Origin of the sequence: Psychrobacter sp. Ps1, from assembly GCF_022129425.1 — a bacterium.
In the GTDB taxonomy this organism is placed as follows: domain Bacteria; phylum Pseudomonadota; class Gammaproteobacteria; order Pseudomonadales; family Moraxellaceae; genus Psychrobacter.
In genome coordinates this window covers 57,672-100,460 of record NZ_JADQAN010000013.1, presented here as the reverse complement: position 1 = coordinate 100,460, position 42,789 = coordinate 57,672, and the positions used below count along the sequence as shown (strand labels likewise).

The following is a 42,789-nucleotide window of genomic DNA, read 5'->3' as shown; positions in this document are numbered from 1 at the left end:
ATGTTTGGCATGGTTTCCAGCCAGTTGTGAGTGCATCAGTTATTGTAAAATCCTCTGCCACTTTTGCAAGAGGTCTATAGACCAGCTAAATTGACCAATCCTCTACTGCCCAGCGATAGGCTAACGCATGCGCATGCAACGCGTCATCAGGTGATACGCAAACGGCCACATCAGCCCATTCGAGTAACGGAATATCATTTTTGGAATCTGAATACGCGTACGTCTTTTCAAACGTGATGCCAGCTGCTTGCTGTTTACTTAGCCATTTATCCAAATGGTATATTTTGCCCGCTTGGAAGTTTGGTCTGTCAATGAGCTTACCTGTATAGCGATTATCTTTGATTTCTAATGGCGTTGCCAATACATTGGCTTCTTCTACACCAAAACGCTTGGCAATGGCTGACACTACAAAATCATTGGTCGCAGAAATAATCACCACATCGTGCCCTTGCTCAATGTGCTGGCACAACGCTTCCATCGCTTTTGGACGAATATGTGGCTCAATTTCGCTTTTGATATAGTCTTCTCTTAGCTCATCAAGTCTATCAAGCGGCAGACTGCTTAAAAACTGCGCGACGAATTCATTGTACTCTGTCGCGTCTAGCGTACCTTCAATATAGTCATTATAAAATTTCTGATTGGCAGTGCGGTACTGCGCCTCATCGACAAGGTCATGCTTTACGATATACTCGCCCCAGAGATAATCGCTATCGACATCAAGTAATGTATGATCTAAATCAAATAATGCCAGTTGTTTTTGTTGTATTTGTGCTTGATTTGCCTGCATGGTGAGACCTTATCGTTGGTTGCGAAAAAATATGAATCGTTTAATAAAATTGGGTACAGTTATCTACTAAGGCTGAGCGTGTCACCTAAATAGCACATCAATTAGATATAGCTCGCACCTTGTAATTTAACTATTTAGAATCGCTTAGACTATTTACCTTTAGTCAGGCATTGCGATTTCTGTTAAGCCTGTTTTGAATTTCTGGCAACGCTCAGTATAATGTAGCGCTGACATTTTTAGCATCGCTACTTGCTCATCTGTTAGCGTTTTGACCACTTTTGCAGGCGCACCCATCACTAGCGAGTTATCTGGAATGACCTGACCTTCAGTAACTAAGGCTTTTGCCCCTATCAGGCAGTTTTTACCGATCTTGACGTTATTGAGTACCACTGCGCCAATGCCAATCAAGCTATTATCACCGACTTCACAACCATGTAACATAGCCAGATGACCAATAGTCACGTAATTACCAATAGTGACTTTGATACCTGCATCAGTATGAATCACACTGTTTTCTTGCACATTACTATAGTCACCGATATGGATACGATCGTTGTCACCGCGTATCACTGCACCGAACCAAATATTGGCCTGATGGCCTAAATACACATCGCCCATCACTTGCGCCGAGTCAGCAATCCAACCGTTGAACGGTACAGCAAACTCAGGGGTTTTGTCTAAATATTTAAATATCATCGTTTCTCCTTAGTAAGGATAATGTTATTTTGGAGTAAGTCATTGGTTATACCACAATCATTTTTATGCTTATTTGATTCGCATGTCAAAGAACCATCTCACTTTGGACCATAGCCATAAAAAATATATTTTACAGTATACAATCCCATTTAATACCTTATCGTGTGTCCACTTTATAGTACAATTAGCAAGGCCAACATTCTCATTTTGCTATCGTAGCGCCTGCCCTAACAAGTACCGCTACCCTACTAAGGACGCATCCATGCTTCGCGAAACACACGTACCTATTATCTTGTTGGCAAGTAGTGTGATCATCACCGCGCCCAGTTATGCTGAAGATACCTCAAGTTTGGAGAGAGCCGGTGACATTGTTGCGGTTGCCATACCTGCCATTGCTTATGGCAGCACGCATTATATGAATGATAAAGAGGGACGTCAGCAATTTTATCAATCATTTGCTACCAATCTTGCCGTGACCTATGCTGTGAAGTCAACCATTAATAAAGAGCGCCCTGACCATAGCGACAATGACTCCTTCCCATCAGGACATACTTCTTTGGCATTTCAGGGCGCAAGCTTCATTCATAAACGCTATGGATTAGAATATAGTATTCCAGCTTATGTTGGCGCAACTTTTGTAGGTTATAGCCGTGTTAAAGCGGAAAAACATGATGTGGCTGATGTATTTGCTGGTGCAGCACTAGGGGTTGCCAGTAGTATGTATTTGACCAAAAGCTATAACGATCAGCTTCTCATCACAACCAATCTTGCGCCTGACTATTACGGGCTGTCTGTCCACTACCAGTTTTAATCACTCAGTTTGCCCTTGATACTAGCCATAAGTTACTATTTTGTATATAATACGCAAAATCTGTGCCTAAGCGAGCGGACATGATGCAAGTTACCTATTCACTATCTAGTGGGTTTTGTAGTTTTCATCAATAATGTCTTCTCGCTTTTTTGTGGAAAATTTTTGTGTATCGCCCTTTTTTTACTTTTATATGACAACAGTCAAATGCCGTAAATAAAAGGATACGGAGCAATTTTAGACCAACAAAACATGATGGCACTCACCAATAACAGCGGAGGCAATCCTTGAATTCATCGGCAGAAATACAAGCAATTTTGGCACTAGCAGACGGTACAATCTTTCGCGGTGTCAGTATCGGCAGCCTAGGTCATCGTATTGGTGAAGTGGTATTTAACACAGCCATGACAGGGTATCAAGAAATCCTAACCGATCCAAGTTATGCCCGCCAGCTGGTGACTTTGACTTACCCTCATATCGGTAATACAGGCACCAATAGCGAGGACACAGAATCTGGCAATGGCCATAAAGTATGGGCAGACGGTCTTATCATCCGTGATGCCACCATGGCAACCTCTAACTTCCGTAACTCAGAGTCACTTAGCGACTATTTACAGCGTAATGAGACAGTGGCTATCGCTGAAATTGATACGCGTCAGCTAACACGTCTATTACGTGATAAAGGTGCACAGAACGGCTGTATCATGACTGCCTCAAACGGCGAGACTATCAGTAGCGACGATGAGCAAAAAGCGATTGAGTTGGCGAAAGGCTTTGCAGGTCTAAAAGGCATGGACTTGGCAAAAGAATGCTGTACTAAAGAGAACTTCGAGTGGACAGCAGGTACCTGGGATTTATCAGACACCCTACTCAACCGTGATATCCCTGGTAGTCATGATAGCGGCACTGGTGGCTTCTTTAAGCAACTCGGCACTCACATCGATTCTAAATACAACGTCGTCGCTTATGACTTCGGTAGCAAAACAAACATCTTACGCATGCTCGTCGACCGCGGTTGTCACGTAACGGTCGTGCCAGCACAGACCCCTATCGCAGACGTGCTAGCAATGAACCCAGATGGCATCTTTTTATCAAATGGCCCTGGTGACCCTGCTGCCTGCGATTACGCTATCGATGCGGTACGCCACATCATTGAACAAACTGATGTGCCAACGTTTGGCATCTGCTTAGGCCATCAGCTGATTGGTCTGGCTAGCGGTGCAAATACTATCAAAATGAAAACGGGCCATCATGGTGCCAACCATCCAGTACAAGATTTGGCGACTGGTACGGTTATGATTACCAGTCAAAACCATGGTTTCGCGGTTGATGAAGACACGTTACCTGACAACGTGAAATCTACCCATCGCTCATTATTCGATGGTACCAACCAAGGTATCGAGCTGACTAACAAGCCCGTCTTTAGCTTCCAAGGTCACCCAGAAGCCAGCCCTGGTCCACATGACTGCGCGCCATTGTTTGATAAGTTTGCGGATATGATGGAAGCGGCTAAAACTGCCCAAGCGTAAACGGTTGATTATAACTACATAATAAGTAAACGCTTGAATCGTCCATAGCGCTTCAAGCGGCACTAAATAAAGCACTGCAAGTATAAAACGCCATGCGCGTTATCAAAAATAAAGATTACTCAAATTATCACCCAAACGAAGGTAGCTCTAACTATGCCAAAACGTACCGACATAAAAAGCATTCTTATCATTGGCGCAGGCCCTATCGTCATCGGCCAAGCATGTGAGTTTGACTATTCAGGCGCACAGGCGTGTAAAGCACTAAAAGAAGAAGGCTACCGCGTCATCTTGGTCAACTCAAACCCTGCAACAATCATGACCGACCCTGTCATGGCTGACGCAACCTATATCGAGCCGATTACTTGGCAGACGGTTGAGCAAATTATTGCCAAAGAACGCCCAGATGCAATCTTGCCAACGATGGGCGGACAGACGGCTCTAAACTGTGCGCTAGAGCTGGACAAGCACGGCGTATTAACCAAGTATAACTGCGAGTTGATTGGCGCGACCAAAGACTCAATCGAGATGGCAGAAGACCGCAACTTGTTTGATAAAGCAATGAAACGTATTGGTCTTGAGTGCCCGCGCGCTGAAACGGCTGAAACGATGGAAGAAGCCTTTGCTACTCAAGAAAAAATGGGCTATCCGTGTATCATTCGTCCATCATTCACGATGGGTGGTTCAGGCGGTGGTATCGCTTATAACCGTGATGAGTTCATTGAAATCTGTGAGCGTGGTTTTGACTTATCTCCAAACCATCAGCTACTCATCGATGAGTCATTGATTGGTTGGAAAGAGTACGAGATGGAAGTGGTTCGTGACAAAAACGACAACTGCATCATCATTTGTGCTATCGAAAATTTTGACCCAATGGGCGTGCATACAGGCGACTCAATCACCGTCGCACCAGCACAGACCTTGACCGACAAAGAATACCAAATCATGCGTAATGCGTCATTAGCAGTACTGCGTGAGATTGGTGTTGAAACAGGCGGCTCAAACGTACAGTTCGGTATCAACCCTGATACTGGTCGCATGGTCGTCATCGAGATGAACCCACGTGTATCACGCTCGTCTGCCCTAGCCTCAAAAGCCACTGGCTTCCCGATTGCCAAAATCGCAGCAAAACTGGCAATTGGTTATACGCTAGATGAATTGCAAAATGACATCACTGGTGGCAAAACACCAGCCAGCTTTGAGCCTGCGCTTGATTATGTCGTGACCAAGATACCTCGTTTTAACTTCGAAAAATTCCCGCAAGCGGACAATATCTTATCGACTCAGATGAAATCAGTCGGTGAAGTGATGGCGATTGGTCGTAACTTCCAAGAGTCTATGCAAAAAGCCTTACGCGGTATGGAAACAGGTGCGGATGGCTTTGACGAGCAAATTGACTTATCAAAAGTAAGCGTTGAAAAAGCACGTAGCGAAATCATAAACCGCCTAACTATTCCAACACCTGAGCGTATCTACTACGTTGCTGATGCATTCCGCGTCGGTATGAGTGTCGATGAAGTGTTTAATTTTACCAAGATTGACCCATGGTTCTTGGTACAGATAGAAGACATCGTTAAAACAGAAGCCACTGTAAAATCACTTGGTTTTGGCGGCTTGAACGAGAAAAATTTACGTAGCTTTAAACGTAAAGGTTTATCAGATTTGCGTTTGGCTAAACTGCTTGGTATCTCACAGAAGCAGCTACGCAAAAAGCGTTGGGATCTAAACGTCTATCCAGTGTATAAACGTGTTGATACCTGTGCGGCAGAGTTTGCTACTAGCACCGCTTATATGTACTCAACGTACGATAGCGAATGTGAAGCGAACCCAACAGACAAAAAGAAAATCATGGTTATCGGTGGCGGTCCTAACCGTATCGGCCAAGGCATTGAGTTTGATTACTGCTGTGTGCATGCAGCGCTTGCCATGCGTGAAGATGGTTACGAGACCATCATGGTCAACTGTAACCCTGAAACGGTTTCAACCGATTATGATACTTCTGACCGTTTATACTTTGAGCCAATCACGTTAGAAGACGTGCTAGAGATTGTTCGTATCGAAAATCCTGATGGCGTGATTGTACAGTTCGGTGGTCAAACGCCATTGAAACTTGCTCGTGCACTAGAGTCAGCAGGCGTCAAAATCATCGGTACTAGCCCAGATGCAATCGACCGTGCCGAAGACCGTGAGCGCTTCCAGCATATGATTCAGCAGCTAAACTTAGTACAGCCATCAAACGCTCTAGCAACCAGCTTAGAAGACGGTTTGGTTAAAGCAAAAGACGTAGGCTATCCATTGGTTGTACGTCCATCTTATGTATTAGGTGGCCGCGCGATGGAAATCGTCTATAACGAAGACGAGCTAAGACATTACCTACGTACTGCGGTACAAGCATCGAACGAAGCGCCTGTCCTACTAGATCGCTTCTTAGATGATGCTATCGAAGTTGACGTAGACTGTGTATGTGATGGTACTGATGTCGTCATCGGCGGTATCATGCAACACATCGAACAGGCTGGCGTTCACTCAGGTGACTCAGCATGCTCACTGCCACCATACTCACTGTCTAAAGAGCTATGTGACGTGATGCGCGCGCAGACGGTCGCTATGGCAAAAGAGCTAGGCGTTATCGGTCTAATGAACGTACAGTTCGCTGTAAAAGGCGAAACCGTATATATCTTAGAAGTGAACCCACGTGCTGCACGTACAGTACCGTTCGTCTCTAAGTGTATCGGTACTTCGTTAGCACAGGTTGCTGCTCGCTGTATGGCTGGTACTTCGCTTAAAGACCAAGGTTTTACCACTGAAATTGTCCCAGCATTCTATGCGGTCAAAGAAGCGGTATTCCCATTCGCCAAGTTCCCAGGTGTTGACCCAATCTTGAGTCCTGAGATGAAATCAACGGGCGAAGTTATGGGCGTGGGCAAAACCTTTGGCGAAGCATTCTACAAAGCCATTATCGGTAGTAATGAGCGTCTGCCAGGCTTGCCAACTGAAGGCGAGACAAAAACCGTCTTTATCTCAGTTCGTGATAGTGACAAAGCGCAAATCGCTCCGATTGCTCGTCAGCTTGCAGACTTTGGCTTTAAGATTGTCTCGACCACTGGCACGCAAAAAGTACTGAGCGACGCTGGTATCGAAAGTCAACAAATTAACAAGGTCACTGAAGGTCGCCCGCATATCGTTGATGCCTTGAAAAACGGCAAAATCGACCTTATCATCAATACTACTGAAGGTAAGCAAGCTCAAGAGGATTCGTTCTCTATTCGCCGTAGTGCACTACAAGGCAAAGTATTCTACGTCACCACGTTAGGTGCCGCTGATGCCGTCTGCAAATCTTACGCGATTGACTTACCGTTTGATGTCTATAAGTTACAAGATTTGCATGAGCAAGCAAAGTCTATTGACGTGGCTGAATAATTTCAGTAGATTAAGCATAACCGTTAGGCTTGCCTAAAAGCTCACTCAAGTATCGTTGTTTGCTTTAAATATAGCCAACCATGCTTGAGGAACGATACCTTTACCGTGATAGACCTAAAAAGCATAGTGGCTAAATTGCGACTATGCTTTTTATTACGTAAGCTTAAGTGCGCCTATGCTTGAATTGAGGTGAGATACACTCATAAATGATAGCCAACTTATTCATTACATCGTCTTAATTATCACTCTTTTATATTTTATATCCATTGCAACAACACTGACACCATCTCATTATGAGGTGGTGTGGTGTTATTGGTTTAAGGAAAAAACATGCAACGTTACCCAATGACTCCGCAAGGACACGCGGCTTTAGAAGCCGAATTAAAACAGCTAAAAAGTGTCGACCGTCCACGCATCACAGCATCGATTGCTGAAGCACGCGAACACGGCGATTTGAAAGAAAATGCCGAATACCATGCTGCCCGTGAGCAGCAAGGTTTTTGTGAAGCACGTATTCGTGACATCGAAGCCAAACTTGGTGGCGCTCAAGTCATCGATCCTTCGACACTGCCAAAAGAAGGCCGTATTGTATTTGGCGTTAGCGTCGTGATCGAAAACATGGACACCGAAGAAGAAAAACAATACAAAATCGTTGGTGATGATGAAGCCGATTTTAAAGCTGGCAAAATCTCAGTCAACTCACCAATCGCTCGTGGTTTGATTGGTAAGTTCGAAGGCGACGAAGTGCGCATCGAAACGCCAAAAGGCGTGGTTGAATATGAAGTCATGAAAGTTATCTACGACTAATAGCTACACTGCGTTCTAATCTAGAATTTTGATGTTCTCAAAGTTAGACAGTTCGAGAAATGACTTTTAGATAATAGCTTCTATGACAATGATTGCGCCTGATTACTTTGCTATTCAACTTCATAGATGAAAGCTGTACTACATATAGATAGCATTTATACTATTTCGGTTACACAATGCTGCTTTTATCCATGATTTGTTTTGGCGCATAATTATTTGAATTTGAGCGCACAACAGCTTTAGTATTCAGTCTATTCAGTAAGAAATAGTTAGGATTGAATAGATTTTATATAAGTTAGCACTGCTGCGCTTTTACTAAAAATAATGATGGTCTGATCGCACGCATAGGCTAATATCAGCACTACTACCCTCGTTATTTGGCATATTTTTCGGTGTCATTTAACGGGGGTTTTGTTTATCTAAGCATTATCTATTGTTGTATTACTTACTATTATTTTTGAGGAGTCTTTTATGATTACGAACGATGTTTTCCAAGCATTAAATACTAAAACGACTATGACAAAAAATGCAGCTATGTCTGCAGCTCTAGCAGGTATCGTGTTGGCCACATCATCGGCCAATGCTGCCCCTGAGATTGCCATTAGCTCCTCTGCGAGCGGTAGCACCACGGTGGTCGAGCAATACTCTGATGGCAAAACTGCTACTATTACGGCGACACCAAACGGTATCACCATGCAAGACGGCATGCCGTACGCGGTAACTCAGGTGACCACTGTGCCACGCTATGTCGTGCGTCAGTCTCCTGTTGTCCAAGGTACGACGACCGTTACTAGCGTACCAGTGACTAACTCTATTACCAATAAAGTCACTAAAGTAGATGTGATTACCACGCCTGCCAGCAGCGTGACGCAAGTGCTACCTGTCACAACCAACGTCACCCCGCCAGTGATTATGCAGCAGCCAGTGACCAATCAAGTAACGACCACGACGACAACTTTGGATACGTTGCAACTGACCCCGACTTTTAGCACGCCTGGCGTAGTCAATGCCAACACCAAAGTCATGAAAATTCTAAAAAATGCTGATGGACGTGAAGTTGCCGTTCCTGCCAATCATATTGCCCCTGGTGATGTGATTGAGTATCACACCACATACACCAATACCACGGCACAGCCGGTCAATGACATCAACGCCATGATTTCATTACCAAGTGGCGTCCAGTTAGTCTCGTTGAATAGTCCTCTGCCGACGCTTGCCACCACTGGCGAAGACAGCTATCAAACCATTCAGCAGGTTGGCAATACGGTGGTTGTCCAAGAAAACTACTCTGGTCTAAAATGGAACTTGGTGAACTTTGACGCCAATGCGGCCAAGACTGTCGTCATACGTGCCAAGGTTCAATAAACATTAAACTGTCGCATACTATTATTTAACGGTTATCGGCATATGTAAAAGGTCTTGTGGACTAGCTATCTAGTCAGCAAGACCTTTTTTTGGAAAAAAGCCAAGCACAGGTATTCACGATACTAGCCATTCCTCTCCTACTACTCGGTATTGCAGGTATTGTTAGCGGATTGGTGGTTGGATTCTTAGCTGAAAAAATCTTTATATAAATTCAAATCATAGCCAAAAATTCAGATTTTTTTGACGACAACCGTTGTCGCATATCATTACAACTTCACCTATTAATACAATGACTTAGCGATAATTTTGGTAAAATAGTCTCTCAATAATTAATTGGTAAAACGCGACTTATGGCAAACATCAATTATGAAAGATTACAGGGAAAACTCAATATCTTGGCCGATGCTGCCAAGTATGATGTCTCTTGCTCATCCTCCGCTGGTACTCGTAAAAACCAAGGCGGCGGACTAGGCGATGCATCAGCAACGGGTATCTGTCACAGTTATACCGAAGATGGTCGATGTGTCAGTCTGCTAAAGATTCTTTTGACCAATCACTGCATTTACGACTGTGCTTATTGCACCTCGCGCAAGAGCAATGACACGCCGCGTGCTGCGTTCAGTGTCGAAGAAGTCGTCGATTTAACCATGCAGTTTTACCGCCGTAACTACATTGAAGGGCTATTCCTCAGCTCTGGTATCTTTAAAAGTGGTGACTATACGATGGAACGACTGGTCGAAGTCGCCAAACTCTTGCGTACGCGTGAGCGCTTTAATGGTTACATCCATCTAAAGACCATACCAGGTGCGTCAAAAGAGCTACTGCTAGAAGCAGGATTATATGCGGATCGTTTGAGCGTCAATATCGAGATTCCGACCAAATCAGGATTGGCTTTGCTTGCGCCAGAGAAATCACATGACCAATTAAAAGTACCGATGGAAACGGTAAAAGAAGAAATCATCACTATCCGTGAGAGTCGCAAAACCCACAAAAAAGCGCCTAAGTTCACGCCCGCCGGTCAGACCAGCCAAATGATCGTTGGTGCGAGTAACGAGACTGACTTGCAGGTGATTCAGCTGTCGAGTCACTTCTACAAAACGTACGATCTCAAGCGGGTCTATTACTCAGGTTATGTACCTATGCTCTCTGATAATCGCTTGCCTGCGATTGGAACGCCTGTGCCGATGGTACGAGAGAATCGTCTGTATCAAGCAGATTGGTTAATGCGTTTTTATGGTTTTGGCGCGCATGAGATTGTGGAGCCGGAGTCACCGTTTTTAGATTTAGACTGCGACCCTAAGCTTTCTTGGGCAATACGCCATCGCGAGCATTTCCCAGTCAATATTCAGACAGCGACATATGAGATGATTGTGCGTATCCCAGGTATCGGTACAAAGACTGCCAAGAAAATCGTCAAAGCACGTAAGTTCAATCAACTGACGCTATACCATCTAAAAAAGATGGGCGCTGCGGTCAACCGTGCTAAATACTTCATCGCGACCACTGGCAAAAACGAACACCTTGCTCATTTAACGCGCGATAATTTCCGTCAGTATGTATTGGCTCAAACGCAGACCAAGTTTAACGATCAACGTACTGGGCAGTTGGCTTTATTTTAGAATGGCTCTAGATAGCACGTGTTAAAAAACCTGCTATCTCGCTACTGTATTTATGATAGAAATGTAGGATAAAACATGTCAGCCCTTATGCAAAATGACTCTTACGCTGTCGGTCAATTGACGCCTAGCATTGTACTGTATGAGCCTAGCTTTGAAGGTTGGCTGAGTGCGGTGTTTTATGTCTATGCCAATCGGCTACAAAACGATATGTCACTGAAACTAACCGCGCAAGATTGCTATGTGCCCTCACTCATCGCTCAGGCGACTAGCGTGGCAACTGATGAGGATAAAGCCGAGCGCGTGTTGGTCAAATTAAATACCTTATTGGATCGCTCAGGCATGCGAAATATCTTATGGGGATTTTTATCAGAGAAAGACGATATCGGTACGACATTGTTCCGCGTGGTCAAATACGCCATTGACTACCCTAGCCGTCAGATCATGCAGGATTTGGGTAATTTGGACGTGCTTGAGCTGGTGCAGACAGTCAAATCGGTTGGCCGTGAGAAACATCGCATGGAGGCTTTTGTACGTTTTGAACATACGATTGATGATATTTATTTTGCACGTGTAGAGCCTGATTTTAATGTACTGCCACTGATCGGAGAGCATTTTCGGCAGCGTTATCAGGATCAACATTGGGCAATCTATGATCTAACGCGGGGCTACGGAATCTATTATGATAAAAGTAATAGCACGCCATCACGTCCAGCAAAGCTGCAAACCATTACTGATCTCGATGATGCGGTACTACGCAATCCTGCCAGCATCCATAGTCCTGATGAGCAACGCTATCAAAAGTTCTGGCAAGGTTACTTTACCAACGTTAATATCAAAGAGCGCAAAAATCCTAAGCTGCATAAGCAATATCTCCCGCAGCGCTACTGGAAATACTTGAGTGAAAAACAAGTACTGCCCAATGCTGAGCATTTACAAAAACGACGCTAACGGCTTTTGGTGTTTATTAATCCACGTCTTACGCTTATATAGTCTAAAAACCCCCTATCTGACCTCATCTTTTTATCTTGATGGTTGAGTTTTAATCGCTTTTAACTGACAATAGCAAATTGATATTACTAACCGGTGACCAACGCTATTATGAAAGTTATGCGCTTACTGTCGTCTCTAAAGCATGATGAATCCGAGCGCGGCATTTTTCATCTTGGGCGAGCATTGGTCAAAAATGAGCATACCTCTATCATTGTTTCGAGTGCCGATGAAGACAATGACTTGGTTAGACGTCTCAAACGTGATGGCAATATATACCATCAGCTGCACGTGAATAAAAAGTCCTGGCTATCGCTATTGCAAGTCTCTGCACTGCGGCATTTGATAGAAAAGTACGAACCTGATGTCATTCATGTACATTCACGTACCCCTGCATGGATATTGCATTTGGCACTGCGCCGTGCTCGCGTTAGACGTTTTCCCAAACTGGTCTCGACCATGTATGGTTTTTATCCAATCAATAAATATTCTCAAGCCCTACTCAATGTTGATACGATAATCACCGTATCTGATAGTGTCACTCAATACTTAAAAAAAGGACTGCGCATCGAAGACGTAGATCCCAAAGTCATCACGCGTATCTATCGTGGTATCGATACTCGGCGCTACCCTTATCGTCATAATCCGTCGGTTTATTGGTTACGTCATACCTTTGCTGAATACCCTGAGCTTGAGCACAAAAAATGGCTCGTATTCCCAACTGTCATCGGTAATGAGTACGGGCAAGAGTGGCTCATCGATATCTTGGGTAACCTGCAAGAGCAATTCCCAAATATTCACGTCATTATTATGGATGAAGACTATAAAGACGGCGATGTCGCTCATGAAGACTTTCGCCAACGTACCAACAGCTTGGGACTGGCGGAGCGCATTACCTATGTGGGCAGCAAACGTAACGATATGCGAGAATGGCTATCGGCGGCCAATATTGTCATGGCACTTGCCAATGAACCCGAGTCAATCGGTATCAATGCCCTACAAGCCATACATCTAGGTACGCCAGTCATTGGTTGGGATCAAGCCGCCTTTAGCGAGATTTTACAACCGCTCTACCCGCAAGGATTGGTAAAAAAGTACAATGCCAATGCGCTTTGTAAAGCGGTTAGAAACCAGCTAGAGAGTGTAACGCGCCCTGAAATGACCAATAAATTCACCATGCGTGAGATGATTGAAAAGACGCTTGAAGTATATCAAAGCTTACATGATGCAGCGCTTGCCGAAGAACAAGCCGAAGCAGATGCTATCGCAGTTCGACGCATCAAACGCAGTCTAAAAAAAGCATCTAAACCCGCCCTAAATGTCGCTGTAAAAAATATCGAACCTGTTGCTAAAAATCCAAAAATAAAGCTCACTAAAGAAAAACCTAAGACAGCGGATACAATAGATACGACTGAAAAAACTGAAGACAATCAACCACTGTAAACACTCATCAATCTCATGATGCCAAACCTCGCCTAACGGGTGATGTTTGTATCGCCTCCTATGCCAATTTTTTGATTTGTAATGACGCGGTCATCGTACCGCAATATGATGATATAAATGATGCACTCGCCATCGAGCAGCTTGAAAAAGTCTTTCCTCAGCATCAGGTAGTGGGAGTACGCACAAAAGAGATTGTCTATGGCGGCGGTAATATTCATTGTATTACCCAGCAACAACCTGTAACCAAAGCGTCACTCTAAAACACGCCGCTTGGTATAGAATGAACCATAATAAATCGCACTTATTAGCAACTGAAAGTATAAGCATAAACCCAAAAACACGCTAAAAATAAGGGAAAAGTATGAGCGATTATCAAGTTAATAACCCAGCCACTGGTGAAGTAGAAGCCACTTACCCTACCGCCACTGAACAAGACATCCAACAAGTCATTGAACAAGCAGACACTGCTTATCAAGACTGGCGTAAAGTGCCATTAAACGAGCGCAGTGCACTACTGCATAAAATCGCTGATATCTATCTTGAGCGTCAAGACGAGCTATCACGTATCGTTGCAAATGAGATGGGCAAACCTGTTGCCCAAGCAAAAGGCGAAATTGGTCTGGTGGCTGATATCTACCGCTACTATGCAGACAACGCTGAGCAGCTACTGGCAACCAGTACCATTGAAGTTGATTCAGGATCAGCATCGGTAGAAAAACACCCTGTAGGCGCGCTATTAGGTATCATGCCGTGGAACTATCCACATTACCAAGTAGCCCGTTTTGTCGCGCCAAACTTTATGGCGGGTAATACAATTATTCTAAAACACGCACCGCAGTGTCCAAACACCGCAGAAGTCATCGTCGATATCTTCAAAGACGCAGGCGTACCTGAAGGCGTTTATAACAATATCTTTGCAACCAATGATCAATCAGCGACCATTATCAATGACACACGCGTACAAGGTGTCTCGCTAACAGGTTCTGAACGCGCTGGACAAGCCGTGGCAAAAGAAGCTGGCGGCGCACTCAAAAAAGTCGTTTTAGAATTGGGTGGTTCAGATGCCTTTATCGTCGCAGCCGATGCCGATATCGAACAAGCGATACAAGGCGCTATCTCTGGTCGTTTTGGTAATACTGGACAAGCCTGTAACGCAGCCAAGCGTTTGATCGTCATTGAATCAGTCTATGACAAATTCGTCGAAGGCTTTACCAATGCGGTCAGCAACATGACTTTGGCCGACCCGCTTAAAGAAGATACGTTTATTGGCCCAATGTCATCAAAAGCCGCTGCGGTCAACTTGCAAGCACAGTTAGACAGTGCTATCCAAGCAGGTGCGACAGTATTAGTAGAAGGCGGCATGGACAAAGACAAGCCTGGTGCTTGGTTTAAGCCTGCGGTACTGACAGATGTAACTGAATCCATGGATGTATATCGTGAAGAGCTGTTTGGCCCTGTAGCAGTCGTCTATAAAGCAAATGATATCGACCATGCTATCAAGATTGCCAACGATGTGCCTTTCGGTCTTGGTGCCTCTATCCAAACGCAAGATGCTGCCCTAGCTGCTGAAATTGCTGATAAATTAGAAGTGGGCATGGTCACTATCAACGCGCCGTCTGGTACCGAAGCCAATACCCCATTTGGCGGTGTTAAACGTTCAGGCTTTGGCCGTGAGCTTGGCACTCTTGGCATTACCGAGTTCTTAAACTATAAACTGATTCGTGATAAGTCTTAATAGATTAAAACCTTAGTTAAATAAAAAAGCCTAACGTTTGACGTTAGGCTTTTTTATGAAAGCTAATTAAAGTAATTCTACTTTTTATATGGGTTTTCTTTTAACCATTGCTGGTTAGCCGTTTTTAGCTCGCGCAGCTCATGATCCATAATGTCTTTACTCTTACCAGGATTCTTCATCGTAGCATAACCGTACAATACCCCACCAAGTACGATCCAGCCAAGGAAAATCCACCACTCAATAGCGACAAGTGCTGATGGCATACCTGGTAGATATAGTGCCAACATACCAAGACTGAGGATAATAGTGATAATACCAACCAATTTACCTGCTGGTACTCTAAACGGACGTACCATATCAGGCTCACGGTAACGCAGCACTAAGAATGAAAGAGCCACACAAGTATAAGCAATAACGATACCGAACCCACCAGCATCTACAATCCATACCAGCATTTTGCGACCAAATAGTGGCGCAAGTGTCGCAAGGCCACCGATCAACAAGATGGCATTGACAGGTGTATTGTATTTCGGATGCAGCTTGCACAGAAACTGTGGCAACATGTGCGTTTTGCCCATAGCATATAGCAGACGACTACCACCGATAAGAAACGCATTCCAGCTCGATAAAATACCCAGCACACCGCCAATAACTAGCAAGGTACCAGCCCATTTACCATTCCAAGCATTGGTCATCGCATCAGCAGTAGCCAATGTTGAGTCTTGTGCTTGTAATAGCGGTAAAGTCTTGCCCACACTCCAGGCGACTGCTACATACCACAGTACAGCGATAATAATAGAGACGATCAAAAACTTACCGATGTTCGGACGAGATAGATTGATTTCTTCTGCCGCTTGGGGAATGACATCGAAGCCAACGAACAAGAACGGTACCATTACCATCACCGTCATGATGCCACCCATACCGCCAATAAAGTTAGGCGCTTGTACGGTATTAGAAGTTTCAGGACTGAACAGTAACGCCCCTACGAACAGTAATATACCAACTAGAAAGATACCGACGACTGCTGTTTTTTGAAACCACGCGCTGACTTCCATACCGCGTATGTTCAGCCAAGTAACAATCACTGAGCCAAGCATCCCGACGCCTACCCAAGTGGCGTAAACATCCCAGCCAGCAACATTCCAAAGATACCCTTGGCTATAATTAGGAATAATGTATTCGACGACGGTGGGCAGTGCTACTGCTTCAAAAGCAACGACGGAAAAATAACCAAACAAAATACTCCATGAGCAAATAAAGGAGACATTGACCCCTAGTGCTCGGTGGGTATAGGTATGCTCACCGCCAGTAATTGGCATGGAGGCCGCAAGTTCAGCATACGTCACACCAATCAATACAACTACCAGACCGCCTATCAAAAAGGCGCTAATTGCGCCCCATATACCTGCCGAGATGATCCAACTACCTGCCAGTACAACCCAGCCCCAACCGACCATTGCACCGAATGCCAGTGCAATGATATCGAACACCCCTAGCGACTTTTTTAATTCAGACATAACCTACTCCTTGTCTGTGTTTCATCCGTGTGAACCTGTTACAGTTACACTATTTTTGTTTCATGGGATCATACCCATCATGTTTGTTGTGTCTGTCGCGTCGCCGAAAAACTTGTATTTGCCGTCGGTATAGTATTCAAACAGCAAAAACAAAAACGGCGTCTTGACTTGCAAGGCGCCGTTAAAAAACTCACTCAAAGCGAGTGTTATAAGGGCAACCTTGCCGTTATCTTTAATACAATCTTTTAACCAATATCGGTACTTAAACTAGCTGTACTTGGTTAAAAGCGATCCATCGCTAAAGTAAATAACACTCAGTATTGCTTATGCCGTTAGAATACCTTTGATAATATCAAGGCCTTCTTGTAGCACTTCATCTTCAACCGTCAATGGCACCATCACACGAATGGCATTGCCATACATACCACAAGACGCTAATAACAAGCCTTGCTCAAATGATTTTGCTTTTAGATTGGCGGCGGCGGCGGCATCAGGTTTGCCTTCGCTATCAATCAATTCAAACGCTAGCATCGCGCCTTTATAACGGATATGACCGATACTGCTTAGGTTCAAGCCTTTTAAGAACGCGGCGATGGTATCACCAATCACCACACTACGCTCAAGTAAATTCTCTTCCTCGATCACTTCCATGACTGCAAGCGCCGCCACACAAGCAAGTGGGTTACCAGAGTAAGTACCGCCCAAGCCACCGACTTGCGGCGCATCCATAATGTCAGCACGGCCAATGACCGCAGAGATAGGATAACCACCCGCCAAACTCTTCGCAGCAGTCATTAGATCAGGCTCAACGCCTAGCTGTTCAGTGGCGAACAACGTACCGGTTCTCGCAAAACCACACTGTACTTCGTCAAAAATAAGCACGATGCCATGCTCATCACAAATCTCACGCAACGCTTTAGCAAATGAAGGCGTTACTTGATGGAAACCACCCTCGCCTTGGACTGGCTCAACGATCATTGCTGCCACTTCACTAGGATCGATGTCTGCTTGGAAGATCATATCAAGGCTGTGTAGCGCTTGCGCTTCTGTAACGTTCAACTCTTCTGCAGGGAACAACGCATGGAATACAGGTCCTGGCATCGGGCCAAAGTTCTTTTTATATGGTAGTACTTTGCCTGTCAGGCTCATACACATCATGGTACGACCATGCCAGCCACCAACAAAAGAAATTACGCCTGGACGACGGGTTTTAGCACGAGCAATCTTGATGCAGTTTTCAACGGCTTCTGCGCCAGTGGTCAAAAAGAACGCTTTAGTATCGCCGCTGATAGGCGCTTTTTCGCATAGCTTTTCAGCCAGATCCACATAGCATTCGTAGTTAATCATTTGCGCCGCAGTGTGCGTAAATTTGTCTAGCTGCTCATGCACACGTTGGGTAATTTTTGGATGGCTATGACCCGTGTTCAATACTGAGATGCCACCGACAAAGTCGATATAGCGCTTGCCTTCGATGTCCCAGATTTCTGAGTTCTTTGCTCTTTCTGCAAAGATAGGAAAGGCAACCCCAAGTCCTGTTGGTAAAACAGCTTTGCGGCGCTCAAGTAATGATTGATTGGTAGTCGTCATGGGAATGTCCTTTTCTTTGTTCGTAACATAAGTGCCATCTAGTGAATGGCGGTTTATTTGATGTCTGTCTTTGTACTCATTAGATATTAAATGGTGCTTGTTTGACTCAAAACACCACAGACATCTAAAAAATTTTGCTAGTTTTTGCTTTTCTGACTAGGTAGCCAACTAATTACGTTGTGGCTATCAAGTGATATCAGAGCACCAGTATTTGGTCGTGATGTAGTCTTCGATGCCGTATTTTGAGCCTTCGCGACCAAAGCCAGACTGCTTCACACCGCCAAATGGTGCAACTTCTGTAGAGATGAGACCCGTGTTGTGGCCGATGATGCCGTACTCAAGACCTTCGGTAACGCGCCATGAACGTGCATAGTCACTACTATAGAAGTAAGCGGCCAAGCCATAGATAGTATCGTTAGCAGCACGGATAACTTCTGCTTCATCTTTGAAGGTAAAGATGGTCGCAATCGGTCCGAAGATTTCTTCAGAAGCGATGTCCATCTCACTGCTAATATCTGTGATAACCGTTGGGTTATAAGTCAGTTCTGAAGCATCATTGATACTACCGCCAGTGACCAGCTTTGCGCCTTTATCTAGCGCGTCTTTTAGCAAGGCTTGGACTTTATCTAACGCTTTTTTGTTGATAAGAGGACCAATATCGACGCCCTCTTCTAGGCCGTTACCTACTTTTAATTCAGCGACTTTTTTGACAAATACATCTAAGAATTTATCTTTAATGCTGTCTTGCACGTATACTCGGTTGGCGCAGACACAGGTCTGACCAGCATTACGATATTTAGAAGCGATTAAACCAGCAGCGGCTTTCTCTAGATCGGCATCATCAAAGACGATAAACGGCGCATTGCCACCCAACTCTAACGATAGCTTCTTAATAGTTGGCGCGCATTGTGCCATCAGCGTACGGCCTACTTCTGTAGAGCCTGTAAATGATAGTTTATGGATGCGTGCATCACCCGTTAGGATGTCGCCGATGAGAGAAGACTTACCGGTTACGATCTGAATGACGCCAGCTGGAATGCCCGCTTGCTCTGCCAACACACCTAGTGCCAATGCAGAGTAAGGTGTCTCGGTGGCAGGTTTGACGATAATCGTACAGCCTGCTGCTAGTGCAGGAGCAACTTTGCGCGTAATCATCGCAGCTGGGAAGTTCCAAGGTGTGATAGCAGCACAAACACCAACCGGCTGCTTGAGAACGACATGACGTAGCTGTGTGCTATTAGCAGGAATCACATCACCATAGACGCGTTTGCCTTCTTCGGCAAACCAACGGATAAAGCTGTTGGCATAACCCACTTCACCACGTGATTCAGTCAGCGGCTTGCCTTGCTCAGCGGTCATGATAATAGCCAAATCTTCTTTATTGGCATCGATTAGATCAGCCCACTTTTGCAATAACTCTGCACGCTCTTTGGCTGTTTTTGCTGCCCAGTCTGCTTGGACATCATGAGCGTAAGCAACGGCTTCGTTAACATCTTCTGTGGTGAGACTTGGTACAGTACCAATGAGCTCACTATTAAAAGGATTGTTGACATCAAGCACAGCTTCATCACTAGCAGCATGCCAGCCGTCTTTAATGAAGCAAGATTGTTTGAGTAAATCTGGATTTGATAACTGCAGCGCGTGTGACATGTTGACGCTCCTTGTCATATAGGGTGTATTTATAAGAATGGATACAATGGTAAGTCGTAAATAATTATTGATAATTCATTATTTGTTCAATATACTGAACACGTATTCTATATACGAGACGTCATTATAAGAACGATATGACGCGATTTGCAACCCTTAATCTCATTATTTTAAAAATTATCTTGTACTTCTTTCTTTTATTTCACTTTATAGGTTATTTATGAGCTCGACTGCCGTGCCTGCGCTAGACAAAACGTTTCAGATTTTGGACTTGATTACCGATAGCTCACAGCCTCTGACAGCGGCTCATATCGCAAAAGAGCTTGGGCTACCGCGTAGCTCCACTCACAATATTTTGCAGAGTCTATTGACCAAACATGTCATTTACAAAGACCCTGAAAGCCGTTTTTATTTGGGTTCATATTTGATGTACTGGGCAGGCAAGTACGAGCAGCAGCAAGGCGTGGTGCAGTTGTTTAAAGATTTGATTGTGCAGTATCCGGTACTTCTTCAGCACACGGTTACCTTGTCAAAGCTTGATTTGGGCGAAGTGGTATTTTTGGCTTGTCATGAGTCGCCTGCACCGCTTGGCTTTACTTTTCGTGCAGGCGTTCGTGTACCTGCCGTATTTTCTGCGACAGGCAAAGCCATGCTATCGACGTTGTCGACGGACAGCATCAAATCATTGTATAAAGATACGTTTCCAACGCCTATGACCCAGCATGGGGTCAAGAATTTTACCGATTTGGCAACTGAGCTTGCAGTGATACAAGAAAGCCGAGTGTCTCTCGATGATGGACAATTGCGCGATGGGATGTACTGCTTAGGGACTTATATTCGTAATGCGTCAGGTAATGCCGTAGCAGGTATGGCGGTCAGCTTTTTACAGGCAGAGTATGAGTCCAAGCGAGCTGAGGTCAGTGCGGTATTGATTGAATTGGCCGAGCAAATCGAGCAGCATTTAGGCTTCAATCCTAACGCTGAAAGGTAGCGTTAGGATTGAATATCGGTGCAGGTCTAAAAAATATAATCTAAAAAACGCTACTAAATAATTCCATCGGCTTTTAGCTTTGCGATCATCTCGCTGTCATAGCCCAGTTTAGCAAGTGTGCTATCAGTATGCTCGCTCAACTGCGGTGGCGGCGTGCGATAGCTGACTGGTGATGCGGATAACTTGATAGGGTTACCAAGTGCGCGTACTGGACTGCCTTGCTCGGTGAAATTAACAATCATATTCCTTGCTTGCGTTTGCGGCATGGCCAGGGCTTCAGCTACGTTATGAATCGCGCCGCATGGAATACTTGCTTGATCTAAAACCTCTAGCCAATAAGTACGTGGCTGCTTGGCAAATTGCTTAGTCAGGTCACTACACAGCAGTTCGCGGTTGGCAACGCGTTGTGGATTGGTCGCAAAGCGCTCATCGGTATGCCAATCGACTGCGAGCACGGTGCAAAGTTTGGCAAACTGACTGTCATTACCGCAAGCTAAAATAAAGTGCTGTTCGCCCTCGCCAGCAAACACTTGATACGGCACAATATTAGGATGCTGATTGCCCAGTCTTGGTGGAATCTTGTCTGAAGCCAAATGATTCATACCGACATTGGCCAGCATGGCGAGCGCGCTATCGAGCAATGCCACATCGACATGTTGACCAACACCCGTATTTTGACGCGCCAATAGTGCCGCCTGAATACCAATCGTCAACTGTAAACCTGCAAACAAATCGACGACTGCCACGCCAACTTTGTGCGGCTCGCCATCGCTTGGACCCGTGATACTCATCAGCCCTGACAATCCTTGGATAATATAATCATAGCCGGGGCGTTCGGCATCTGGACCTGTCTGCCCAAAGCCTGTCAATGACGCATAAATCAGCCGCGGATTGTCTTGTTTTAAGCTGTCATAATCCAAGCCGTATTTTTTTAGACCACCGACTTTGAAGTTCTCAACCAAAATATCACTCTCAGCGATTAGCTGTTTAATGATGGTTTGCCCTGTCGGCGTAGTGATATCTACCGTGAGCGACTTTTTATTGCGGTTAATCGTAGCGTAATAAGCGGAGGTATCGTCACTGAATACTGGCGGTGCCCAATGACGTGTCTCATCACCGATATGTGGACGCTCAACCTTGATGACTTCGGCACCAAGATCAGCAAGCACTTGGGTACAAGAAGGCCCTGCCAACACTCTCGATAAATCAAGCACTTTAATACCATGCAATGCGCCCTTTGGCATATTAGCCATATCAATCATATCTGTCATGAGCTTCCCTTACTCTGTCGCGTATTTTGCGACTTTTAATCATAAAATTGTTATTCATGATTTAGCTATTTAACCGTTGAATCATGAATAACAACTGAAAAACGTACGCTACTGTTAATGCTCTTTTGATAAAAAGCCAAGCAGTAACGTACGTCATAAAATACAGTTGTACCAAAAATTATTAGCTAAAAATTCTTAAAAGAACGCTTGAATGCCTGTCTGTGCACGGCCTAGGATAAGCGCATGAATATCATGTGTACCCTCGTAAGTATTGACGGCTTCCAAGTTCATCACGTGACGGATGATATGGAACTCATCAGAGATACCGTTACCGCCATGCATGTCACGAGCGATGCGAGCGATATCAAGCGCCTTGCCGCAGTTATTACGCTTAATAAGTGAAATCATTTCAGGCGCTGCGTTGTCTTCATCCATCAAACGACCGACACGTAGCGCTGCTTGTAGACCTAAGGTGATTTCTGTCTGCATATTGGCCAGCTTCAACTGTACCAGCTGCGTTGCGGCTAGCGGACGACCAAACTGCTTACGATCGAGCGTGTACTGACGAGCGGCTTTCCAACAGAATTCTGCCGCACCCATCGAACCCCAAGCGATACCATAGCGGGCTTTGTTCAAGCAGCCAAATGGCCCTTTTAGACCACGGATATCTGGGAAAGCATTGGCTTCAGGGACGAATACTTTGTCCATGACAATCTCACCCGTGACTGACGCACGTAATGAGAACTTGCCTTCGATTTTCGGCGCAGATAATCCTTTCATACCTTTGTCTAAAACAAAACCTCGAATCTCACCGGCATCGTCTTTTGCCCACACGACAAACACGTCAGCGATAGGACTGTTGGTGATCCACATTTTATTACCAGTTAGCTCATAACCGCCATCCACAGCGCGTGCACGAGTCGACATCGACGAAGGATCAGATCCTGAATCTGGCTCAGTCAGACCGAAGCAGCCAACATACTCACCCGAAGCAAGCTTAGGCAAATAACGCTCTCTTTGCTCTTCTGTGCCATACGCCCAAATAGGATGCATAACCAAGCTTGACTGTACGCTCATCGCTGAACGGTAGCCCGAATCAACGGCTTCCACTTCTTTGGCGATCAGACCATAGGCAACACTCGATAAACCAGCACAGCCATAGCCTTCAATTGTGACACCCAGCAGGCCCATCTCACCCATTTGACGCATGATATTACGATCGAAATTTTCATTGCGATTGGCCTCGATAATGCCAGGCATCAGCTCTTTTTGAAAAAACTGACGGGCGCTGTCGGTGACCATGCGCTCTTCTTCAGTGAGCTGGTCACGTAATAAGAAAGGATCTTCCCAATCAAAACGTGGGCTAGTAGATGTTGCCATGTGGATCTCCTTGGTATCAGTCATCCTGACTGACGAATAGTGATTGATACATCATTTGGTCTAACAAATCATTGACTTCGTTATTCCGCTGTGCGAAACTTAGTTTCATAATTTAAAACCATTTAACCAAACTTTCGCTGCCCTGTAAACCTCTATCAAAAAAAGATGAGTATAAAATGACGAAACCCTTATCAACATCAACAGCTACTCCGCTACTCGAACGCATGCATGCGACAATGAGTCAAAACAAGGAAGAGAATGACCGACAGTTTGTGACGGCATTGGGAAGAGGACTAATCATACTGGCAGCTTTTGAGCATCATGAGCGGCTCACCCATCAGCAGCTATGTCAGATGACCGAACTACCGAAAGCAACCATTACCCGTCTTATCCATACTTTGACCACGCTTGGTTTTTTACGTGTCACTGAGCACGGACAGTATCAACTGGGCAGTAGTGCGGTACGTCTCAGTGCGACCGCATGGAGTCGTCATGACATGGTGGCAGCGGCTGAACCATTATTAAGGCAGTTCGCCAGTGAGAATGAAGTATCGGTGAATTTGGCAACCGAAGTCGAAGGAGAAATGCGCTATCACGCTTGTTGCCGTAGTCCTGCTCGGCTATCGGTCAACTTACAGGTTGGCTCCGCTGTACCTGTCGCACGTACTGCTATCGGGCGTGCCTTCTATGCGGCAAGTACGCAAGCGAGACAGGCGGTCATCATTAATAATCTACAAGAGAATTTACCTGTTGAAGAATATAACGATGCGCAAACCGCCCTAGCCAGCGCGGCAGAGCATTATGAAAAGTATGGCTATACCGTCTCTGATGGGGAGTTTTCTACTGATATTTTGGCAGTCGCGGTTGGGGTATATGATGTCGCAACAGGACAATACGCGTATTCGCTGAATGCCAGTGTACCAAGCGCTAACTGGGAAGCGGATGAGTATGCAGCGATGATAGTACCGAAACTGCAGGCGTTGGCGGAGCGGATTGGTAGTGGGGTTTAGAATAGTAATATGACTAAGATATAAGCCTTTTAGCCAGTCATAATTTTTCTATTGATATAAACTAAAGAGCTGGTTAATTGGCTGGCTCTTTAGCGTCCAGTACCCACACCGCATCATGCCCGACAAAATACGTATGATGATCTACCACTTCTATATTGTAGACATGGTCCTCATAAGGATTGGGGCAGACATCGTGATAGCGTCGCATCTGCTTATGAATACTTTCATCTGTTAATCCCATTGAATCGCCATACTTTTTGATACTGGCTAAAGCTTTTTTGAATAAACCTTCATCACCAATTCTATTTTCTTTGATTATTTTTCCCTCAAAGATTAGAGGTGAGTGCATCTCTCTTACAAACCTTTCTGCACTATGTGTCTTAGGCGCTATGTCTTGACGTAATCTTACATTCAATGTTTTATAAAGATCAGGGTCTATAATAAAGGGTGCCTTTTCATTGATGAGCAACTTGGCATCAGAAGTTTGCAGATTGACAGTTTTGATTTCTTCTCTGAACGCTTCTTCTGTATTAGCAAAACTGACAAACTGGTAGCCATCATCCGTAAATTTCACAAACTGAACCAGACCGTTTGTCTTCCATAAGTCATGTTCCTCAATACTTTGAGTATACGCTGTACCTTCAGGGAAGTTCGGTAAGGTGCGTACAGGGATAAACGAGTAATCATCAAGTGCAATCGTATCACCATGAGCAGACGTTAGATATCCAGCTGGTAAACGCTCCGCCGACAACCATTCACCTTCCTTATCTTCAGGCTGGCGAGTTACCCAAAATGTGTGGTTGCTGGTACATAAGATATAGTTGCTACCTTTTTCACCTTGCTTGGCTACCGTTTCGTTAAAGTATTCAACTTTAAAGATTCTTTCCTTTTTCGGGGATGTAAACGTACTTATGACAGGCTTATACTCTATATCACCGCTACCATCTTCAGGCTTGAAGAGTACAGGCTTTGATAAAATTAAGTCGCCCACTTTGATATCTTGGATTGGCACTAGACCCTTATCCGTATGTACCAATGTACCTGCGACAAATCCTGGAACGTTTTTATTCATATTATCAACTCACTGAGATTATTTATTATAAAATTCACCGTCATACACCCAAATGCCTTTTTTTCCTACAAAATAAGTATGAGTATCGGCGACTTCAATGTTATAGACATAATCAGTGAAGGCATTGGATGTAGCTCTGGAGTCATTCTCCCAATCTGGCACTCTGTAGGCTGCAACTAACTTACTATAGTACTCTATCTCGACACGATTCTCAGGATTGTCTTTGTCTAAAAACTTATGAAACTTCGCATAAGGTTCAGAACCATCCTCCGAATGTAAGTCCCTACCTAAAAGACTATTGTCATCATTAGTAAACACCTCTACAGCTTCACCATTCCTAAAGTCAATCACCCCTATATCAATTTCACCTGGATCTGCATGCTTATCTTGACAGCTGTGCATATACAACCCAACCTTTGGATCGCTAGTTGCTATGACATACTTTCCTCCAATTTGATAAGGATCATACACCTCTTCGTGATATCTACCAGATATGTCAAGTATTTCACCTTGATGGCCTCTTTCTGGAAAAATATAATTAACAATATCGTTAGATGTAATGAACTTTGCAGCTACCCATCTTGGTTTTTCCTCATCACTGACATGCGTCCAGAATGGATGATTATCAGTACAGTAAATACCCTCAACAGGCGTTATAATCTTTTGTTTAGTAGCAGACTTGATGGTTCTTATCACAGGCTTATAGACCAGTTCTCCTTCACCACTTTCATACTTAGACAGTACTTTATCACCGATTTTTAACTCCTGAATAGGTACTAATCCTTTATCTGTATGAACGAGCGTTCCTGCAACAAATCCTTTGTTATTCATTAGCTTTCCTTTTACTGTTTTTATTATTGATGCAATTAGTTATTTGAACTGGCATCATGTACCCATAGTCCTGCTTGATCAATAAAACAAGTATGATTGTCTGCCACCTCAAAGTTGTAGACGGTTGTCGTATAAGGAATAGGCTTATCTTGATGGTCTTTTAAATAATTTAGTGTTCGTAGCCCACCTTGTTTGTTTAAAACCCCTTTATTCAAGTAACCATTTTGCTGGTAAAAACTAAGATCTTTAACATAGCCTATACTCTTATATGCTGCTTCGCTATAGTCGAGCATATGCGCTTCGGCATCTTGCACATAATCATCGTAGTAATCTTCATGATAATGCTTTTGATACCAAAAATAGTTTGGATTACTCTCCAAATCTTTATGAGCGATTTGATAGGTAGGTTGCACACGCTCAACGGTATACATTACGCCATCGGTATTCACAGCAATTTCATACTGCTGTAGTTCATCCACACGTTTAAAGTGAAGCTGGTCATAGAACTCAATGTCCGCCTGTGGGTTTTCCATGGCACCAACGATCCAAACAGGGTGATTGAGCGTCGCTAGAAAACTACTAAAGCGGCTAGCTGCTTGAATTTTTTCATCGACAAGCAGATAGTTGTGAATATCAAAATTTTCATCATCTGGTTTTAATCTATAAGGCGAAGTATTATTTTTCTCTAAACGCACGATCCACATCTCTTTGTCTTTATGCACAAAGGTCTTGAGCACTGGCTTATACTCTATGTCACCGCTACCATCTTCAGGCTTGGAGAGTACAGGCTTTGATAAAACTAAGTCGCCCACTTTGATATCTTGAATTGGCACTAAACCTTTGTCTGTAAGAATCAAAGTCCCTGCCACAAATCCTGTGTTGTTCATGTCTTATCCTTTTTAATATTATCGTTTTAACCCATCAAACCTCAGCCCAAACTTTAGCAGATACTTACGCAGTCGGTCGCTGTCGTTATTGCTTTTTAGCTGATTTCTGGAGTTGGCATACAGGTAGCGCCCTGCTGCCGCTTGGTTTTTATGGTTGATACAAACCTCAATCACATATGCCAATTGCACCGCATCAAATGGATCAATAGTTGTCAGCATGTCTTCATCTAGATATTTTATTAAAATATTATGGCTACCCTGCTCGATGGTTTTGCTGTTTAAAGTAACATATGGGCTATTTTTAATCACTTTATTGCATATACTGTCATTACTTATTTGTGCAATCGAACTAATGCCGCTCCTAATGAAAGTGATTTTGGCAAGCTGTTACCCATTGATACCGACGTAATGACGTCATGCGTGTATGATGTACGCGACAAATGTAAGCATCTTATTTATATCAATCATTACTATTGAGCCTCGTTATGCCTGAATCTCGTACCAATCTGAACCCTGAACCAAAAACCAGCTCGCCATATTTTATCGGATTATTACTTCGCTATAGCACGTTTGGCGCGGCGATTTTAATTCTATTAGCGGGTTTATTATTGGTAAGTTGGTGGCTGATTGTGATCGGTGGTTTGGCTGTGGCACTTGGTATCTATGATTTGATTCAGTCCAAGCACGCAATATTGAGCAACTACCCTGTCGCTGGACATATTCGCTATGTGTTGGAGGATTTCCGCCCTGAGATTCGCCAGTACTTGCTTGAGGACGATAAAGAACAAGTACCGTTTTCACGCCAGCAGCGTGCGCTAGTGTATCAGCGGGCAAAGAACGTTAGTGATACCAATGCCTTTGGTACGTTGGACAATCTATATACTCATGGTAAAGAATGGTTTTTGCAATCTACCATCAGTGCACCGTTAGAAAACAAAGACTTTCGTATTATGGTCGGCGGTGAGCGTTGTCAGCAGCCACACGATATGTCGGTATTCAATATCTCCGCGATGAGCTTTGGCAGTCTGTCAGCCAACGCCATCATGGCACTCAATCAAGGCGCGAAACTCGGCGGTTTCACCCATGACACGGGCGAAGGTGCGATCAGCCCTTACCATCGCAAATTCGGTGGTGATTTGATTTGGGAATTGGGTACGGGTTATTTTGGTTGCCGTGATAATGATGGTAACTTTGATCCACAGTCTTTTACTGAAAAAGCCGTCGATCCCCAAGTTAAAATGATTGAAATCAAGCTTTCACAAGGTGCCAAGCCTGGTAAAGGTGGTGTCCTACCCTCTAGCAAGATCACCCAAGAGATTGCCGACACGCGCCAAGTGCCGACGGGTCAAGACTGCATTTCGCCCTCTTCGCATACTGCATTTAGCACCCCGCGCGAGTTAGTCGCCTTTTGGCAGCAGCTACGTGATTTATCAGGCGGCAAGCCAGTTGGCTTTAAGCTATGTATTGGTCAGCCATGGCAGTTTATGGCGATTGTAAAAGCGATGATAGAGACGGATAACTATCCTGATTTTATCGTTATTGATGGTGCAGAAGGCGGCACTGGTGCAGCGCCTGTCGAGTTTATGGACAATGTCGGCATGCCGATGGTCGAAGGGTTTTTACTGGTACACAATACATTAGTCGGTGCAGGTATTCGTGACAAAATTAAGCTTGGCGTCAGTGGAAAGATAGTCTCAGGCTTTGATATCGCTCGCATGATTGCGCTAGGTGCCGATTGGTGTAACTCAGCACGTGGCTTTATGTTTGCAGTCGGCTGCATTCAGTCGCGCTCTTGTCATACCAACACTTGCCCGACGGGTGTGGCAACCCAAGATCCATATCGTCAAAAGGCGCTCGACGTCCCTAGTAAGGCTGAGCGTGTTGCAAGTTTCCACAAAAACACGCTAAAATCGCTTGCCAGTATCGTAGGTGCGGTTGGTTTACAGCATCCTAGCCAATTACAGCCGTATCATATTGCACGCCGCTTAGACGATGGGCAGATTAAGCTGTTATCCAAATTCTTCTACTTTACTGATAAAGGCGCATTGCTCGATCATAGTGCCCGTGCCGATGTATTTAACCAGATGTGGGTCATGGCAAACCCTGATAGCTTCTTAGCCAATAATGACGCACTCATTGCTTATAACAAAGACTCGCGTGATAAGGGCAAGGAAACTGGCGCGCCAACAGAACACAGCGCTGGGTATAATTCTGAGCACTTGACCAATCTCACCGATGGTGGACGATTAATTGGTAATGTGAACAATACAATCCGTGACTTTCCGCCTACTAATGACTGAATCAGTGCCTAAATCGTTGTATTTAAAAAGTAGTGATGAAGGAGTAATTAAGCGGTAGATAGTAACCAAACTCAAATAATTTACACATTAAAAGACGCGTGATTGATGCCAAGTTCTATTTTTACCTTATTCTTATCAACGATAGTGCTTGCGCTAGGCCTGAGCGCTTGCCAGCAGACAAATACCAATGCGACTAGTAGCGACACCGATAGCTGGTCGTGCCAGACTGAAGACACGCCCTTTGCTTATAGTGTTTGCCGTTTCGATGCTACCGCGTTAGCGAGCGAGCGTTATTCATTACAACTGTTTTGGCAATCCTCTGATAACAATAAGCCTCTGCTAACCTTTGATACGTTATTGGCCACATTACCGAATCATAAGACCCTTAACTTTGCGATGAATGCAGGCATGTACAATGAAAACTATGCGCCGATTGGCTATACCGTCATCGAAGGCAAAGAACTCAAATCGATAAATGTAAGAGAAGGTGGCGGTAATTTTCATCTACTACCTAATGGGGTTATGTGGTGGGACAAAGCTGGCAACGTGCAAATCACCGAAAGTAATGCGTTAAATGAGCAGCTAAAAAATGGTGATGTGCAGCCTTGGTATGCGACGCAATCGGGTCCTATGCTGGTCATCAATACCGAGATACACCCACAGTTCAACCCTGATAGCAGCTCAATCAAACTTCGTAATGGTGCAGGCGTTTGCCGTGATGGCAGTATACAGCTCGTTAATAGCGATGAGCCTGTAACCTTTTATCAGTTTGCAGAGCTATTTAAGGATGAGCTGGGTTGTTCAAACGCGCTGTTTTTAGACGGTGGTATTGCCTCAGCGTTGTATGCGCCTAGTATCGATAAGCAAGACAAAAAGGAGATGGGCGTGATGATTGGATTGGTTGAAAATAAAGAGTAATACGTCTTTATATCTTTAGGTTAATCTCTTTCTTCTCATAGTATGTTGCATAAAAAAGCACTTAGCGTGATTATTTCATGCTAAGTGCTTTTTTATAAACGTTTATTTTGAGTATTATAGTTAAAGAACTCTAAAATGGGTACAAGGCAGCCGACTGCTGCTTGTACAAATAGTACATCTAAGGAGGGTAACGCCGTAGCGGTTTAGTAGTTCACCGACTATATGTTAAAAACTAACCACCCAAGCTCATCTTAGGGCCAAACGGTTCGTAGTGGACACTATCGACCCCATGATCTAATGCTACTAACCCATCAATCATGCTTTCCATAAACGGCATCGAGCCGCACACATAGATATCAGCAGGCTTAGGCAAGGTAGCAAGCCATGTCTCATCTAATAACTGCCCAGACTCAAAGTAAAATATATGCTTTTCTACACTCTCAGCCTGTTCGAGTAATTTATTAACTTGATCAGAAAAAGCATGATGAGCGATATTTTGACAAGCATAAACCCAAATAATAGGTCGTTTAGGATTGGCTAATACTTGCGCCTCTAGCATAGACAGTACAGGCGTCACCCCGACTCCTGCACTCATCAATACCAATGGAATATCATTTTGCTGTACCAAATCTTGATTGAGCGCAAAGTCACCAGCTGGTGCCGATAATAAAACCGTATCACCGACTTCTAGTTGATCATGCATATAGTTAGAAACCAACCCATGATGCTCATTACGGTTATCACGTCGAACAGCAAACTGAATGCCTGCATCAGTACTGGCAGAGTATAAAGAATAATGACGTAAGGCTATATGGTCGCTGTCTTTTGGGTCTGTTTTCACCGTGATGTATTGACCAGCGGTTAAGGTCAATTTGCTCAGGTCAATATCTTGATTACTATCTTCATTGTCGTTCACTGGCACTACTGTAAAGGCTGCGATATCCGTAGCAGCCGCTACCTTTTCGGTCACTTTAAAAGGCGCAAACCCCTGCCACATTGCTTCTTCATACATGCCATGTTCAATCTGGATAAACACGGAGGCGATCTCATCATAAGCTTCTGTCCAAGCGGTAATGATGTCGTCAGTGGCTGCCTCTCCTAGCACTTCTTTTATCGCCCCAATTAGATGTTTGCCGACGATAGGATAATGCTCAGGTAATATCTGTAAGGCTCTATGTTTATGGCTAATCTGGGTCACTTGTGGCAATAGCGTAGCCAGTTTGTCCAAGTGCTTGGCAGCGGCCAATACTGTCGTTGCTAGCGCCGTCTGCTGTCTTCCCAATTTTTGATTGGTTTCATTAAAAATATCTAACAGCTCAGGATGCTCATTAAACATATTTTTATAAAACACAGTGGTAATCGCAACGCCATGCTCTTCGAGTACAGGAACAGTTGCGGTGACGATTTCTAACGTTTTTGGTGAGGCCATGTTGTTTCTCTTAGTCATTAACTGCATTGATAAATTGAGATGTTAAAAATAATCCGTCTAAACTGGCAATAATGAGCGGACCTTTTTACAGTGTCATCAAAATTTTTAGCAAATCAATTCAGAATATTGATAACATTCATTTAAAATGAATGTTATCACACTTTACTAGGCATACCAATATACAATCAATACAGAGTTCATTTGCATCAACAAAAAAATAGCCGCTATGTTGTCATAACGGCTGTTTTTATAAGGATTCAAGCTGTGTTAACAGGCTTTATCAATCAGGTTGAATATTAAAATTACCGTGCCATATATTGAGTCATTTCTTCAACACCATGTAGCGTCATCGGATACATCTTATTTTCGAACAGATTTTTAATTTCAACGATGGTCTGCGTATATTGCCAGTAGCTGGGGTTTTCAGGATTGAGCCAAGTGACTTTATCAAAATGCTCCAGTACGCGCTTCAACCATACGATACCCGCTTCGTTATTCATATACTCTACGCTGCCGCCTACTGTCATCAGCTCATAAGGCGACATCGATGCATCACCCACAAATATCACGCGATACTCTCGGCCATATTTATTGAGCAGCTCAAACGTTGGCATCGGTGCGCTATGGCGACGATTATTGTCTTTCCATACATAGTCATATAGACAGTTATGAAAATAAAAGAACTCCAATGTTTTAAATTCATTCTTTGCCGCAGAGAACAGTTTCTCAAGTGCTTCAACATGGATATCCATACTACCGCCTACGTCAAATAGCATCAATACTTTGACACGGTTGCGGCGCTCGGCTTGCATATGTATATCAAGCACGCCTTTTTTGGCAGTACGTTTAATGGTCTCATGAATATCGAGCTCGTCCGCACTACCTGTCCGCGCGAACTGACGTAGGTTGCGTAGTGCCATCTGAATTTGGCGTGTACCCAGCTGATTATCATCATCAAGGTTGCGATATTTACGCTGCTCCCAGACTTTCGCCGCGCTACGTTTACGCGATTCACCGCCGACGCGCACCCCTTCTGGATGGTCGCCATAAGCACCAAATGGCGAAGTACCGCCTGTGCCTACCCATTTACTACCACCTTGATGACGCTCTTTTTGCTCTTTTAAACGTTCCTCTAACGCCTTCATCAGCTCTTCAAGCGAGCCATATTTTTTCAGTAGGCGTCTTTGCTCTTCGGTCAGATTCTTTGGATCGAGCTTTAAATCTAGCCACTCTTTGGGCACGTCCGTTAGCTTGGCTAATAGCTCATCCATATCGAGACTATCGACACCTTCAAAATAGTCTGCCATGGCCCGATCGAACTTATCAAAATGGCGCTCGTCTTTGACCATGCAAAGTCGAATCAGCCGATACATATCTTCGCGGCTAGCAAAAGTAGTCAGTGCTGGATCTTCAGGATGCGACTGCATCATCAGCCCTTTATCTAACGCGGCATTGAGATCGAGCAGCTCGCGCGTACTGACTGGCACGCCGTAAGTACGCAAGGTATAGAATAGTTTGATAAACATAAGAGTCGTATCACTTATTGGCTGATATTATTATCTGGTGATATTGCTGATATCATTAATTGGTACAGTTACAGGTTGAGCGTTTGCATTGACCTTCATAGTAGACATCCGATGTCGGACATAAAATATTAAAACCAACGCAAGCGGCAAACATTAACGACGCATCATATTGGCAAAACGCTGTAATAAACTCACATCCGCTTCGTTTTTCAATAACGCACCATATAGTGGCGGAATAGACTTTTCACCACGCAGGTTTTCTTCTAATTCTGCTTGTGCCATGTCGTCAGCGAGTAATAGCGTTAACCAATCAACCAATTCAGACGTTGATGGCGGCTTTTTAAGACCTTGAATACCACGCAGCTTATAGAAAATATCCAATGCATCATTGACCAGTTTTTCTTGAATGTCTGGAAAATGCACTTCGATAATTTGGCGCATGGTTTCTTCTTCTGGGAAGTCGATATAATGGAAAAAGCAACGACGCAAAAACGCATCTGGCAGCTCTTTTTCATTGTTTGAGGTAATAATAACTACTGGACGCTGCGCCGCTGTAATAGTTTCGCCCGTCTCATAAACATAAAAAGACATCTTATCAAGCTCATGTAGCAAATCATTTGGGAACTCGATATCGGCTTTATCGATCTCATCAATCAGCAGTACGCTACGCTCTGTACTGGTAAAAGCATCCCACAGCTTACCTGGCTTAATATAGTTGGCAATGTCATAAACCTTGTCATCACCCAACTGTGAATCCCGCAGGCGTGATACCGCATCATACTCGTACAGTCCTTGCTCAGCCTTAGTCGTCGATTTGACGTGCCAAGTAATCAGTGGCATGCCCAAACTTTCAGCAACTTCTTCGGCAAGCAATGTCTTACCTGTGCCAGGCTCACCTTTAATCAGCAATGGCTTTTGTAAGGTCATAGCGGCATTTACGGCCAGTTGCAAATCATCGGTAGCAATATAACTACTGGTACCAGTAAAGTTTTGCTTAGTATTGTCAGCTGTGGTCATAATCAGATCTCGATTGTTGTTATAGATGAGTTGTTATAGATGAGTTGTTATAAATGCATAGGTCTAAAACATAAATGACTAATAAAGAATAAATTAGATTAGCACAGCCTGATGCATTGCCAAAATACTCATGCGTTCGCATTTATTAACAATTGTTATGTGCAATGTATAGTGAGCAATTATTTATATGCCTAATAAACAGTCGAGCACAAAAAAAAGACACGCAGCGGTGTCTTTTTATTCGGGTATCAAATAAATTCTAAAACAATAGTACTATCTTAATGCCTAGCTTATTTTTATTACTTGTCAGATGTATCGCTATTCGTTTTTTTAGCCAATGCATTGTCTTTTTTTAATCTCACATTAGTGTCAGGCTGTTCAGTTACGGTAGCGCCTTCTGGCAAATAGCTGCCTGTGGTCATTTGCAATGTGGCCTGTGTATCTTCTGCGCTGCGGCTACGGGCTTTGTCCAAGCTTGATGCAAATGCGCTGCGTATCAGTTGCCATACAAAACCAACAAACAACCCTGCGACCAGTATCACCAATATCGGCAGCATATTGGCAACCGCGCCTGCATAATCTTTCATCATCACAGCATAGACGACGCTAATGCTGGCTGGTGCAAGCTCGCTCGGATCGCCAAGTGCTGTACCTGGTGCTAGTAATACCGCAAACAGAACCATCCAGCTCATACCGCCCAATGGTTTTGGCAGTACACGAGCAACGAGTATCCATAGCACTAGTACCAAAACAGCACCGCCAAGATAAGCATACATCGGCAAATCAGCGGGTGGGACATCCTTTACCATTTGGCCCCACCAAATGGCAATCTCACCGAGAATGTCACTGATAGACTCTAGCGGTAAGCTATGTAAGATATTTTTTAACCAGTCCATGCGTGTTTATTTACCTGCGTTTATCGCCGGTGACACAATCTGTGTCTAGCGGTATATGTGCGTTCTGTAGAATCAGAATGAGGCCAACTACATAATGAACTTATGCATTATGTAGGCTTATATCTGCATTGCGTAGGGTGTCAGTTTATCACGACTCTCTACTCAAATGCATGTGAGCAAGTGTGTTGTAGGTTTTTATCGATGCTATTTTCAAGGTAGCGTCCAGATATGTCCTACCACACTTACTTGCTGACAAATCTATTAATTATAGATGCTGTCCTGCGATTCACGAGCACGCAGCTCTGCTTGACGGCGCATCACGTCTTGCGGCGGCAACTGCACAAAGTAACCTTGAGACTGCAGTTTTGCCAGTACTTCTTCTTTATCAACACGAGCGAGCTTATCTTTAGTCGCCAAATCCAGATGCATGACGAACTTACTACGGCCTAAACCTGCACGGAAATCTTTTGGTAATACACCAAGCCAGTCTTTGATTTCATCAGTATCATCAGGATAATCAGGACGCGCAATGTAGATATACATATCGTCATGTTTGGGAAATTTATAAATATCGCAATGCATAAAAACCACCTATCAGAAACTATGGGCGTAGGTTAGCATATTTCAGGCAAATACCAGTAGTCGCTTTGCGTTTTGCTATGGTAATTTTTGTCAAAACACACAGATAAAATGCTGATATGAGCGATAAAAATATCGTTGTAAAACATAACCTATTTCATAGACTGCCCTATCAAAACATTATTTTTGCCAAATTTATTTATTTTAATGGCTTTGATGACTTGTAAAAGCGCTTTGAACCTTTCATAATAAAAGCGTTTTTCAGGAGAGAGTTTATCAGCATCGTTTTTGTATTGAACCCTATTGGTTATACAACTATCGCAATGGCTAGATAACCACCGAAGGCGCATCCACCCTGCCAATCGCTCAGGTAAAAGGACTGAAAAACACATGTCACTGTTGTTTGATAATATTTAGTAATATGACGCTAATAGCGCACTACCTTATCAAACATAAGGCATAACAAATCTGGAGAGTGGTAAGAACGGACGACGTCTTACCCACCGAAGGGGAGAAAATACGCTATCATCGATGATAGGGCTCATATAACTGCCCAAAAATGATGGTTCGTGTTGAAAATCTCAGGTCACAGGACAGATAGGGCTTTAGCTCAAACTGACGTATAGCGTCTGTTTGGCTTACGTCTTCATCTTTGCTTTCTGTGTCACCCTTTGATGTGATATTTGCACCTTGCAATATTGCTTCTCGCTACTTTTACGTTGCGCATCACTCCTTACTCTGCCGAGTACGACTGATGTACACATAAGGATTTGTTATGACTGATACCCATTCTCAAGACTCTAGCAGCAACCAAGCTCCTCAGCGCACCCCTTTTTACCAGTCTCATATTGATAGTGAGGGCAAACTGGTCGATTTTTCTGGTTGGGAATTGCCCATTCATTATGGTTCACAAATCGAAGAGCACGAAGCGGTACGTACAGATGCAGGTATGTTTGATGTCTCACATATGGTTGTGACTGATATCAAAGGCGCTGATACCAAAGCATGGCTACAAAAACTGCTCGCAAACGATGTCAACAAACTCACTACCGCTGGTAAAGCGCTGTACTCTGGCATGCTCAATGAGCAAGGCGGCGTCATCGATGATTTGATCGTCTACCTGATGAATGCAGAAGAAACTGAGTACCGTATCGTCTCTAACGCAGCCACTCGCGACAAGGACTTAGCACAGTTTAATAAAGTCGCCGAAGGTTTCGATATTACGATTACCGAGCGTCCTGAGCTTGCGATGCTCGCCGTTCAAGGTCCAAATGCTATTGCAAAACTGGCTCAAGCCAAACCAGGCTGGGCAGATACCTTAGCAGCACTAAAACCTTTCGTTGGTGCTGACTTGACCGATATCGAAGGCACTGATTGGTTTGTGGCTCGTACTGGCTATACTGGTGAAGATGGCGTCGAAGTCATTATGCATGCCAATGATGCTCCTGCTTTCTTTGAGCAGCTAAAAGCAAATGGCATCAAACCTGCCGGTCTTGGCGCACGTGATACCTTGCGTATGGAAGCAGGCATGAACCTTTATGGCCATGACATGGACGAGACCATCAGCCCTTACGAGTGCAACATGGGCTGGACGCTAGCGCTCAAAGACGACCGCGCCTTTGTCGGTCGTGAAGCATTGGTCAGCAAACGTAAGCAGTCAAAAGAAGACAACACCGCTATGAAGCAAGTGGGTCTGCTATTGACCACGCGTGGCGTATTGCGTGAAGGCATGACAGTGACTATCAATCAAGGCACTGATAACGAGCAAACTGGCATTATCACCAGCGGTACATTCTCCCCTAGCCTAAAAAATTCAATCGCGATTGCTCGTGTACCTACCAGCTTATCAGAAGATGACAGCGTACAAGTCGATCTACGCGGCAAAGGTAAATTCGTCGATGTACGCGTACTAAAGCTACCTTTTGTCCGTAACGGCAAGCAACAGTTTGACTCTTAGGTCTTATAAATTCTATCATTAGAGCGCGTTGTCATTTTGCGCGCAATTATAAAAATGGCAACACGCCTAGCCTCCATTATTTTTGTTAATTAACCTCTATCACTTAGGAGAGAGACCATGAGCAACATCCCAGCAGATCTAAAATATATTGCCAGCCACGAGTGGTTACGCTTAGAAGACGACGGTACGATCACTGTTGGTATCACAGACCATGCTCAAGATCTATTGGGTGATGTGGTATTCGTTGAATTGCCAGACGTAGGTGACATCATCGCTGTAGATGACGAAATCTCTGTTGTTGAATCAGTAAAAGCGGCTTCTGACGTTTATGCACCGATCTCAGGTGAAGTGGTTGCTATCAATGAAGGCCTAGAAGACGATCCTGAAATCATCAACTCTGACCCATACGGCGAAGGTTGGTTCTTCAGAATGAAGCCTGACAATATTGCTGACTACGAAGCACTATTGACTGCTGATGAGTACGAAAGCGACTTATAAGCTAAGCACGTAAGTTAAGCATGCTCTCACAAGACATGAGCATTTTTAAGATATTAGCTCGTACAAAGCACTAGCCCCGACTAAACATCATAGATACTGGCAGCAGCTGGTATCTATACTCTCTATTTAAACGATTTAAAAACCTTTCTCATGAAAAGTATTGGCTCATTGACCATGCTTGTTATTTGAAAGCAGCTTTATATGTAGATCTCCAACAATCATTATCGTCCGATGTTATTGCTCTCAAGCGTTATCTCATTGACTCGTATTGATCACCTATTCGAATCCCAATGAATACGTGCTATCAATAACGACTCAAACTGATAACCCAATTCTCAGCATGGATCCTAATATGAATGCCAACACCGATAATAAAGACCCCATTGCCACACCAAACCATACGCCGCAGCTACAAGCGTTTCGCGATATCGTAGAGTCACGCCGTTCCGTGCGCCGTTTTACTGACACACCTATCCCTGACGACGTATTGGCAGACTGTCTGCGTTTGGCCATGCTAGCACCAAACTCTAGCAACCTACAGCCGTGGGAATTTTATGTTATCGATGATGCTGACAATCGCAAACGCGCCGTCAAAAACTGTATGAATCAAAACGCCGCAAAAACATCAGCCCGTTTGATTGCCATCGTTGCTCGTACTGATGTTTGGCACGATCACGCTAAGCAAGTATTGCGCGAATATCCTGATCAGCCAGTGCCAAAGAAAGTGAAAGACTACTACAACAAAGTCGTCACAATGGACTTTTTGCGCGGCCCAGCTAACGTGGTTTCGGCTGCAAAATGGGGCGCAACGCAAGTGGTCAGACGCGTAAAAGGCCCAATCAAATCGCCTTATTATACCTTTGAAGACACCAAAAACTGGGCAACCAATAACACCGCGCTTGCCGCCGAAAACCTGATGCTAGCATTACGCGCTCATGGTTTTGATAGCTGTCCTATGGGCGGCTTTGATGAGCCTGCCATGAAAGCGTTGCTCAATCTTAGCGACGACCATCATATCGTTATGATGCTTGGCGCAGGCGAGCGCGCTGACAGTGGCGTTTACAACACCCAGTTCCGCTTTGATCAAAAACAGTTTGTGCATTACGTATAACGTACCGCTCACATTATTCCCTTAATTGCTATTTTGTTTATTACTCCCTTAACCAAGGATTGTCATGACTATCTCTCAAAACCCATCGTTTGATACCTTTCAAGGATTGTTCAACGAAGCTGAATTTGTCTATCGCCACTTAGGTTCGAACGAAACCAAGCAAGCTGACCTACTCAGCGCTGTTGGTTATAAAGATATGCAAAGCTTTATCAATGACACTGTGCCTGAGCCAGTACGTCTGCACAAAGAGCTGGGTTTGCCAGTGGCGATGAGTGAGCATGCGGCACTTGCCAAACTACGCACGATGGCAGATGACATCACTGTTAACAAAAGCTATATCGGTCAAGGCTACTCTCCGGTTCGTATGCCTGCCGTCATTCAGCGCAACGTCCTTGAAAATCCAGGCTGGTACACCGCCTATACCCCTTATCAAGCTGAAATCGCTCAAGGTCGTCTAGAAGCATTGCTGAACTTCCAACAAGTATGTATTGATCTAACAGGTCTTGAGCTGGCTGGTGCGTCATTGCTTGATGAAGCAACAGCAGCGGCAGAAGCGATGGCGATGTCAAAGCGTGTGAGCAAAAGCAAATCAACGCAGTATTTCGTCGACGAGCGTGTCTATCCGCAAACGCTAGATGTTATCAATACTCGTGCTAAATACTTTGGTTGGGAAGTGGTCGTTGGTGATTTTGAAACGGCTAAATCAGGCGATTATTTTGGTGCGCTATTCCAGTATGTCGGTGCTGAAGGTGACGTTAAAGACTTAACAGACGTCATCGCGGCCGTAAAAGAAAACAAAACTTACGTCAGTGTTGTCAGTGACATCATGAGCTTGGTGTTATTGAAATCACCAGCCGATATGGGTGCTGACGTAGCGCTAGGTAGTACGCAGCGCTTTGGTATACCAATGGGCTTTGGTGGTCCGCATGCCGCTTATTTTGCGTTTTCTGATAAAGCCAAGCGTTCAGCACCTGGTCGTATCATTGGCGTATCAAAAGATGCACAAGGCAATACTGCATTACGTATGGCTCTACAAACGCGTGAGCAGCATATCCGCCGCGAAAAAGCCAACTCAAACATCTGCACCTCACAAGTATTACTAGCTAACCTCGCTGGTATGTACGCGGTATACCATGGTCCAGGCGGCGTGAAGCGTATTGCCACTCGTATTCATGCGTTTGCCACTGCGTTTGCTGATGCTATCACAGAATCTAATGACAGCAGCTTGAGCGTGGTACATGATCAATTCTTCGATACAGTCGTCGTTGATTGTGGTTCAGAGAAGCTTGCTACTCAAATCTTTAAAAATGCAGACAACGTTGGCTATAACTTATGGCGTCTAAGCGACACCAAATTAAGCGTTGCCTTTAGTGAAACCAGCGATCAGCAAGATTTCAACACCTTGACTCAGCTATTCGTCAACAAGTCACACGATCTACCTGAAACCGCTCGCGTCTCTCTAGATAGCGCACACTTGCGTACGGATGACATTTTGACTCATCCAGTATTCAACTCGCATCATACCGAGCACGAAATGCTACGCTACCTAAAGTCGCTTGAAGACAAAGATCTAGCGATGAACCGCAGCATGATTTCACTGGGTAGCTGTACCATGAAGCTAAACGCCACCAGTGAGATGCTACCGATTACTTGGCCTGAGTTTGCCAACGTGCATCCTTTTGCACCACGTGATCAAGTTACTGGCTATATCGCGATGATCGATAGCTTGCAAGATCAATTAAAAGCCATTACTGGTTTTGATGATGTCTCTATGCAGCCAAACTCTGGTGCCTCTGGTGAATATGCTGGTCTGCTCGCGATTCGCCGTTATCATGAGTCATTGGGCGAGACCAATCGTGATGTGTGCTTGATTCCTCAGTCAGCGCACGGTACCAACCCTGCTACCGCCATGATGATGGGTATGAAAGTCGTCGTGGTCAAAACCGATGAAAACGGCAACGTTGATATCGATGATTTAACCGCCAAGTGTGAAGAGCATAGCGAGCGTTTGGGCGCTTTAATGATCACGTACCCATCGACGCACGGTGTATTCGAAGAAGGCATCCGTCATATCTGTGATTTGACTCACAAGCATGGTGGTCAGGTCTATATGGATGGCGCCAACATGAATGCTCAGGTAGGCATGATGCAGCCTGCAGACGTTGGTGCTGATGTACTACACATGAACCTGCACAAAACCTTCTGTATCCCGCATGGTGGCGGTGGTCCAGGCATGGGCCCTATCGGTATGAAAGCGCATTTGGCAACGTTTATGGCCAACCATACCTTGAGCCCTGTACACAATGCACAAAAAGACTGCTCAGCAGTATCAGCAGCACCTTATGGTTCAGCGAGCATCTTGCCTATCTCATGGATGTACATTGCTATGATGGGCCGTGATGGTCTATTAAAAGCCACTGAATTGGCATTGTTGAACGCAAACTATGTGGCAGCCGAATTAAAAGGTCACTACCCTGTCCTATATGCTGGCAAAAACGGCCGTGTGGCTCACGAATGTATCATCGATATTCGTCCGTTAAAAGAGGAGACTGGTATCACTGAAAGTGATATCGCTAAGCGCTTAATGGATTATGGTTTCCACTCACCAACGATGAGCTTCCCAGTCGCTGGTACGCTTATGATTGAGCCAACAGAGTCTGAGTCAAAAGAAGAGTTGGATCGCTTTATCAGTGCGCTAAAATCTATCAAAGCTGAAGCCATGAAAGCCAAAGCTGGTGAAGATAACTGGACGCTAGAAGACAACCCATTAGTCAATGCACCGCATACGGCTGCTATGATTACTGGCGAAGAGTGGACGCATCCTTACAGCCGTGAGACTGCTGCATTCCCACTGCCGTACATCCGTGCAAACAAGTTCTGGCCAAGTGTCGCTCGTGTCGATGATGCTTATGGTGATAAGAACCTAATGTGCTCTTGCCCAAGTATCGAAAACTATATGTAATTATCATTTTTGATAGTTATTCTCTGTAGTAAAAAACCTCCAAGTCAGCAGCTGACTTGGAGGTTTTTATTTTGCTGACTTTTTATCTATTACATTAGTAGGTAATATTATAAATAAAATAAACGATAAGAACTCAATGCAATAAAAGCTTATATTGATAATAAGCTATTTATCTTAAATTTCTGAAGCAATCATTTGGACACT

General features: G+C 44.3%; 33 protein-coding genes, 1 pseudogene and 2 riboswitches. Of the genes and pseudogenes, 18 read left to right on the top strand and 16 right to left on the bottom strand.

Annotated features, from left to right (window positions below; genetic code table 11):
- Positions 1-85: 85 nt before the first annotated feature.
- Together I3249_RS08485 and I3249_RS08480 are read right to left on the bottom strand one after the other, a co-directional pair.
- A complete protein-coding gene (locus I3249_RS08485; protein WP_238069526.1) occupies positions 86-787 on the bottom strand; it encodes an HAD family hydrolase in 702 nt (233 codons plus the stop codon).
- A 159-nt stretch (positions 788-946) separates the two neighbouring features.
- Positions 947-1,483 (bottom strand): gamma carbonic anhydrase family protein, encoded by a 537-nt coding sequence (locus tag I3249_RS08480; protein WP_238069524.1) that lies wholly within the window; start codon positions 1,481-1,483, stop codon positions 947-949.
- 262 nt (positions 1,484-1,745) lie between these two features.
- Between I3249_RS08480 and I3249_RS08475 the strand changes: the two genes are divergently transcribed.
- The 10 genes and pseudogenes from I3249_RS08475 (at position 1,746) to I3249_RS08430 (ending at position 15,193) form a co-directional block, all read left to right on the top strand.
- On the top strand, positions 1,746-2,294 hold the full coding sequence (locus tag I3249_RS08475; protein WP_058025191.1) for a phosphatase PAP2 family protein: 549 nt from the start codon (positions 1,746-1,748) through the stop codon (positions 2,292-2,294).
- A gap of 284 nt (positions 2,295-2,578) precedes the next feature.
- Positions 2,579-3,820 carry a glutamine-hydrolyzing carbamoyl-phosphate synthase small subunit gene (carA, locus tag I3249_RS08470; protein WP_238069522.1) on the top strand — a complete coding sequence of 414 codons (1,242 nt, stop codon included), beginning with the start codon at positions 2,579-2,581 and terminating at the stop codon, positions 3,818-3,820.
- Positions 3,821-3,973: 153 nt separating this feature from the next.
- Positions 3,974-7,237: a carbamoyl-phosphate synthase large subunit gene (gene carB, locus I3249_RS08465; RefSeq protein WP_102078365.1), complete on the top strand. Its 3,264-nt coding sequence runs from the start codon at positions 3,974-3,976 to the stop codon at positions 7,235-7,237.
- Positions 7,238-7,567: 330 nt separating this feature from the next.
- The gene (gene greA / locus I3249_RS08460; RefSeq protein ID WP_057760725.1) at positions 7,568-8,044 is read left to right on the top strand and encodes a transcription elongation factor GreA; all 477 of its coding nucleotides are present in this window, start codon (positions 7,568-7,570) and stop codon (positions 8,042-8,044) included.
- A 471-nt stretch (positions 8,045-8,515) separates the two neighbouring features.
- The gene (locus I3249_RS08455) at positions 8,516-9,409 is read left to right on the top strand and encodes a hypothetical protein (RefSeq protein ID WP_238069520.1); all 894 of its coding nucleotides are present in this window, start codon (positions 8,516-8,518) and stop codon (positions 9,407-9,409) included.
- 350 nt (positions 9,410-9,759) lie between these two features.
- Positions 9,760-11,028, top strand: a complete 1,269-nt coding sequence (locus I3249_RS08450; protein ID WP_238069518.1) for a putative DNA modification/repair radical SAM protein — start codon at positions 9,760-9,762, stop codon at positions 11,026-11,028.
- A gap of 75 nt (positions 11,029-11,103) precedes the next feature.
- Positions 11,104-11,976 carry a TIGR03915 family putative DNA repair protein gene (locus I3249_RS08445; protein ID WP_238069516.1) on the top strand — a complete coding sequence of 291 codons (873 nt, stop codon included), beginning with the start codon at positions 11,104-11,106 and terminating at the stop codon, positions 11,974-11,976.
- Positions 11,977-12,126: 150 nt separating this feature from the next.
- The gene (locus tag I3249_RS08440; protein ID WP_238069514.1) at positions 12,127-13,458 is read left to right on the top strand and encodes a glycosyltransferase family 4 protein; all 1,332 of its coding nucleotides are present in this window, start codon (positions 12,127-12,129) and stop codon (positions 13,456-13,458) included.
- Positions 13,459-13,502: 44 nt separating this feature from the next.
- A pseudogene (locus I3249_RS08435) lies at positions 13,503-13,718 on the top strand (agmatine deiminase family protein); the annotation flags it as partial.
- 101 nt (positions 13,719-13,819) lie between these two features.
- Positions 13,820-15,193, top strand: a complete 1,374-nt coding sequence (locus I3249_RS08430; protein WP_238069511.1) for an NAD-dependent succinate-semialdehyde dehydrogenase — start codon at positions 13,820-13,822, stop codon at positions 15,191-15,193.
- 77 nt (positions 15,194-15,270) lie between these two features.
- On the opposite strand, the gene I3249_RS08425 is transcribed toward I3249_RS08430, so the two are convergent.
- From I3249_RS08425 to I3249_RS08415, 3 genes are all read right to left on the bottom strand, one after another.
- The gene (locus I3249_RS08425; RefSeq protein ID WP_101205684.1) at positions 15,271-16,713 is read right to left on the bottom strand and encodes an APC family permease; all 1,443 of its coding nucleotides are present in this window, start codon (positions 16,711-16,713) and stop codon (positions 15,271-15,273) included.
- A gap of 324 nt (positions 16,714-17,037) precedes the next feature.
- Positions 17,038-18,300 carry a 4-aminobutyrate--2-oxoglutarate transaminase gene (gene gabT / locus I3249_RS08420; RefSeq protein ID WP_238069508.1) on the bottom strand — a complete coding sequence of 421 codons (1,263 nt, stop codon included), beginning with the start codon at positions 18,298-18,300 and terminating at the stop codon, positions 17,038-17,040.
- A 186-nt stretch (positions 18,301-18,486) separates the two neighbouring features.
- Positions 18,487-19,950 (bottom strand): NAD-dependent succinate-semialdehyde dehydrogenase, encoded by a 1,464-nt coding sequence (locus I3249_RS08415; RefSeq protein ID WP_238069507.1) that lies wholly within the window; start codon positions 19,948-19,950, stop codon positions 18,487-18,489.
- 220 nt (positions 19,951-20,170) lie between these two features.
- Here I3249_RS08415 and I3249_RS08410 point away from each other — a divergent pair, with 220 nt between their 5' ends.
- The gene (locus I3249_RS08410) at positions 20,171-20,941 is read left to right on the top strand and encodes an IclR family transcriptional regulator (protein ID WP_238069506.1); all 771 of its coding nucleotides are present in this window, start codon (positions 20,171-20,173) and stop codon (positions 20,939-20,941) included.
- A 53-nt stretch (positions 20,942-20,994) separates the two neighbouring features.
- Here I3249_RS08410 and I3249_RS08405 read toward each other — a convergent pair whose 3' ends face one another.
- Positions 20,995-22,203: a CaiB/BaiF CoA-transferase family protein gene (locus I3249_RS08405; RefSeq protein WP_238069529.1), complete on the bottom strand. Its 1,209-nt coding sequence runs from the start codon at positions 22,201-22,203 to the stop codon at positions 20,995-20,997.
- 204 nt (positions 22,204-22,407) lie between these two features.
- Positions 22,408-23,592, bottom strand: coding sequence for an acyl-CoA dehydrogenase (locus tag I3249_RS08400; protein ID WP_191113865.1), 1,185 nt, complete (start codon positions 23,590-23,592; stop codon positions 22,408-22,410).
- Between the two features lie 176 nt (positions 23,593-23,768).
- Between I3249_RS08400 and I3249_RS08395 the strand changes: the two genes are divergently transcribed.
- The gene (locus I3249_RS08395; RefSeq protein WP_238069505.1) at positions 23,769-24,602 is read left to right on the top strand and encodes a helix-turn-helix domain-containing protein; all 834 of its coding nucleotides are present in this window, start codon (positions 23,769-23,771) and stop codon (positions 24,600-24,602) included.
- 73 nt (positions 24,603-24,675) lie between these two features.
- On the opposite strand, the gene I3249_RS08390 is transcribed toward I3249_RS08395, so the two are convergent.
- From I3249_RS08390 to I3249_RS08375, 4 genes are read right to left on the bottom strand one after another with little or no spacing between them, the layout of a single operon-like run.
- Positions 24,676-25,674 (bottom strand): hypothetical protein, encoded by a 999-nt coding sequence (locus tag I3249_RS08390; RefSeq protein ID WP_238069504.1) that lies wholly within the window; start codon positions 25,672-25,674, stop codon positions 24,676-24,678.
- Positions 25,675-25,692: 18 nt separating this feature from the next.
- Positions 25,693-26,505 (bottom strand): Hint domain-containing protein, encoded by an 813-nt coding sequence (locus I3249_RS08385; protein WP_238069503.1) that lies wholly within the window; start codon positions 26,503-26,505, stop codon positions 25,693-25,695.
- 35 nt (positions 26,506-26,540) lie between these two features.
- Entirely contained in the window at positions 26,541-27,392 is an 852-nt protein-coding gene (locus tag I3249_RS08380; protein ID WP_238069502.1) for a hypothetical protein, read from the bottom strand.
- 18 nt (positions 27,393-27,410) lie between these two features.
- The gene (locus I3249_RS08375; protein ID WP_238069501.1) at positions 27,411-27,611 is read right to left on the bottom strand and encodes a hypothetical protein; all 201 of its coding nucleotides are present in this window, start codon (positions 27,609-27,611) and stop codon (positions 27,411-27,413) included.
- 266 nt (positions 27,612-27,877) lie between these two features.
- Between I3249_RS08375 and I3249_RS08370 the strand changes: the two genes are divergently transcribed.
- Together I3249_RS08370 and I3249_RS08365 are read left to right on the top strand one after the other, a co-directional pair.
- Positions 27,878-29,692 (top strand): FMN-binding glutamate synthase family protein, encoded by a 1,815-nt coding sequence (locus I3249_RS08370; protein WP_238069500.1) that lies wholly within the window; start codon positions 27,878-27,880, stop codon positions 29,690-29,692.
- A 105-nt stretch (positions 29,693-29,797) separates the two neighbouring features.
- Positions 29,798-30,610: a phosphodiester glycosidase family protein gene (locus tag I3249_RS08365; protein ID WP_238069499.1), complete on the top strand. Its 813-nt coding sequence runs from the start codon at positions 29,798-29,800 to the stop codon at positions 30,608-30,610.
- Positions 30,611-30,842: 232 nt separating this feature from the next.
- Here the strand turns inward: I3249_RS08365 and I3249_RS08360 are convergent, their stop codons facing one another.
- From I3249_RS08360 to I3249_RS08340, 5 genes are all read right to left on the bottom strand, one after another.
- Positions 30,843-32,039 (bottom strand): globin domain-containing protein, encoded by a 1,197-nt coding sequence (locus tag I3249_RS08360; RefSeq protein WP_238069497.1) that lies wholly within the window; start codon positions 32,037-32,039, stop codon positions 30,843-30,845.
- Positions 32,040-32,341: 302 nt separating this feature from the next.
- On the bottom strand, positions 32,342-33,565 hold the full coding sequence (locus I3249_RS08355) for a VWA domain-containing protein (protein ID WP_102092314.1): 1,224 nt from the start codon (positions 33,563-33,565) through the stop codon (positions 32,342-32,344).
- A gap of 153 nt (positions 33,566-33,718) precedes the next feature.
- The gene (locus tag I3249_RS08350) at positions 33,719-34,582 is read right to left on the bottom strand and encodes a MoxR family ATPase (RefSeq protein WP_238069495.1); all 864 of its coding nucleotides are present in this window, start codon (positions 34,580-34,582) and stop codon (positions 33,719-33,721) included.
- 299 nt (positions 34,583-34,881) lie between these two features.
- A complete protein-coding gene (locus tag I3249_RS08345; RefSeq protein WP_238069494.1) occupies positions 34,882-35,478 on the bottom strand; it encodes a hypothetical protein in 597 nt (198 codons plus the stop codon).
- Positions 35,479-35,739: 261 nt separating this feature from the next.
- Positions 35,740-36,060, bottom strand: a complete 321-nt coding sequence (locus tag I3249_RS08340) for a YcgL domain-containing protein (protein WP_102092317.1) — start codon at positions 36,058-36,060, stop codon at positions 35,740-35,742.
- A gap of 249 nt (positions 36,061-36,309) precedes the next feature.
- A riboswitch (glycine riboswitch) is annotated at positions 36,310-36,449 on the top strand.
- Between the two features lie 66 nt (positions 36,450-36,515).
- Positions 36,516-36,664, top strand: a riboswitch (glycine riboswitch).
- A 168-nt stretch (positions 36,665-36,832) separates the two neighbouring features.
- Here I3249_RS08340 and gcvT point away from each other — a divergent pair.
- From gcvT to gcvP, 4 genes are all read left to right on the top strand, one after another.
- Complete coding sequence (gene gcvT, locus I3249_RS08335) at positions 36,833-38,014, top strand: glycine cleavage system aminomethyltransferase GcvT (protein ID WP_238069492.1); 1,182 nt, start codon at positions 36,833-36,835, stop codon at positions 38,012-38,014.
- Between the two features lie 117 nt (positions 38,015-38,131).
- Positions 38,132-38,512, top strand: coding sequence for a glycine cleavage system protein GcvH (gene gcvH / locus I3249_RS08330; RefSeq protein ID WP_194363998.1), 381 nt, complete (start codon positions 38,132-38,134; stop codon positions 38,510-38,512).
- 352 nt (positions 38,513-38,864) lie between these two features.
- On the top strand, positions 38,865-39,623 hold the full coding sequence (locus I3249_RS08325) for a nitroreductase family protein (protein ID WP_102092319.1): 759 nt from the start codon (positions 38,865-38,867) through the stop codon (positions 39,621-39,623).
- Positions 39,624-39,687: 64 nt separating this feature from the next.
- Positions 39,688-42,585 carry an aminomethyl-transferring glycine dehydrogenase gene (gene gcvP / locus I3249_RS08320; RefSeq protein WP_238069491.1) on the top strand — a complete coding sequence of 966 codons (2,898 nt, stop codon included), beginning with the start codon at positions 39,688-39,690 and terminating at the stop codon, positions 42,583-42,585.
- Positions 42,586-42,789: the final 204 nt, after the last annotated feature.

Bases quoted from the DNA above. Each gene is read 5' to 3' on its own strand.
- I3249_RS08485 (WP_238069526.1), bottom strand. From the start codon at position 787: ATGCAGGCAAATCAAGCACAAATACAACAAAAACAACTGGCATTATTT.
- I3249_RS08480 (WP_238069524.1), bottom strand. From the start codon at position 1,483: ATGATATTTAAATATTTAGACAAAACCCCTGAGTTTGCTGTACCGTTC.
- I3249_RS08475 (WP_058025191.1), top strand. From the start codon at position 1,746: ATGCTTCGCGAAACACACGTACCTATTATCTTGTTGGCAAGTAGTGTG.
- carB (WP_102078365.1), top strand. From the start codon at position 3,974: ATGCCAAAACGTACCGACATAAAAAGCATTCTTATCATTGGCGCAGGC.
- greA (WP_057760725.1), top strand. From the start codon at position 7,568: ATGCAACGTTACCCAATGACTCCGCAAGGACACGCGGCTTTAGAAGCC.
- I3249_RS08455 (WP_238069520.1), top strand. From the start codon at position 8,516: ATGATTACGAACGATGTTTTCCAAGCATTAAATACTAAAACGACTATG.
- I3249_RS08450 (WP_238069518.1), top strand. From the start codon at position 9,760: ATGGCAAACATCAATTATGAAAGATTACAGGGAAAACTCAATATCTTG.
- I3249_RS08445 (WP_238069516.1), top strand. From the start codon at position 11,104: ATGTCAGCCCTTATGCAAAATGACTCTTACGCTGTCGGTCAATTGACG.
- I3249_RS08440 (WP_238069514.1), top strand. From the start codon at position 12,127: ATGAAAGTTATGCGCTTACTGTCGTCTCTAAAGCATGATGAATCCGAG.
- I3249_RS08430 (WP_238069511.1), top strand. From the start codon at position 13,820: ATGAGCGATTATCAAGTTAATAACCCAGCCACTGGTGAAGTAGAAGCC.
- I3249_RS08425 (WP_101205684.1), bottom strand. From the start codon at position 16,713: ATGTCTGAATTAAAAAAGTCGCTAGGGGTGTTCGATATCATTGCACTG.
- gabT (WP_238069508.1), bottom strand. From the start codon at position 18,300: ATGACGACTACCAATCAATCATTACTTGAGCGCCGCAAAGCTGTTTTA.
- I3249_RS08415 (WP_238069507.1), bottom strand. From the start codon at position 19,950: ATGTCACACGCGCTGCAGTTATCAAATCCAGATTTACTCAAACAATCT.
- I3249_RS08410 (WP_238069506.1), top strand. From the start codon at position 20,171: ATGAGCTCGACTGCCGTGCCTGCGCTAGACAAAACGTTTCAGATTTTG.
- I3249_RS08405 (WP_238069529.1), bottom strand. From the start codon at position 22,203: ATGATTGATATGGCTAATATGCCAAAGGGCGCATTGCATGGTATTAAA.
- I3249_RS08400 (WP_191113865.1), bottom strand. From the start codon at position 23,592: ATGGCAACATCTACTAGCCCACGTTTTGATTGGGAAGATCCTTTCTTA.
- I3249_RS08395 (WP_238069505.1), top strand. From the start codon at position 23,769: ATGACGAAACCCTTATCAACATCAACAGCTACTCCGCTACTCGAACGC.
- I3249_RS08390 (WP_238069504.1), bottom strand. From the start codon at position 25,674: ATGAATAAAAACGTTCCAGGATTTGTCGCAGGTACATTGGTACATACG.
- I3249_RS08385 (WP_238069503.1), bottom strand. From the start codon at position 26,505: ATGAATAACAAAGGATTTGTTGCAGGAACGCTCGTTCATACAGATAAA.
- I3249_RS08380 (WP_238069502.1), bottom strand. From the start codon at position 27,392: ATGAACAACACAGGATTTGTGGCAGGGACTTTGATTCTTACAGACAAA.
- I3249_RS08375 (WP_238069501.1), bottom strand. From the start codon at position 27,611: ATGCTGACAACTATTGATCCATTTGATGCGGTGCAATTGGCATATGTG.
- I3249_RS08370 (WP_238069500.1), top strand. From the start codon at position 27,878: ATGCCTGAATCTCGTACCAATCTGAACCCTGAACCAAAAACCAGCTCG.
- I3249_RS08365 (WP_238069499.1), top strand. From the start codon at position 29,798: ATGCCAAGTTCTATTTTTACCTTATTCTTATCAACGATAGTGCTTGCG.
- I3249_RS08360 (WP_238069497.1), bottom strand. From the start codon at position 32,039: ATGGCCTCACCAAAAACGTTAGAAATCGTCACCGCAACTGTTCCTGTA.
- I3249_RS08355 (WP_102092314.1), bottom strand. From the start codon at position 33,565: ATGTTTATCAAACTATTCTATACCTTGCGTACTTACGGCGTGCCAGTC.
- I3249_RS08350 (WP_238069495.1), bottom strand. From the start codon at position 34,582: ATGACCACAGCTGACAATACTAAGCAAAACTTTACTGGTACCAGTAGT.
- I3249_RS08345 (WP_238069494.1), bottom strand. From the start codon at position 35,478: ATGGACTGGTTAAAAAATATCTTACATAGCTTACCGCTAGAGTCTATC.
- I3249_RS08340 (WP_102092317.1), bottom strand. From the start codon at position 36,060: ATGCATTGCGATATTTATAAATTTCCCAAACATGACGATATGTATATC.
- gcvT (WP_238069492.1), top strand. From the start codon at position 36,833: ATGACTGATACCCATTCTCAAGACTCTAGCAGCAACCAAGCTCCTCAG.
- gcvH (WP_194363998.1), top strand. From the start codon at position 38,132: ATGAGCAACATCCCAGCAGATCTAAAATATATTGCCAGCCACGAGTGG.
- I3249_RS08325 (WP_102092319.1), top strand. From the start codon at position 38,865: ATGAATGCCAACACCGATAATAAAGACCCCATTGCCACACCAAACCAT.
- gcvP (WP_238069491.1), top strand. From the start codon at position 39,688: ATGACTATCTCTCAAAACCCATCGTTTGATACCTTTCAAGGATTGTTC.